Genomic DNA, 52,259 nt, shown 5'->3' with positions numbered 1-52,259 from the left:
CCGGCCGCATTCACGCGGCGGCCGCCGGCCCGGCCGATGCGAACGGCCGCGTTCCCACCGGGAGAACACGGCCGTCGGCATCACGGAACGCGCGAATCACAACGGAACGCGATTCGGATCACATCTGAGCGGGAGCGGCCTGCGGCGGTGTGGCCACACCGGGGGCGACCGCACCCTCGATCGCGCCCACTCCGGCGCCGATCGCGGCACCCGCGGCGGCGGCCGGCGCCGCGATCACCGCGTAACCGATGGCGGCGCCGACGACCGGCATGACGACCAGGCCCGCGGGCAGGAACGGGATTCCGGCGATGAAACCGGCGACCGCGCCGACGACCGCGCTGGTGCTCGCGATCGGGCTGCTGACGATATTGCCCACGCTGGACCCGATCACCGCGCCGCCGAGGGTGTCCGCGGCGATGCGGTCGGAGCGCGACGGCTCGAATCCGGCCGAGTCCAGCGTCTGCGCCAGCCCCGCCTCGGTCTGCGCGGCCGAATCGTTGATCTGCGCGGTCAGCTGCGGATCGATGAAATCGGGCCGGGCCGTGACGACCGAACCGATCCGGATGGTGCCCTCGGGGGCCTTGATCGGCGCCACCGGCGGCGCCGGATGGGCGAGGTCGGGCAGATGCAGTGCGCCCGGATTCACCATGGCCGGCGCGGTGAGATCGGGGACCGCCCGAGTGCTGTTGGCGGCGTTGCGGTTCGCCGACACGGCGCCCGGGGCGGGCGCGGCGGCGGGCGCTTCGGCGGAGGCATTCGGTTCGGCGTCGGCGACCGGCGCGGCGAAGGGCGGTACGGCCGGATCGGTCGCGGCACTCGGCTGGAACTGCCACGGGTTGGCCTGCGCGACCACGCGTGCCACGGCATCCGCCGCGCCGGCGGCGACGGTCCCGGCGTCCGGCAGCATCCCGGCGGCCGGCGCCACACCCGAATCGGCGGTCGGCGCGGCCGCCCCCGCGACACCCGTCTGCCACAGCGCCACGGTCAGTGGCAACGCGCCGATGACGAGTGAGGAACCAACGCGCCGGCACCACTGCCCCGATGCCGCCGAATGCTGCCCTGCCATGAAAACCTCCAGTCGGATTTCGATCGAATGACAGTGATTCGAACCGGCCGGTGGTCTGGATCACATTCGTATCGATTTATTCCACAGCAATTTTGGGGCTATTTCGGACATATCCGCGGCACGAACGTCCGCTAATCGGCTCTGCGCAAGAGATATATGTCCATCACCCATCCTTTGGCTTCCCGAAGTTCGTTGCGGCGCCGGACGATTCGATCCTCGACCGCGCGCAGCGGACCCTCGATCAACGTCTCGTCCGGCATCCCCAGGTAGGCGCCCCACCAGATGTGCAGATCGTCGCCGGGCACCTGCGTGAACGAGCATTCGCCGTCGAGCATCACCAGCGTCGACCCGTCGGCCGCCACGCCCTCGGTGCGCAGGCGGCGACCGGTGGTGATGTGCACCGGTTCGCCGATCTCGTGCAACACGATGCGATGAGCCGCCGCCAGGGCCTGGGCGCTGGTGACGCCCGGGATCACCGCGTACTCGAATCGCGTTCCCGCGTCCAGCACTCGCTGCACCATCCGCAGGGTGCTGTCGTAGAGCGAGGGATCACCCCAGACCAGGATGCCGCCGACCCCCTCGGTGGCATCGAATGCCTCGGCCAGCAGTCCGGCGCGGCGGCGATGCCAGTCCTCGACCACCTCGCGGTAATCGGCGGCGCCCTCGACCGTGCGTTCACGCGGCGGATCGGCGATGGACACCACACGATGCTCCGGAGCGGCATGTCCGGCGAGGATCGCGGCGCGGACCTCGGTCAATTCCCGCTTGGTCTCGCCCTTGCCGATGACGAAGAACGTGTCGACCTGCCGAATCGCCTCGACCGCCTGCACGGTCACCTGCCGGGGATCACCGGCGCCGATTCCGATCACATAGAGCATGCGCACGGTGCCCCAGGCTAGCCAGCGGACCACCACGCGATGAGGGCGGTGGTCGCCCGAAGGCTAGGCTTGCGGATATGGACGGCGCGCCCGGAAACGACACTCAGTACGAGGATCTGCTGCGGCTGGTACTCGAGCGCGGTACGCCGAAATCCGACCGCACCGGGACGGGTACGCGTTCGATCTTCGGACACCAGCTGCGCTACGACCTCTCCGCCGGATTCCCGCTGATCACCACGAAAAAGGTGCATCTGAAGTCGATCGTCTACGAATTGCTGTGGTTCCTGCGCGGCGATTCCAATGTCCGCTGGCTCCACGACCACGGCGTCACGATCTGGGACGAATGGGCCGACGCGCACGGTGAACTGGGCCCGGTCTACGGGGTCCAGTGGCGCAGCTGGCCTACGCCGGACGGCACCCATATCGACCAGATAGCGCAGGTTTTGCAAACCCTGCGCACCGACCCGGACTCCCGCCGGATCATCGTCTCGGCCTGGAATGTGGCGGATCTGCACAAGATGGCGCTGGCCCCCTGCCACGCGTTCTTCCAATTCCACGTGGCGGACGGAAAACTGTCCTGTCAGCTCTATCAGCGCAGCGCCGACCTGTTCCTCGGAGTGCCGTTCAACATCGCGAGCTACGCCCTGCTCACCCATATGGTCGCGCAGCAGACGGAATTGGAGCCCGGCGATTTCATCTGGACGGGCGGCGACTGCCACATCTACGACAATCATCTGGCCCAGGTCCGCGAACAGCTGAGCCGCGAACCGTATCCGTTCCCCCGGTTGCATCTGCGGCCCGCGCCGAGCCTGTTCGACTACACCTTCGAGGATGTGGAGGTGCTCGACTACCGCCATCATCCGGCGATCAAGGCGCCGGTGGCGGTATGAGCCGCATCGGGTTGATCTGGGCGCAGACCCCGGCCGGGGTGATCGGCGCCGACAACGCCATCCCGTGGCGAGTGCCCGAGGATATCGCGCATTTCAAAACGGTCACCGGCGATCATCCGGTGCTGATGGGCCGGCGCACCTGGGATTCGCTGCCCGCGCGCTTCCGGCCGCTGCCCGGACGGCGCAATATCGTCATCACGCGGCAATCGCAGTGGTCCGCGCCGGGCGCCGAACGCGCCGACTCGGTGGCCGGCGCCATCGCACTGGCCGCCGCGGAGACCGTGTGGATCATCGGTGGCGGCGAAATCTACCGGCAGGCAATGGATTACGCGACCGACCTGATGGTCACCGAAGTCGACACCGATATCCCCGGGGACGCCTACGCACCCGCGATCGAGGGCGAGTGGCAGGTGGAGGACGCGCCCTGGTCGCAGTCGCGCTCGGGTCTGCGTTACCGGATCCGGCGCTTCGCCCGCGACACCGCCCCGGCGACCGTCGGCTGAACGGGCCCGGCAGGTCTCGAACCCGAATCGCATCGGCGAAACGCCCGACCGGGCGAGGTGGGTCCGGCATACTCAGCGATATCCAGCCTGTGACCACAGCCCCGATCCCGGCTGAACCGCGAGAGGCAGATCATGGACAAGAAATCGCTGACGGCGGCGGCTCGCCAGCAGCTGAAGCTGGCCGCGTCCGCCACGAGTGGGCGCAGTTCGCAAACCCTCTACGGCGGCCACACCCACAGCCTGCGCCAGACCCTGATCGCGCTGACCGCCGGCCAGAGCCTGGCCGAGCACGAAACTCACGGTGAAGCCACCCTGCAGGTTCTGACCGGAACCCTGATTCTGATCTGCGGCACCAACGAGTGGAAGGGATCGCCCGGCGATCTGCTGGTCATTCCGTCGGCCCGGCACAGTGTGAAAGCGATCGACGACGCGGTATTCCTGCTGACCGTCGCGAAGTGAGGCGGGTCTCGCCGGGCCGGGCCGTGCGCACGCGCTGTCGGGCGGGCACCGTACCCTGTTGATCATGGGTGAGCCGCAGCCGATCCTCGATCCGCTCTCGCGCGCCGCGATCTTCCTCGTCGCGACCATCGACGAGGGCGGTGAGCCGGTGGTGCGCGATCTTCTCGCCGATCTGGCGGGACTGCGGCGCTCGATCGGATTCCGGGTGCCGCGGACGCAGCTGTCCTGCGTGACGAGTATCGGTTCCGCCGCCTGGGATCGGCTGTTCGCCGGTCCGAAACCCGCTGAACTGCACGAATTTCCGGGCTACGCCGGGCCGAAGCATCAGGCCCCGGCCACGCCGGGCGATCTGCTGTTTCACATCAAGGGCGAATTGCCGGACGCCTGTTTCGAATTGGCGATGCTGATCGGTTCCCGGTTGAAGGGTGCGGCCACGATCATCGACGAGACGGTCGGATTCCGCTATTTCGAACAGCGCGATCTGCTCGGCTTCGTCGACGGCACCGAGAATCCCGAGGGTCCCGCCGCGGTCGCCGCGGCGCTGATCGGTGACGAGGATCCCGACTTCGCCGGCGGAAGTTATGTCGTCGTGCAGAAGTATCTGCACGATCTGGAGGCGTGGAGTTCGCTGACCGTCGAGGAGCAGCAGCTCGTCATCGGCCGTACCAAACTCGAGGATCTGGAACTGTCCGACGAGGACAAGCCGGCGGATTCCCATGTGGCGGTCAACACCCTGATCGATCCGGACGGGACCGAACGCCAGATCCTGCGCGCCAACATGCCCTTCGGCAGTGTCCGCGAGGGCGAATTCGGCACGTACTACATCGCTTACGCGGCCACCCCGGATGTCACCGAGCGGATGCTGGTGCGCATGTTCCTCGGCACCGACGAAGCGCCGTACGACCGGATTCTCGATTTCTCCACCGCGATCACCGGCACGCTGTTCTTCACCCCGGCCAACGATTTCTTCGACGACCTTCCCGACGCCCCCGAGCAGGAGGCGGATGCGGAACAGGACCTGGAACTCGGGGCAGCCGGTATCGCCGAGCTGTCCGTGGCCGCGCCTTCCGGCGACGGCTCTCTCGGTATCGGCACGTTGAAAAGGATTCCGCAATGAACAATCTGCACCGTGAACTCGCGCCGATCACCTCCGAGGCGTGGTCGGCCATCGAGGAGGAGGCGACGCGTACCTTCCGGCGTCATATCGCCGGTCGCCGGGTGGTGGACCTGTCCGGTCCGCACGGCACCGACTACTCCGCGGTCGGATTGGGACGCACCACCGTCATCGACGCGCCGGATCAGGGCGTGCAGGCCCGCCAGCGCCTGGTGGCGCCGCTGGTCGAGTTGCGGGTGCCGTTCACGCTCTCGCGCGAGGAGCTCGACAACGTCGAGCGCGGCGCCGAGGACGCCGATCTGGATCCGGTGAAGGATGCCGCCCGCAAGATCGCGTTCGCCGAGGACCGCGCCGTCTTCGAGGGCTACCCCGCCGCCGGGATCACCGGCATCCGGGCGGCCGTGTCGAACACTCCCGTCACCGCGCCGAGCGATCCGCGCCTCATCCCCGAGGCGATCGCCCAGGCACTGAGCAAGTTGCGGCTGGCCGGTGTCGACGGGCCGTATTCGGTGCTGCTGAGCGCCGATCTGTACACCGCCGTGAGCGAGACCTCCGACCACGGCCACCCGATCCGCACACATATCGAGCGGCTGATTCCCGAGGGCGAGATCATCTGGGCGCCCGCCATCGACGGCGCCTTCGTGTTGACCACCCGCGGCGGCGACTTCGATCTGCAACTGGGGCAGGATCTGTCGATCGGCTACCTGTCCCACGACGCGGAGAGCGTGCAGCTGTACTTCCAGGAAAGCCTGACCTTCCTGGTCTACACCGCCGAGGCCGCGGTCCCGCTGCGCGGCTGAGCACGGCGGAACGATCTTTCGAGGTGACACCGTGAGCGACGACGTCCCGCCGGTTTCCGGACCCGATACCTCCCGCCGGTCCCGCGGGCCGATGCGTGCGGTGCGGGCCGGTGTCGTCACCGGCCGCCGCACCCTCACCTACAGTGCGCTCGCCGTGCTGTCGGTACTGGTGATCTGCGGTGCCGTGGTGGTCCTGTTCGGAGTGAACCGGATCTTCACCGGGCTGCTGGCCGGGGCGGTGGCGGGTATCGCGCTGCTGGTGGCGCTGTTCGGTCGCGATGTCGTCGTTCTGACCGACCGCGCGATCTATCGGCGTACCCCGTGGGGCGAATCGCGGCTGGAGTGGGACCGCGTGGTGGCGGGCCGGTTCGCCCTCGACGAGCGGGCCCGCTGGTCGCTCGCGCTGGATCTGACCGGTGGCGACGAACCGCACGACGAGCTGGTCCTGCTCAGCATTCCGCCGGTGCGGCATCCGGTGTCCAACGCCTACGAACACCGCAAGCGCGAACAGGTCGCCGAGATTCGCCGGATCCTGCGCGAGCAGCGGATACCGGTCACCCTGCTGCCAGAGATCGCCTCGGCCCTGCACGAACACTGGAAGCTCGCACCGGCCGCCCAGTGAGCTCCGCGCCCGCCCGTAACGACCGTATCGTGAAGGCTCCCTCCATGATTCGCACCGCCGCGCTCGCCCACATCCGGAATCGTCGTCTGCTGCAGACACGGTCGACCGGCAAAGAGGTGTTCTACATGGCGGGCGGGAAGATCGACCCCGGCGAATCACCGGTGCAGGCGTTGTACCGCGAGGTGCGGGAGGAACTGGGAGTCGACGTGACGGCCCACGACGAGCTCGGTGTCTTCGAATGTGAGGCGTACGGGCACACGCCGGGCACCGCGCTGCACATGACCTGTTTCACCGCGGATCTCACCGGCGAACCGACGCCGACGAGCGAGATCGCCGAACTGCGCTACTTCACCGTCGGCGAGTACGCGGCCATGCCGCATGTCGCGCCCGGCTCGATGCTGGTCTTCCGGCGCCTGCACGAACTCGACCTGATCGACTGGTGACGGCGACGGGTGATCCCGTGCGCTGACCGCGGGATCGCTACGTCGTCTCGCCGCGTTCGACCGGCGCGGCGCCCTCGCCATCGACGGTCGGACGCGTCTCCTCCGGCCGCTCGAGGTCTCGGTCGCGGGCCACCGCACCGGGCGGTTCGCCAACGATCCGCTCGGCCTCGAGCTGTTCGGCGTCGGACGGAATGCGCGTGGCCACCACGAACGCCAGAAGCAGCACCACCGCAACGCCGAGCAGGGCCACGCGAGTCGCGTCGGCGAATCCGTTGGCCAGCGCGTCGGTGACCGCGGCCGGTGCGTGCTGGGCACGCAGTCCGACGATCGGGCCGCCCGCCGAATCGCGGGTGGCCGCCCCCACGGCGCCGGCCGCGCGGGTGGCCAGGCCCGGGACGTAACTCAACCGGTCGGGCAGGAAGTGGCCGAGACCGATCGAGAGGGTACTGCCGAGAACCGCCACACCCAGCGCGGCACCGGCGGGCCGGGCCGCGGCCGCGGTGATCGATCCCGGATCCGATGCCATGGCGCCCGCGCCGGTGCGCATGCTCGCCGTGAGCGGGGCGGCGGCCAGCCCGAGACCGACTCCGTAGCAGGCCAGTAGCACGGTCGGCACCCACGCCGAAATCGTCGAGGTCAACGCCAGCGCGGTCACCGCCATGGCGAGCAACGCGATCGCCAGGCCGATCCGCACCAGCCACAGCGGAGGCACCGCTCGCAGTGGTCCGGCGGTCAGGACCGCCGCGATGAGCGCGCATCCGGTCAGCACCACGAGAATCGAACCCGTTCGCAGCGTGGACAATCCGAGACAGTTCACCAGGTACAGCGGCAGCACGAAGAGCAGTCCGAACTGTGCCGCCGCGATCAGCAGGGCGGCGCCGTCACCCCAGTGCCGCGGATCGCGCAGCTGCGAGAAGTCCATCAGCGCGGCATGTTCCACCTTCACCCGATGTCGCTCCCAGAAGACGAACAGCACCAGCAGCAGTACCCCCACGCCGAGTACGAACGGTATGGGCGAGCTCGCCGATTGGGTCGACCAGGTCACGCCGAATACGGTGAACTCCCGCCGCGGCCGCAGCCAGCCGTAGCGCTGCCCCTCGATGAGGGCGAAGATCACCAGCGCGAACCCGGCGGTACTGAGCAGCCATCCGTCCACATCCGGTCCGGTGGCCGCGGCGCCGATGCGGGTTTCGGGCACGAGCACGGTCCCGATCAGTACGACCACCGCGATCGGCACGTTGATCAGGAAGATCCACGGCCAGGTGAAGGAGTCGACGAACAACCCGCCGAGTGCCGCGCCCACGACCGCCGCGGCGGCCGGGGCCACCACCCACGCGGTGAAGGCGATCACGCGGGCCCGGCCGTGGAACATCGCGGCTACCGTGCCCAAGGATCCCGCCACGACCGCCGCACCGCCGATGCCCTGCACGAGCCGTCCCCAGATGAGCGGGCTCGCCGTATCCGCGGAGGCGGACAACAGGCTGCCACCGACGAAGATCAGCACTCCGAGCGCGAAGAGGGCGCGGCGGCCGAAGCGGTCGCCGATCCGGCCGGCGGTGATCAGCAGGACCGCGAGCACCACCGAGTACACGCAGAAAACCCACTGGGCCTGGGTGAAATCGAGTCCCAGATCACCGATGATCGCCGGCAGTGAGACACCGACTACGGTGCCGTCCAGCGTCACCATCGCAAGTCCCAGCGCGAGGACCGCGAGGGCGTACCACCGTCTGGCACCGGTGGGTGGCGAACCGAGCTCAGCGTCTGTTCGAACGTGATCAGCCATGCGCCGCTCCCGTCGTCGACCGATGTCGCTGGGAAGTAACTCGTATCGGTCGAGTCTACGAGCCGAACCGGGCGAATCTCGGCAATAGGGACCGGGCGATACCGGACCGTGCGGTGAACGCGAGCGTTCGGCTACCGGATCAGTCGGAGAGCCGGCCCGCCTCGGGGAAGGTGGCGTCGCGGATGATCCGGAGACCGCTGATCAGCGCCTCGCACTGCTCCGGGGTGAGCTGACCGTAGAACCAGGTGTCGAGGATCTTCAGATATTCCGGCAGCACCTTCGCCAGGCGCGTCGCACCGGCGGCGGTGAGGGCGGCATAGGAGCTGCGCCGATCGTTCGGATCGGATTGGCGGCGGGCGAATCCGTTGCGTTCGAGCCGATCCACCAGGCGGGTGACACCGCTGGTCGACAGCTGGGCCTGATCGGCCAGATCGGTCATTCGGAGCCGGCGGCCGGGCGAGCGGCTCAGACGCATGAGCGCCGTGAAGTCCAGGACCGACAGCCCGTGCGCCGACCAGGTCGGTTCGAGTTTGCGGCGGATGCCGCTCGTCGCCTCGAACAGCATGCCGATGTCGGAGAGGCGCGGGTCGTCGAAGACGTCGGCGTCGTGCGTGTGCTCCATGCGGTCAGCCTAACGCACAGTTGTTGTGCGGATAGTTGACATGAGGAATATCTTCCATATTATTGCTGCGAGGATATTCCTCACAGCAACTAAATGGAGATGTCATGACCAGCACCTGGCTCGCCGGATTCCGCTCCGCGATCATCAGCCCCTACGAGCAGTTCCAGTTGACCGAACCCCGGGGGTTCACCGATCGGACCGTGCGCCAGGTGCTGCACATGGCCGGCGGCGGGCGGCAGCTTCGGGTGCGATTGAGCAATCGGTACGGGCGCGACGTGCTGGAGATCGGCGCCGCCCGAATCGCCTTGCGCAAGACCGGGTTCGCGGCTGTCGCCGAGACCGACACCGTGCTGCGTTTCGACGGAGCGGACCGGGTGCGCATTCCGGCAGGTGGCGAAATAGTCAGCGACGCCGTCGATCTCGCGGTGGACGGCGGCGACGATCTCCTGCTGAGCCTGTATCTGCCCGGGCCGACCGGACTCGCGACCTTCTCCCATCAGCCGATGGAGATCGCCGCCGTGGTCGCCGGTGATCACACCGCCGATCCGGACCTGTCGGAGGTCGAGGAGATCGCCTCGCGCTTCTTCGTGACGGGGGTCGACGTACTGGCCGACGCGGACACCCCCGTGGTGGTGGCGTTCGGGGATTCCTGGTTCGACGGCGCCGGCACCACGGCCGGCGCGAATCGACGCTCGGTGGACGCCCTGAATTCGCTGCTGAACCGCGGCTGGGTGGTCAATCAGGGCATCGGTGGCAACCAGTTGCTCACCGACGAGGTCGGCGAACACGCCCTGGCCCGGTTCGACCGCGATGTGCTCGCGGTGCCGGGCGTCACCCACGTGGTGGTCAATCTCGGTATCAACGATCTCGGGCTGGGCGAGGTGGCCGCGGCCGACGATCTGATCGCCGGCTACACCGAACTCGCCGCACGGTCACACGCCGCCGGACTGCCCGCCTACGCCAATACGATCGGACCCTTCGCCGGGGTGATCTATCCGGAGGTGAATGTGGATCCCGCACTGCCGGTGCGCGACGTCGTCAACGAATGGCTGCGGACCACAACCGTTTTCGACGCCGTGTTCGATGTGGCGGCCGCCGTGGCGGATCCGGGGCGGCCCGATTTCATCCGCCCGGATCTCGACAGCGGCGACGGACTACACCTCAACGACGAGGGCGCCCGCATCATGGCGGAGACGATGCGGATTCCTGGGCTGCGCTGACGGCCGGCTCTGCCGCGACGGTGCCGAGGACGGCCTCGGCGTACTGCCGGCGATAGGCCTCGGGCGTGGTGGCGAGGCGGCGGACGAAGGCGCGGTGCAGGGTCTCGCCGTGGCGGTAACCGACCACGCGGGCAATGGCGGTGACGGTGAGTTCGGAGGACTCCAGGAGCCGGCGAGCCGCTTCCAGGCGCAGCTCCGCGACGAAAGCGGCTGGAGTACTTCCGGTTTCGGCGCGGAAGGCGCGGGCGAAATGGCGTTCACTCATACCCACGCGCCGAGCCAATGCGGACACCGCCAGATCGTCGCCGAGGTGATCGGGCAGCCAGTGCTGGACGGCGCGGATCGCGGGCGTACGAGCCGGCTGCGTACGCAGCTGGGCGCTGAATTGCGTCTGCCCGCCGGAGCGCCGGGCGAAGACGACGAAGGCGCGGGCGACCTGTTGGGCCATTTCGCGGCCGTGGTCGTCCTCTACGAGAGCAAGCGCGAGATCGATGCCGGCGGAGACGCCCGCCGAGGTCCAGCGGTTGCGGTCGTGCACGTAGATACGGTCGGGCTCGACGACGACGCGAGGGTACGAGCGGGCCAGGAGATCGGCCGAACCCCAGTGGGTCGTGGCTCGGTAGCCGTCGAGCAGGCCCGCGGCGGCCAACAGCAACGCGCCGGAACACACCGAGGTGATGCGACGGGATCTGCGTGCGAGAGCGGGTAATTCGCGGACCACCTCCGCGGACACCGGTCCCGAGACCAGGCCGCCGACGACCATCAGCGTGTCGATCTCGGCGGCGGAGGAGGCCAGATCGTGCAGCGATGTTCCGACCCCGATGGTCAGACCGCCGTCGGCCTCGATCGACCGGCCGTGCGGCGAGGCCGTGACGAGGCGGTAGGCGGTCTCCCCGCCCATCGTGTTGACGGCCCCGAAAACATCCATCGGCCCGGCCAATTCGACCAGTTGCATGCCCTCGTAGGCGACGAAGACGATGGTGCGCGAGGCGGGCATTTCGCCATCATCGCAGCCGGGACGAGCGGCCGCCACGGCCGACGGCCAACCGTGGCGGGGCTCGCCCGACTCCCCCGCGCATCGGGCGATCTCGCACCGGGGTACGCACATCACCCGGCGCGCCGTACCTCGGCACTCCGGCCCCGCACCGCACACCGACCGAGAAACGGAATAATCGCTGCCGCAACATCATCCGGCAATTGCGCGTGCGGGTAGTGTCCGCCGTTCTCGATCATCTCGACGCGGCCCACCCCATCCGGCAGCGCGGCCACGATCGCATGCGCCTCGGCCTCGGGATCGGCGAAATCCGGATCGGCCGAACCCATGATCACCAGGGCGGGACAGCGGACGTCCGCCAAACGGGCATGCGCGTCGGCGGGAGTGGTGCGTCCGGTCTTCGTGAATTCCGCCCACCGGCCGGGCCGCCGCAGCAGACTCTCCAGGTCGGCGAGGTAGTGGTCGTAGTCGGCGGGCCTGGTCGGATACGCGACGTCCAGATAACGTCGCCACCACGGCATCGACTTCAGCATCGTGGTGAGGGCGAGGCGAACCATGCCCCGACGGTATCGGCGGCTGACCAGCAGAGCGCCGACGTGCAGCCGCTGGGTACGGGTGAAGGGGCCGATCTCGACGATCCCGCTCACCAGTTCCGGTGCCCGGGCCGCGGCGATGGTGGCCGACCCGCCCGACAGCGAGTGCCCGACGATCACCGCCGGGCCGCCGAAGTGCCGGATCACACCCAGCAGGTCCTCCGCCACATCGGCGCGGCTGATGGCGGCCTTCCCGGTCACCGACGGCCAATCCGCACCGGATTCGCCGTGCCCCCGCATATCCACGTTGACCACCCGGTATCCCGCCGCGGCCACCGGCCCGACCAGAAAACGGAAGTCCTGGCGCACAGTGTCCATGCCGTGCGAGAGCACCACCAGCGGTCCGCCCCCGACCACATCGCAGGCGAGCCGTCCGTGTTCGAGTGTCACGTACTCGGTCATCATCGTTCCTTCCAGCGCGAGCATCCGGTCGCGATCGCGGCCTGCTGGAATGGAACGCCGGGAATCGGGCACGGTCGATACCGACGGCCGGAAGGGTCGGGGGCGCGGCCGATATCGTCAGATCACGCCGGGATCACCGCGGCTTCACCTCGGCGAGCAGTTCCGGTCCATGGGACTCGATGCGCCGGGTGGCGAGGTGCGCACCCAGGACGGCCGCGCCGAGCCCCAGTGCCAGGCCCACCGGAAGCGCACCCCATTCGACGAGCGCGTTGCCGAGGTAGGTGCCGAGGACGAGAAGGCCCAGCACCGGCAGACCGACGATCAACTGGCCGAAGGCGACCGCGAGCTGTACGAGTGCGCGCGCACAGCCGGGATTTCCGCCGTTGCCGGCGAACGGGTTACCGCGTTGCTGCGGAAGGGGATACGCGGCATAGACCGACAACAGCATCGCGGCCGCGACGCCGACACCGAGGACCACCGGCAGCATCGACACCACCCACGGATACCACCGCGCCGCGCCGACCGCGCCGGGCAGCACGAGGGTGAGTACCACCGCCAACGGAGCGACCAGCACCAGCCAGGCGATGATGCGGCCCCGGACATCGGCACGCACCGCACCCGGAATCACCAGGGTGTGCCACAGTGCCGTGCCGTCGAAGGCGTACATGTTCGCGCTGGCCATCGCGGCCAGCCACACCACGAACACCCCCGCGAACGGCACACTGGCACCGCCGTTCTGCAGGCCGAGGAAGATCGGCAGCACCACACCGATGAGCATCAGCGGCAACAGCGCCGCTCGCCGGCGGCCGTCGCGCCACCAGGTGCGCAACTCCTTGAGGACGACCGCGCCGACGGGAGTCGGGCGGATCATCCGCTCCAGCCGGCCCGAACCAGCCTGTGCGCGAACGGGTCCGGCCGCAGCCGCGGTCGTGGTGAGGCGCCGGCGCAGCAGCACCGCCCACGCCTGCCACAGCAGCGCCGACATCGCGGCGAGTCCGGCCAGTGCCGCTACACCGAACCACCAGTGGCCCTCGTCGGCGGCCTGCACCGCATAGGGCGCCCACCCCGAGGGCAGGATCCGCAAGGTCGCGCCCAGGGCAGGCGACACATGCTCGAGGCGCGGACCCAGATAGGACATCAGTAGTTGCAGCGGGTAATAGGCGAGTCCGGTCAGAGCGGCGAGGACCACCCCCAGATCGCGACCGCGTCGCGACCGCATCGCGGCACCGATCCAGGCGAGCAATGCGCGGGACAACAGCACCACGAAGACGAGCTGCAGACACATGCCGAGCACGGCGAAAACCGTTGGTACGACGCCCAATTGGATACCGATGGCAACCAGACCGGCGAAGGCGATCAGATTCACCGCACCGGCCGGGCCGGTGAAGGCCACCGCCGCCAGCCCTACCGACAGCTGGCGATAGCTCAGCGGCAGCAGCCGGAAATGTTCGGGCTGCAGGGTTTCGTCGCTGCTGCCGGTGAGGATGGGGCCCGCCAGCCAGCCGAGCGTCCACACCGCGTACAGGGTGGCGGCCACATTGATCGCGGCCCGCGGCTCCCAGCCGTGCCCGGCGGTGGCCATCAGCACGGCCGTGCCGACGGCCGCTACGAGGCCGAAGAACAGTCCGATCCAGAAGCCGACCGCGGCCCGGCCGCTGGTCATCGCGCGGACGGTCAGCCGCCAGCGCATCCGGATCAGGACGCCAACCACGACAGCCCCTCGTCTCCGCCGATGCGACCGCCGACCAGGCGGACGAACGCCTCCTCGAGACTGCCCTCGCCTCGCACCTCGGCGACCGATCCGGCGGCGACCACCCGTCCCTTGTCGATGACCGCGAGGTGATCGCACAGATTCTCCACCAGCGCCATGACATGACTGGACAGCACCACCGATCCGCCGGCGGTGACGAACCGCTGCAGAATCGTGCGAATAGTACTGGCCGACACCGGATCCACCGCCTCGAACGGTTCGTCGAGCACCAGCAGCTTGGGCCCGTGCAACAGTGCGGTGGCGAGTCCGATCTTCTTGCGCATCCCGGCCGAATAGTCCACGACCAGAGTGTGTTCCGCCTCGATCAGCTCCAGCACCGAGAGCAATTCCTGCGCGCGCTCGGCCACCGTGCCCGGCGGCAGCCCGCGCAAAAGTCCGGTGTAGGTGAGCAATTCGCGTCCGGTGAGCCGCTCCGGCACGGCCGGACCGTCCGGCAGCACGCCGACGATCGTCTTGGCCCGCACCGGATCCGCCCACACATCGGCGCCGAAGATCTGCGCCTGCCCCGCATCCGGCCGCAACAACCCGACCGCCATCGACAACGTGGTGGTCTTACCGGCGCCGTTGGGCCCCACCAGCCCGAAGAACGACCCGGGCGGCACCACCACACTCACCCCGTCGACCACCCACGGCCCACCGAATCGCTTGTACAGCCCGCTCAATTGCAGCGCGGGCGTGGCATCGGCTTGCATATCCCCTCCTCTGCAGAGCCGCCTCTCCATGCCTCCGCGATGGAAGCCGCCCCGCCCGGTCTGTGCTGCGAACTGTCTCGACTCTACGTCGGCGCTCACGTTCCTTCCTGTTACCGGCGGCAAGGCGGATGGAACGCGGGTTCATCGGTTGCTGATGCGAAAAAGCCGGTGCCGGAGCGCATCCGCACCCCGTGCACCGGCCTCGTTCACTCCGCCTCGATCACCCGCACCTCGCCGTCGGCGGCATCGGTCGCCTCGCCCGGCACGGTGAACCAGTGGCTGACCTCGCCCTCGGCCAGATCGCCGGCGATATCGCCGCTGGGCAGGACGGAGAGGGCGCCCGCGGTCGCGGAGGTCAGGAATTCCGCCAGCGCTGCCGGGCCCGCCGCCGCCGTGGTGTACGTGGTCGACTCGTAGTCGATCTCGTGCTCGGCGCGTAGGGCATCGGCATGCTCGAGGGCCTGTTCCTGGGTCAGCGTGCGCAGGGTGCCGTCGGCCGCCCGGACCACGAAGGCCGGATGGTCGTCCTGCAGGACCCGGACCCGGTCGGCGTAGGACACCGGATGTGCCTGCGCCGCATCGATTTCCGCCCGCACCTTCGGATCGGTCGGGACCAGCCAGCGCACCGATTTGGCCGCCGGTTCCAGCGCGATACCCCAGCCGGCGCCCGCGGCGACGATGTCGCCGAAGGACAGGCCGTCGGCGAACAGCGCCGCGGCGCCGGCCTTCTGGATCGCCCACAGCGCCACCACGGCATCGACCGAATGCGGCAGCGCCACCGCGACGATGTCACCCGGTCCGACACCACGCCCGATCAGCACCCGGGCCAGCTTCGACGACCGCGAATCCACCTCGTGATAGGCGATTTCGGCGTCGCCGGACAGCAGCGCGGGAGCCTGCGGATCCTCCTCGACCACATCGCCGAGGGCCTTGGCCACCGTACGGCTGCCGACCCGGCCTGGCTCGGCGACCGGTTCGGCGGTCACCGCGGCCCCGGCCAGGATGCGCGCCCGCTCCTCGGCGTCGAGGATGTCGATATCACCGACCGCGGCCGTCGGATCGCCGATCAGCGCGTCCAGCACCCGGCCCAGTCGCTCGGCGAGCGTGTGCACCTCCTCGGCGGTGAACCGGCTGGTGAGGTACTTCCAGGTCACCTCGATCGTCGATTCGGCGGTCACCAGCAGCGTCAGCGGGTAGTGGGTCGCGTCGTTGGTGCCGACACCGGTCACCGACATGCCGTCGATCGAGCTCGCCGCGGCGATCGCGTCGGTATCCATCGGATACGACTCGAACACCAGCAGCGTGTCGAATTGTGCTCCGGCACCGGCGATCCGCTGGATATCGGTGAGGCCGACGTAGTGGTGGTCGAGCAGATCGGCCTGATCGCGCTGCAGGCGCTGCAGCAGCTCACCGACCGACAGACGGTCGTCCACACCGACCCGCACGGGCAGCGTGTTGATGAACAGGCCGACCATCGATTCCACCCCGGTCAGCTCCGGCGGCCGGCCGGAGACCGTCGCGCCGAACACCACGTCGTCGCGGCCGGTGAGCCGGCCGAGCAGAATGCCCCACGCGGCCTGCACCAGCGTGTTCACCGTGACCCCGACCTCGGCGGCGTACTTGGTGATCCGGCGCGTGCGGTCCTCGTCGACCTCGGCGACGAACTTCTCGATCTCGTAGTGCTCGGGTCCACGCGCGGGCGGTGCGAGCTGGGTCGGCTCGTCCGCACCGGCCAGCGCCCGCGACCAGGTGCGCAGCGATTCCTCGCGGTCGCGCCCGGCCAGCCAGCTCAGGAAGTTCCGGTACGAGGACACCCGCGGCAGCGCGGCGGTATCACCGCGCACCGCGTAGAGCACCAGCAGATCCCGCATCAGCAGCGGCATCGACCAGCCGTCCACCAGGATGTGGTGGGTCGTGATGGCCAGATGGAACGTCTCGGCGTCGGTCCGATACAGCGTGAACCGCAGCAGCGGCCCCCGCGACATGTCGAAGTGCGTCGCCCGATCCTCTTCGAGCAGGCGCCTCAACTCCGGAATCCGCTGCGGCCGATCCAGATCCGTCAGATCGACGGTCCGCCACGGCACCTCGACCCGATCCGAGATCAGCTGTACCGCCCGGCCACCGGCATCGGTGACGAAGGAGGCGCGCAGGTTCGGGTAGCGGTCCAGGATGGCCTGACCGGCCGCCCGCAGCCGGTCCTCGTCGACCACGCCGCCCAGATCCACCACGGCCTGCATGGTGTAGACGTCCACGGTCTGCTGGGTCATCATCGCGTGGAACAGCAGACCCGACTGCAGCGGCGAGAGCGGCCAGACATCCGACAGACCCGGATCCTGCTGCTCCCACTCGTCGATCTCGGACTGCGCGACCTCCACCAGCGGCAGATCGGACGGCGTCAGACCGCCCGCTTCCGGCTGCCGGACGTGCTCGGCGAGCGCGGTCAGCGCCGCCACCCACAGATCCGCGAACTCCTGCACGCGCTGCTTGCCGAACAGCCCGGTCGGGAACGCGAAGGAGGCGGACAGCTGCGCGCCCTCGGGGCCGTCGGTGACGATCGCGTTGATGTCGATCGCGGCGTTGGCGGGCATATCCGGATCCATGTCGGCATCCAGCTGTCCCAGGTCCGCCACCGGCGCCCAGTCGAAACCGACCGGGCCCGAGGCGGTTTCGGCCGTCTCGGCGCCGGCACCGGTATCCGCGCGGCCCAGATAGTTGAAGCTGATCTGGGGTGCGGTGCCGGTCGCCAGTTCGGTTCCGGTCGCGGCATTCAGATAGCGCAGCAGGCCGTATCCGATGCCCTTGTCCGGCACCGCGAGCAGCTGCTCCTTCACCGATTTCACGATGTCGCCCAGCGCTTTTCCACCGCGCAGGGCGGTCGCCACATCGGCGTGGCCCAGATCCAGCCGCACCGGATAGGCACTGGTGAACCAGCCGACCGTGCGGGACAGATCGGCGCCCGGAACCACGCTCTCCTCACGGCCGTGACCTTCGAGCTTCACCAGCGCGGCACCGCCCGCGGATTCACCGCGCCACGTGCTCACCGCCAGCGCGAGCGCCGACAGCAGGCCGTCGTTGACGCCAGCCCGGTACTTGTCCGGCACGCCGGTCAGCACCGCATCGGTCACCTCGGCCGGGAGCAGCACCTCGACCCGGTCGACGGTGGCGAAGGTGTCGACCGCCGGGTCGAACGCCCGCTCGCCCAGCACCGGATCCTCGGCCGCCGAAATCCGCTGCCAGAACGGCAGTTCCGCGGTCCGCGTGGCCGCGGCGTCGACCAGGGCGTGCGCCCAGCGGCGCATGGAGGTGCCGTTCGCCGGCAGCGTCACGGCCTGATCCGACTTCAGCTGCGACCAGGCCACCGCGAGATCCGGGATCAGGATGCGCCACGACACACCGTCGACCACGAAGTGGTGGGCGACGATCACGAGCACGTCCCGGCGGCGCGGCGCGGCGTCGTCCTGCGCACCGGTGAAGGCGAACCACAGGAACTGCGTCATCACCGCGTTCGCCGGATCGAGGCGACCCAGCGCGGCGTCGTATTCGGCGCTCGCCCGGCGCGACAGTTCCGCCTCGGAGATGTCGCCGGGCAACTCGACCCGACGCACCAGGGCGTCGACATCGATCGCGCCCTGCTCCAGCGCCTCGAACGTCCATCCGTCCGTGGCGTCCACGGGGGCGGATTCGTCGCGCCGCAACCTGGTCCGCAGCACATCGTGGTGATCGACGACCGCGGCGACGGTCGCGACCAGGGTCTCCCGGTCGGTGTCGTCGGGCAGTCGCAGCGCCATGGCCTGCGAGAACCGCTGATACGACGAGCCGGTGCCGAGGATCGAGGCCATGATCGGCGTCATCGGGATCTCGCCGACACCGCCACCGGGCAGTTCGGCCAGCACCTGCTGCTCGGCCTCACCCGCGCGGGTGGCGATCTCCGCCAGCGCGGCCACGCTGCGCCGCTCGAAGACCTGCCGCGGCGTGAACAGCACACCGCGCGCCTTGGCCCGCGAGACCAGCTGGATCGACAGGATCGAGTCACCGCCGAGCGCGAAGAACGAATCGTCGAGCCCGACCTGATCGACGCCCAGCACCTCGGCGAACACCTCGGCGATGGTCGCCTCGAGCGCACTGGTCGGCGCCCGGAACTCGCGCGGCGCCAGCTGGGGTTCCGGCAGCGCCTTGCGGTCGAGCTTGCCGACCGGGGTCAGCGGAATCTCGTCCAGGACCACGATCGCCGAGGGCACCATATGCGGCGGCAGCACCGCGGCCACATGGTCGGTGACCGCCGCGGGATCGACCGCGCGCCCTGGCACGCCGAGCACGTAGGACACCAGAATCGTCGCACCGGCGGCGGTTTCGCGTCCGATGGTGATCGCGAATTCGACATCCGGATGCCGGCCGAGCACCGCGTCGATCTCACCGAGTTCGATGCGGAAGCCGCGGATCTTCACCTGGAAGTCGGTGCGGCCGACGTAATCGAGCTCCCACGGCACCTCCGGGCGGGCGATGTTGCCACCGCGCACATCCGGTTCGGCGTACCACCGCACCACGTCACCGGTGCGGTACATGCGGGTTCCGGGCGCACCCCACGGGTTGGCGACGAACCGCTCCGCGGTCAGCCCCGGCCGATGCTGGTAGCCGCGGGCCACCGCGCCGCCGGACAGGAACAGCTCACCGGCCACGCCCGGCGGCACCGGGTTCATCCGGGAGTCGAGCACCAGCGCCGACATACCGTGCACCGGGGTGCCGATGGTGATGTGGTCACCCGGGAACAACCGCGCGTACGAGGAGATGATCGTCGTCTCGGTCGGACCGTAGGCGTTGAAGTACTTGCGTCCCGGCTGCCATTTGGCCAGCAGTTCCGGCGTGGTCACATCGCCACCCACCGACGTCACCAGCAACTGCTCCTGGTCGGCCGGATCCATCGTGCCCAGCACCGCGGGCGTGATGATGGTGTGGGTGACCTGCTCGGTGCGCAGCAGCTCCGCCAGTTCCGGACCACCGATGATCTGCGACGGCGTGATCACCAGGGTGGCGCCGATGTAGAACGCGCACACCCATTCCAGCACCGACGGGTCGAAGCTGGGCGAGCAGATGTGCAGGAACCGATGCTGCGGCTCCAGGCCGTACAGGCTCGTCGCCACATCGGCCAGGCCACCGAGGCCGGCATGGGTCACCGTGACGCCCTTGGGCTTACCTGTCGAACCCGAGGTGTAGATGACGTACGCGGGGTGCGCCATCTGCAGCGGGGCGCGCCGGTCGGCATCGGTCACCGGTGCCGCCGACTGCGCGGCGCACAACTCGTCGGTCGCCGGATCGTCGAGGACCAGCCAGTCCACGTCGCCGGGCAGGTCGCCGACATACGCCGAACCGGTGATACCCAGCAGCGCACCGGAATCGGTGAGCATGTGGCGCACCCGATCCTCGGGGTAGTTCGGATCCACCGGCACGTGCGCGCCACCGGCCTTGGTGACGGCCAGCACGGCCAGCACCATCTCGTAGGACCGCGGGAACGAGACCGCGACCAGTTGCTCGGGTCCGACACCGCGTTCGATCAGCACCCGTGCCAGGCGCGAGGACCGGTCGTCGAGTTCGCCGTAGGTGATCGATTCACCGTTGTAGCGCACCGCGATTCGATCCCGGCCCAGCCGGACGCCGTGGCTCATCAGATCCGGCAGCAGACCGGTCGCCATCACCTCGTCGCCGTGGACGTGGGTGAGCAGCTCGTACTCGTCGGCGGCCAGCAGCGACAGATCGCCGACCGCGGTCTGCGGCTGCGCGACGATCGCCTCGAGCAGACGGGTGAACCGCTGCGCGAACACCTCCACCGTGGCCTCGTCGAAAAGGTCACGCGCATAGGAGAATTCGGCGTACATGCCGTTGCGGCCGTCGCCGGATTCCCGAACCGTCAGCGACAGGTCGAATTTCGCGGTGTCGACGTCGAAATCGAGTGCCGAGACGTGCAATCCGGGCAGTTCGAACGTGCTCTCGGGCAGGTTCTCGAACGACAGCGCCACCTGGAACAGCGGATGCCGCGCGGTGGAGCGTTCCGGATTGAGCAGTTCGACCAGCCGCTCGAACGGAATGTCGGCGTGCGCGAAGGCCTGCAGGTCCGCATCCTTGGCGTGACTCAGCAGCTCACCGAAGGTCAGCTCGCCGCGCACATGGGTCCGCAGCACCAGCGTGTTGACGAACATGCCGATCAGATCGTCGAGTTCGGCCTCGCCGCGGCCCGCGATCGGGGTGCCGATCGCGATGTCGTCGGTACCCGACATCCGCGCCAGGAACAGCGCGAGCGCGGTGTGCACGACCATGAACAGCGTCGCGTTCTGTTCGCGGGCGGTGCGCTGCAACCCGTCGTACAGCTCGTTGCCGATCGGGAACAGTACCCGGCCGCCCTGGAACGACTGCACGGTCGGCCGCGGGCGATCCGCGGGCAGGTTCAGCTCGTCCGGAATCCCGGCCAGTGCCTGCCGCCAGTAGTCGGCCTGGGCGCTGAGCAGGCTCTCCGGATCGTCCTCGGAGCCGAGCAGATCGCGCTGCCAGATGCTGAAGTCGGCGTACTGCACCGGCATCGGCGCCCACGCCGGTGCCGCGCCCTCGGCGCGCGAGGCGTAGGCCACCATCAGATCCCGGGTCAGCGGGCCCATCGACCAGCCGTCGGCCGCGATGTGGTGCGCGACGAAGACCAGCACGAAGTCGGTGTCGGTGACCTGGAACAGGCGGATGTGGAACGGAATCTGCGCGGTCACGTCGAAACCGGTCGTCACCGCGGCGGCGACGGCCTCGACCACGCCGGATTCGTCGATCCGCACCGGCTCGAGATCGATCGCCACCTCCGCCGGCGACAGCACCCGCTGCACCGGACCGGCATCGGTCTCGGGATAGACCGTGCGCAGGATCTCGTGACGTGCGATGAGATCGGCAACCGCCGCACGCAGCGCGGACACATCGAGCGCGCCGGAGAGCCGGATCGCCACCGGGATGTTGTCCACCGACGAGGTGGTGTCGAACTGGTTGAGGAACCACATGCGGTTCTGCGCCAGCGACAGCGGGATGTGCTCGGGGCGCGGTCCCGCGGTCAGCGGCGGGCGACCACCGGCACCGGCCTGCTGTTCGACCTTGGCGGCCAGCCCGGCCACCGTCGAGGCTTCGAACAGCGCCCGCACCGGCACCCGGGTGTCGAGCAACGCACCGAGGCGCGCGGCGACCTGCGTGGCCAGCAGCGAGTTACCGCCGAGGGCGAAGAAGTCGTCGTCGGCGCCGACCCGCTCGACCGACAGCACGTCGGTGTAGACGGAGGCGACCGCCTCTTCGATCGGTGTCGAGGGCGCCCGGAAGGCGGTGGTCTCGAATTCCGGTTCGGGCAGCGCGCGCCGGTCCAGTTTGCCGTTGATGTTCAGCGGCAACGCGTCCAGTTCGACGAACGCCGAGGGCACCATGTACGACGGCAACGCCGCGTTCAGTGCCGACTTCACCCCGTCGATGTCGAGGCTCTCGCCGGCCGGCACCAGATAGGCGACCAGCCGGTCGCCGATGCGCGGATCCGACTTCGCGAGCACCGCGACCTGCGCGACCTCGTCCAGGCCGAGCAGCGCCGACTCGATCTCGCCGAGTTCGATGCGGAAGCCGCGGATCTTGACCTGGAAGTCGGTGCGGCCCTGATAGTCCAGCTCGCCCTGCGCATTCCAGCTCACCAGGTCACCGGTGCGGTACATCCGGGTGCCGGGCTCGAAGGGGTTGGCCACGAACCGGTCCGCGGTCAGATCCGGCCGCGCGAAGTAACCGCGGGCCAGCTGCGCACCGGCCAGATACAACTCACCGGCGACGCCGTCCGGAACCGGGTGCAGACGCGAATCCAGCACGTAGACCCGGCTGTTCCACTCCGGCACACCGATCGAGACCGACTGCTGTTCGTCCGCGGCGACGCGGTGGCTGGTGATCGAGACCGCGGCCTCGGTCGGGCCGTACAGGTTGAACAGTTCACCGGCGTTGTCGCGGCGGAACCGCTGCGCGGTCGCACCCGGCAGCGCCTCACCGATCGCCAGCACGCGACGCAGCGAATTCGTCAGCGTCCCATCGGATTCGGTGAGCAGCGCGTCCAGCATCGAGGGAACCACGTGCAGCGTGGTGACCGCCTCGCGGGCCATCAGCTCGTTGAGGTAGGCCGGATCGCGGTGGCCGTCCGGCGCCGCGATCACCAGGCGCCCGCCGGAGACGGCCGCCGACCAGAACTCCCAGACCGACAGGTCGAAGGTGGCCGCGGTCTTCAGCAGCACCGAATCCTCGGCGCCCAGGCCGAATTCGGCGATCTTCCACAGCAACTGGTTGACCACCGCGGCGTGCGGGACCGCCACACCCTTCGGCCGCCCGGTGGAACCGGAGGTGAAGATGACGTAGGCGGTGTGCTGCGGGAGCAGCGGCGCGACCCGTTCGGCGTCCTCGATCGGCGAATCGTCACCGGTGGTGTCGAGGTCGTCGACGCGGACCACCGGTGCGACCTCGGTCTCGAACGCGGCGTCGGCATCGGTGAGCACACACACCACATCGGCGGTGTCGAGGATGTAGCCGGTGCGTTCGGCCGGCTGATCCGGATCCACCGGCACATAGGTGCCGCCGGCCACGGTCACCGCGTACATGGCGACCACCAGGTCGACCGAGCGGCGCATCGCCAGCGCGACCCGCGACTCCGGTCCGACACCGAGCGAAATCAGATGACGGGCCAGCAGATTCACCCGGCGGTCGAGTTCCGCGTAGGTCATCCGGGTGCCGTCGGCCCCGACCAGTGCGTCCCGCTCGGAGTGGGTGTCGACCGTCGCGTCCAGCAGCGAGGCCAGCGTCGCCGACCGGTCCACCGGGTGATCGGTGGCATTGCGGGCGGAGACCAGCGCATCGCGTTCGGCGGCGTCGAGCAGATCGATATCGCCGACCGCGGTGCGCGGTTCGGCCACGATCGCGCCCAGCATCCGCACGAAGCGATCCACGAAGCCCGCCACCGTCTCGTGGTCGAACAGGTCGGTCGCGTAGGTGAAGAATCCGGTGATGCCTTCGGGCGCACCGGTGTCGCTGTAGCGGTCGGTGGCGATCAGGTGCAGGTCGAACTGTGAGAGCTGGGTGTCGAAGTCCAGTCCGCTCACTCGCAGGCCCGGCAGTTCCAGCGTGGCCTGGGCCAGGTTCTGGAACGACAGGCCCACCTGGAACAGCGGATGCCGCGCGGTGGAGCGCACCGGGTTGAGCACCTCGACCAGCCGCTCGAACGGCACATCGGCGTTGGCGAAGGCCTGGATGTCGATATCGCGCTGACGCCCCAGCAGTTCGGTGAAGCCGGCCCCGGCGTCGACCTGGGTGCGGAACACCAGCGTGTTGACGAACATACCGATCAGGTCGTCGAGTACGGCCTCACCGCGACCGGCCATCGGCGTGCCGATGGCGATGTCGTCGGAACCCGACAGCCGCGACAGCAGGACGGCCAGCGCGGTGTGCACGACCATGAACAGCGTCGCGCCCTCGGTGCGGGCCAGGTCGATCAGCGCGCGATGCAGTTCGGCATCGATGCGCATCTCGACCTTGCCGCCGGCGAAACTCTGCACGGCCGGACGCGGGCGATCCGCCGGCAGATCGAGCTGATCGGGCAGCTCGGCCAGCGCCTGCTTCCAGTACGCGACCTGCTTGGAGGCCAGCGAATCCGGATCGTCCTCGCTGCCCAGCAGTTCGCGCTGCCAGATGCTGTAGTCGGCGTACTGGACCGCCAGCGGCGCCCAGTTCGGCGCCAGCCCGGCCGCGCGGGCCGCGTAGGCGGTCATCAGATCGCGAGTCAGCGGGCCCACCGACGAACCGTCGCCGGAGATGTGGTGCACGACCATCGCGAGCACGTATTCGCCTGTGCCGCTCGCGGTTTCGGTATCGCTACCGGAACGGACCTCGAACAGCGCGACCCGCACCGGCACCTCGGTGGTGACGTCGAAGCTGGTGTTGATCAGCGCGACCACCTCGGACTCCACCGCGGCGGCATCGACCACGCGCAGTTCGAGCTCCGGAATCGCCTGGGCCGCGGGCAGGATCACCTGCACCGGGCCCTGGTCGGTCTGCGGGTAGACGGTGCGCAGGATCTCGTGGCGCGCCACCAGATCCGCCATCGCGGCCCGCAGCGCCGACACGTCCAGCGCACCGCTCAACCGCACCGCGATCGGCACGTTGTAGGCGGCCGAGGCGGTGTCGAAGCGGTTGAGGAACCACATCCGCTGCTGCGCCAGCGACAGCGGGATCCGCGGCGGGCGCGGTGCGGCGGTCAGCGCGCGGCGACCGCCGGCATCGGCGTGATGCTCGACCCGGGTGGCGAGCGCGGCGACCGTGGAGGCCTCGAACAGCAGGCGCACCGGCACCCGGGTGTTCAGGGCCTCGCCCAGGCGCGCGGCGACCTGCGTGGCGAGCAGCGAGTTACCGCCCCACGCGAAGAAGTCGTCGTCGCGGCCCATCGTGCCGGATTCCTTGCGCAGCACATCGGCGAAGGTGTTGGCCACGATCTGCTCGATCGGGGTCACCGGCGCGCGGAAGACGGCCTTCTCGAAGACCGGTTCGGGCAGGGCGGCGCGGTCCAGTTTGCCGTTGGCGTTCAGCGGCAGCGCGTCCAGCTGCATGAACACCGACGGCACCATGTAGGACGGCAGCTGTTCGGCCAGCGCGGCCTGCAATGCCTGCTTGTCCAGCTCGGCGGTGCCGACCACGTAGGCGACCAGGCGATCGCCCAGATTCGGATCCGCGTGCGCGACAACGGCGGTCGCGGTGACGACCGGCTGCCGCAGCAGCACCGCCTCGATCTCGCCGAGTTCGATGCGGAAGCCGCGGATCTTCACCTGGAAGTCGGTGCGGCCCCGATAGTCCAGTTCGCCCCGCTCGGTCCAGGCCACCAGGTCACCGGTGCGGTACATCCGCGTGCCCGGCGCCCCGAACGGATCGGCGACGAACCGGTCCGCGGTCAGATCCGCGCGACCGAAGTAGCCGCGCGCGAGCTGCGCACCGGCCAGGTACAGCTCACCCGGCACACCCACCGGAACGGGCCGCAGCCGCGAATCCAGCACGTACACCCGGCTGTTCCACTCCGGCGCACCGATCGACACCGACTGCCGGTCGGCGGTGGTGACGCGATGGCTGGTGATCGAGACCGCGGCCTCGGTCGGGCCGTACAGGTTGAACAGCGCGGCCCCGGCGGTCTGCAGGAAGCGCTGCGCGGTCGCGGCCGGCAGCGCCTCACCGATGGCGAGCACCCGCTTCAGCGACGAGCTGAGCATGCCTTCGCTCTCGGTGAGCAGAGCGTCCAGCATCGACGGCACCACGTGCAGCGTGGTGACGGCGGTGCCGAGCATCAGATCGTTGAGGTAGGCCGGATCGCGATGTCCCTCGGGCGCGGCCACCACCAGGCGGCCACCGCAGGCGGCGGCGGTCCAGAACTCCCACACCGACAGGTCGAAGGTGGCCGCGGTCTTGAGCAGCACCGAATCCCCGGCGCCGAGGCCGAATTCGGCGATCTCCCAGCGCAACTGGTTGACGATGGCGCCGTGCGACACCACCACGCCCTTGGGGCGGCCCGTCGAACCGGAGGTGAAGATCACGTACGCGGCATTGCCGGCGGTGAGTTCACGCAACCGCTCCCCCGTGGTGATCAGCGCCGCCGAGTACCCCGAGAGCTCGAGCCCGTCGAGTTCGATCACCGGACGCTGCGGGGTCCAGCGCAGCGCGCTCTCGTCGTCGTCGCCGGCGGTGGCCGCGACGACGGCCGAGGTGGTCAGCACACAGGCGGGGGCGGCCGTCTCGAGGATGTAGTCGATGCGTTCGGCGGGCTGGCCCGGATCGATCGGCACGTAGGCCGCACCGGTCTTGGCCACCGCGTACATCGCGACGATCAGCTCCACCGAGCGGCCCAGTGCCAGCGCCACCCGATCCTCGGTGCCGATCCCGCATTCGACGAGGTAGCGCGCCAAGCGGTTCACTCGCGCGTCGAGGTCGCCGTAGGTCAGCACCTGCTGCGCCGTTCCGGTGGCCTCGGTGTCGACCACCAGCGCGACCGCGGTCGGATCGGCGGCGACCGTGTCATCGAGCAGCGACACCAGCGTCGCCTCGGTGTCGATCGGGTGGGCGGTCTCGTTCCACTGCCACAGGATCCGCTCGTTCTCGGCCGGATCCAGCAGGTCGATATCACCGACCGGGCCGGACACGTCCGCGATCACCGCATCGAGCACCCGGACGAACCGGTCCGCGAAGCCCTGCACCGTCGACTCGTCGAAAAGGTCGATGGCATAACCGAATTCGGTGATGATCTCGGCCGGTGAACCGTCCTCGGCGTAGCGGTCGTAGAGCGTCACGTGCAGATCGGTCTTGGCCAGCTGGGAATCGAAATTCACCGCGCTCACCGAGAGACCCGGCAGTTCCAGGGCGGTCTCGGCCAGGTTCTGGAACGACAGACCCACCTGGAACAGCGGGTTGCGCGCCGTGGACCGCACCGGGTTGAGCACCTCGACCAGCCGCTCGAACGGCACGTCGGCGTTGGTGAAGGCCTCGAGGTCGCGCTCGCGCACATCGGCGAGCAGCTCGGCGAAGCTCGCGTTGCCGTCGATGCGGGTGCGGAACACCAGCGTGTTGACGAACATGCCGATCAGATCGTCGAGTTCGCGCTCACCACGTCCGGCGATCGGGGTGCCCACGGCGATATCGCCGGTCCCCGAGAGCCGCGAGAGCAGGACGGCCAGCGCCGCGTGCACGACCATGAACAGCGAGGCGTTGTTCGCGCGCGCCAGCTCGTGCAGGCGGGCGTGGCGCTGCGGGTCGATCTCGAAGCGAATCGCCTTGCCCTGGAACGACTGGGCCGGCGGACGCGGACGGTCGGTCGGCAGTTCCAGCTGATCCGGCAGCCCGTCGAGAGCCGTGGTCCAGTAGGCCACCTGCTGGGCGGCCAGCGATTCCGGGTCCTCCTCGGAGCCGAGCACCTCGCGCTGCCACAGCGCGTAATCGGCGTACTGCACCGGCAGCGGCGTCCACTGCGGCGCCTCACCCTGGACGCGTGCGGCGTAGGCCGCCATCAGATCACGGGCCAGCGGTCCCATCGAGGAACCGTCGGCGGCGACGTGGTGGACGGTGAACGCGAGGACGTGTTCCTCGGCCGCCTGGTCCCCGCCGGTGATCCGGAACAGCGCGACCTTCAGCGGCACCTCGGCGGTGACATCGAAGGTGGTCATCGCGAATTCGATGATGCGGTCCAGCAATTCGGACTCGTCGACCGCCACCGGCTCCAGCGGGGGCGCGGTTTCGGTCGCGGGCAGGATCACCTGGTGCGGGCCGTCCGCCGAACGCGGGTAGGTGGTGCGCAGCACCTCGTGGCGGGCCAGCACGTCACCGAGCGCGCGTTCCATGGCCGCGACGTCGAGGGCACCCGACAGCCGCACCGCGAGCGGAATGTTGTCCACCGCGGAGGTGGTGGTGTCGAACTGGTTGAGGAACCAGTAGCGCTGCTGCGCCGGTGAGAGCGGAATCCGTTGCGGCCGTTGCCCGGCCACCAGCTTCGGCCGGGTCCGGCCGGTTCCGGCGCCCTGCTCCAGGCGCGCGGCCAGGGCGGCGACGGTCGACGCCTCGAACAGATCGCGCACCGCCAGCTGGGTGTCGAGCGCGGCGCCCAGACGTGCGGTCACCTGGGTGGCGATCAGCGAGTTGCCGCCCAGTTCGAAGAAGTCGTCGTCGAGACCGACGCGGGTCACGCCGAGCACATCGCTGAACGTGCCGGCCACGATCTCCTCGATCGGGGTGGCCGGGGCGCGGAACTGCCGGGCCTCGAACACCGGCGCCGGCAGCGCCTTGCGGTCCAGCTTGCCGGAGGCGTTGAGCGGGAACGCGTCCAGCACCACGAACGCCGAGGGCACCATGTAGCCGGGCAGCGCCTCGCCGAGTTCGGTGCGCACCGCGTCGGCGTCGACCGTGGCGCCGATCGTGGGCACCACATAGGCGACCAGCTGATCGCCGAGCCGGTCGTCGGAGCGCACGACCACCACGGCCTGCGCGACCGCGTCGACCGCCACCAGCGCCGATTCGATCTCACCCAGTTCGATGCGCAGACCGCGCAACTTCACCTGGAAGTCGGTGCGGCCCAGGTATTCCAGTTCGCCGGAGGAGTTCCAGCGCACCAGGTCACCCGTGCGGTACATCCGCTCGCCGTCACCGAAGGGGTTGGCCACGAACCGATCCGAGGTCAGATCGGCACGCGCGACATATCCGCGCGCCAGCTGATCACCGGCCAGATACAGCTCACCCGCGACGCCGGTGGCGACCGGGTGCAACCGCGAATCCAGCACGTAGACACGGGTGTTCCACACCGGGCGGCCGATCGGCACCGCGACGGTGTCGACCTCGGTCACCTCGTGATAGGTGACGTCGACCGCGGCCTCGGTCGGGCCGTAGAGGTTGTGCAGCCGGGCGCCGGTCAGTTCGATCAGGCGCTGGGCGGTGACCGCGGGCAGTGCCTCACCGGAGGCGAACACCCGGCGCAGCGTCGTGCAGTCGGCGCCGGAGGCGTCCAGCGCGGCGACGAAGACCGACAGCATCGACGGCACGAAGTGCACGGTGGTGATGCGCTCGGCGTCGATCAGCTCCGCCAGATAGGCCGGATCGCGGTGGCCGTCGGGCTTGGCGACGACCAGGCGCGCACCGACCTGCAGCGGCCAGAAGAATTCCCACACCGACACGTCGAAGGTGGCGGGCGTCTTCTGCAGCACGACGTCGTCGAGGTAGAGGTCGTACTCGTCCTGCATCCAGGCCAGGCGGTTCACGATCGCGGCATGGCTGACGGCCACACCCTTCGGCCGCCCGGTGGAACCGGAGGTGAAGATCACGTAGGCGGTGTGCGCGGGCCGCAGCGGCGCGATGCGGTCGGCATCGGCCACCGGGTCGTCGGCGTACTCCGACAGCTCCAGGCCGTCGATCGCCAGGACCGGCACGTCCGGCCGCGCCGCGAGCGGGCTGTCCGCGGTGGTCAGCACGCAGACCGGATTCGCGGTCGCCAGTACGTATTCGGTGCGCTCGGCCGGGTGGTCGGGGTCCAGCGGCACATAGCCACCACCGGCGACGGTCACCGCGTACATGCCGATGACCAGTTCCAGCGAACGCCGCATATGCAGCGCCACCAGCGAATCCGGGCCCACGCCCTGCTCGATCAGGTGGCGAGCGAGCCGGTTCACCCGCGCCGCCAGCTCGCCGTAGGACAGAGTTGTCCCCTCGAACGTGAGCGCCGGTTCGTCGGGATCGCGTTCGACCTGCCTGTCGAACATCGAGGCCAGTGTCAGCGCGACGGTGCCGGCCGCCCGACCGAGCACGACGCGGTCGACGTCGTAGGCGGTGGCGTTCCAGTTGTCGACGATGGTGCGGCGTTCGACGGCGTCGAGCAGGTCGATATCGCCGAGCGCGGCGGCCGGATCCGCGGTCACCGCGTCCAGCATCCGGACCAGGCGATCGGCGAAGGCCGCGACGGTCCGGGCATCGAACATGTCTGTGGCGTACGCCAATTCGGCCGACATACCCACGGAGGGGCCGGGCGCCGCATCGGACGCAGCGGAACCGTCGGCGGCGAAGCGCTCGGTGAGGTTCAGGTGCAGATCGAATTTCGCGGTCAGCACATCCAGCGGCAGGCCGCCGACCTCGAGATCCGGCAGTGCGAACGACGCCTCACCGGTGTTCTGGAACGACAGCATCACCTGGAACAGCGGATGCCGCGCCTGCGAACGCGCCGGATTCAGAATCTCCACCAGCCGTTCGAACGGCAGATCCGCATGCCCGAAGGCGGCGAGATCGGATTCCTTGGTGCGCGCGAGCAATTCGGTGAACGACATCGCCGGATCGACACTGCTGCGCAGCACCAGCGTGTTGACGAACATGCCGATGGCGTCGTCCAGCGCGGCCTCACCACGGCCGGCGACGGCGGTGCCGATGGCCAGATCGTCACTGCCGGACAACCGCGCCAGCAGCGCCGCGAAGGCCGCGTGCGTCACCATGAACAGGCTGGCGCCGTGGGTGCGGGCCAGCGCGTTGAGCCGGCGCACCAGCTCGGCGTCGAGCGAGAACTCGTGCACGCCACCGCGATACGAGGCGACAGCGGGACGCGGCCGGTCGGCGGGCAGATCCAGCTGCTCGGGCAGACCCGCCAGATGCTGCGACCAGTACGACACCTGCTGGGCGATCAGCGATTGCGGATCGTCCTCGGAACCGAGCGTTTCCCGTTGCCACAGGGCGTAATCGGCGTACTGCACCGGCAGCGGCGCCCACCCCGGCGCGGCGCCCTGCGAGCGCGCCGCGTAGGCGAGCATCACATCGCGGGCCAGCGGGCGCACCGACCAGCCGTCACCGGAGATGTGGTGGACGACGAAGACCAGCACGTAGTCCGGCGCCGGCTCGCCCGCGCCGTTGCCGCTCGCGTGCTCGACGCGGAACAGCTTGGCGCGCACCGGAACCGCGGCGGTGACGTCGAAGCCGGTGAGGACCAGCTCGCGCACGCGCTGGGGCAGTTGCGCCTCGGTCACCGGTTCGGCATCCAGTTCCACCGCGTCGCGGTCGGCCGGCAGGATCACCTGCACGCCCTGGCCTTCGGAGGTCTCCGGATAGACCGTGCGCAGCACCTCGTGGCGTTCGATCACATCCGCGACGGCCTCGCGCAGGGCGTCGACGTCGAGCGCTCCGGTGAGCCGGACCGCCATCGGGATGTTGTTGACCGCGCTGGCGGTGTCGAAGCGGTTGAGGAACCACATCCGCTGCTGTGCCAGCGAGAGCGGAATCTCCTCCGGTCGCGGCCCCGCCACCAGGGCGCGGCGGCCACCGGAACCGGCGTGTGTCTCCAGCCGGGCGGCCAGCGCCGCCACGGTCGGCGCCTCGAACAGGGTCCGCACCGGGATGCGCGTGTTCAGCGCCTGGCCCAGGCGGGCGACCACCTGGGTGGCGATCAGCGAGTTGCCGCCCAGTTCGAAGAAGTCGTCGTCGAGTCCGACCGGCCGCGCGTCGGTGTCGATGCCCAGCACTTCGGCGACGGTGGCGGCGACGATCTCCTCGACCGGCGTGGTCGGGGCGCGGAACTCCCGTGCCTCGAATTCCGGTGCGGGCAGCGCGCGCCGGTCCAGCTTGCCGTTCGCGCTCAGCGGCAGGGCGTCGAGCACGACGATCGCGGCCGGAACCATATAGGAGGGCAGCCGCGCCGCGAGCTGCGCGCGAACCGCGTCGACATCGATCTCACCGGCGCCGGCGGCGGGCACGACATAGCCGACCAGCTGTTCGCCGATCCGCTCGTCGGAACGCACCACGGCCACCGCCTGTGCGACCGAATCCTGTGCGGTGAGCGCGGATTCGATCTCGCCGAGCTCGATGCGCAGACCGCGCAACTTCACCTGGAAGTCGGTGCGGCCCATGTATTCGATGGCACCGTCGGCGCCGCGGCGCACCAGGTCACCGGTGCGGTACATGCGGGAACCACTGCCGCCGAAGGGATTCGCGACGAAGCGGTCCGCGGTCAGGTCGGTGCGGCCGAAGTAGCCGCGCGCCAGCTGCGCGCCGGCCAGATACAGCTCACCCGCGACACCGGCCGGAACCGGATGCAGCCGCGCGTCCAGGATGTAGGCCTGCGCGTTCCACACCGGCAGGCCGATCGGCACCGCGCCGGCGATATCCGCCGCGACCGGCATCGCGGTGGCGTGCACGGTGAATTCGGTGGGGCCGTACAGGTTGTGCAGTTCGGCGGTGCCGATGCGGCGGTAGGCCTGCGCGGCGTCGGCGGTGAACGCCTCACCCGCGATCAGCAGGGTACGCAGCGACGACACCTCCGCGGCCGTACCCGCGTGCACGCTGTCGGAGAACACCGACAGCATCGACGGCACGAACGAGGTCATCGTGACCTGCTGGGCCGCGATCACCTCGGCGAGGTAGCCGGGATCACGGTGGCCGTCCGGCGCCGCGATCACCAGGCGCGCGCCGGTGGCGGTCGCACCGAACAGCTCCCACACCGACACGTCGAAGGTCGGCGGCGTCTTGAACAGCACCACGTCATTCGCGCCGATGCCGTATTCGGCGGTGATCCAGCGGATCTGGTTCACCACCGCGGCCTGCGAGACCGCCACGCCCTTCGGCCGTCCGGTGGAGCCGGAGGTGAAGATCACGTAGGCGAGGTGCTCCGGCCGCAGCGGGGCACGCCGTTCGGTGTCGTCGAGTTCGCCGTCCGGGTAGCCGGACAGGTCCAGCTCGTCGATGCGCACGGCGGTCGCGGCACCCTCGAGCGCGCGATCGATGTCCGCGCCGTCGCGTGCGGTGGTGAGCACGGCGATCGGGGCGGCGGTGTCGACCACGTAGCGGATGCGCTCACCCGGCTGTTCCAGATCCAGCGGCACGTACGCGCCACCGGCCTCCAGCACCGCGTAGGCGGCCACGACGAGGTCGAGCGAACGCCGCACGGCCAGTGCCACGCGCGCGTCCGGGCCCACCCCCGCCTCGACCAGATACCGCGCGAGTCGCTGGGCCCGCGCCGCGAATTCGGCGTAGGTCAGCGTGACGCCGGCCTCCGGATCGACGACCGCGACCGCGTCCGGGGTCTGCTCGACCTGGGCGTGGAAGTCGGCCAGCAGGGTGGTGGCACCCTCGCGGCGCACCGGCAGATGGCGTGCGGTGTTGTTCCAGCCGCGCAGTTCCCGCGCCGCCTCGGCGGGAGCGAGCAGATCGATGTCGCCCACCCGGGCCGCCGGTTCGGCGACCACGGCGGACAGCACCCGCACCAGGCGGTCGGCGAAGCCGGCGATCGTCGCGCCGTCGAAAAGGTCGGTGGCGTAGACGAATTCGGCGGTGATACCGGCGGCCGTGGCGGCGCCGTCGGCCGTCTCGGCGGTCTCCTCGGTGAGCACCAGCTGCAGATCGAATTTCGCGGTGTCGATCGGCAGTTCCACACCGCTGACCGTCAGCCCCGGCAGTTCCAGGGCGTTCTGGCCGGTGTTCTGGAACGACAGCATCACCTGGAACAGCGGATGCCGCGCCTGCGAACGGGCCGGGTTCAGGATTTCCACCAGCCGCTCGAACGGGAGATCCGCATGCCCGAAGGCGGCGATATCGGTGCTGCGCACCGACTGCAGCAGATCGGTGAAGCTCGCGCCGCCGTCGATCTCGGTCCGCAACACCAGGGTGTTGACGAACATGCCGATCAGATCGTCGAGCGCGCGCTCACCGCGGCCGGCCACCGGCGTGCCGATGGCGATATCGGACTCCCCGCTCAGCCGCGACAGCACCAGCGCCAGCGCCGCGTGCGTGACCATGAACATGGTCGCGCCGCGAGTGCGGGCCAGTTCGGCGAGCCGGGCGTGCACGTCGGCATCGATGTGGAAGGTGTGCGTCGCGCCGCGGCCGGAGGCGACGGCCGGACGCGGCCGGTCGGCGGGCAGATCGAGCTGTTCGGGCACTCCGCGCAGTGCGTCGCGCCAGTATTCGATCTGGTCGGCGATCACCGATTCCGGATCGTCCTCGCGGCCGAGCACCTCGCGCTGCCAGAGCGCGAAGTCGGCGTACTGCACCGGCAGCGGCGCCCAGGCCGGTTCGCCACCCTCGACGCGCGCACCGTAGGCGGTCATCACGTCGCGGGTCAGCGGGCCCATCGAGAAGCCGTCGGCGGAGATGTGGTGCACCACCAGGGCCAGCACGTGTTCGGTCGGGCTGACCTCGAACAGCCGGGCCCGGAACGGCACCTCGACGGTGACGTCGAAGCCGGTGCCGACCAGCTCCGAAATCCGCTGCGGCAGTTCGGTTTCGGTGACGTCGATCGGCGTGAGATCGGGGATGACCTTCGAGGTCGGCACGATCTCCTGGTAGGCGGTCCCGTCCACCTCGGGGTAGCGGGTGCGCAGCGATTCGTGGCGCGCCAGCACATCGGCGACCGCGATCTGCAGTGCCTGCCGGTCCAGCAGACCCGACAGCCGCACCGCGGCCGGGATGTTGTCCACCGCGGATTCGGGATCGAAGCGGTTGAGGAACCACATCCGCTGCTGCGCCAGCGACAGCGGCACCAGCTCGGGCCGATGCTGCGGCACCAGCGCCGCGCGACCGCCCGCACCGGAACGGGTCTCGGCCCGCGCCGCCAGACCGGCGACGGTGGAGGCCTCGAAGATCTCGCGCACGCCCAGCTGGGTGTCGAGGGCCGAGGACAACCGCGCGGCCACCTGGGTGGCGATCAGCGAGTTGCCGCCGAGGGCGAAGAAATCGTCGTCCAGGCCGACCCGGTCCACGCCGAGCACCTCGGCGAAGGTGCCCGCGACGATCTGCTCCACCGGGGTGACCGGCGCGCGGAACACCGCCGCCTCGAACACCGGGGCGGGCAGCGCCTTGCGGTCCAGCTTGCCGGAGGCGTTGAGCGGGAATTCGTCGAGCACCATCACCAGCGCGGGCACCATGTAACCGGGCAGCTGCCGGCCCAGTTCCTCGCGCACCGCTTCGGCGTCGACCGGAAGGCCCGGTGTGGCAACGACATACGCCACCAGCTGATCGCCGGTGTGCTGGTCGCCGCGGACCACCACGACGGCCCGGTCGATCTCGTCGAGCCCGGTCAGCGCCGTCTCGATCTCGCCGAGTTCGATGCGCAGACCGCGCAACTTCACCTGGAAGTCGGTGCGACCCAGGTAATCCAGTTCACCCTGTTCGTTCCAGGCCACCAGGTCGCCGGTGCGGTACATCCGCTCGCCGGCCGGGGCAGGACCGGCGGGCCCGGAGGCGGTAGCGGAGCGTGACCACGCAGGGCCCTCGGGACTGCCCCCGTCCGACCCAGCGAAGGGGTTGGCCACGAACCGGTCCGAGCTCAGGTCCGGACGCGTCACATAGCCGTGCGCGAGCTGGGCGCCCGCCAGGTACAGCTCACCCGCGACACCCACCGGAACCGGCCGCAGACGCGAATCCAGCACGTAGACACGGGTGTTGAAGACGGGGCGGCCGATCGGCACGGAATCGACATCGGCATCGGTCACCTCGTGATAAGTGACGTCGACCGCGGCCTCGGTGGGGCCGTACAGGTTGTGCAGCGCGGCGCCGGTGAGCTCGCGCAGGCGCTGCGCCGACTTGGGCGCCAGCGCCTCACCGGAGGCGAAGACCAGGCGCAGCGTCGTGCATTGCGCGGCCGCCGCCTCGGCGACGAAGACCGCAAGCATCGACGGCACGAAGTGCGTCACGGTGACGCCCTCGCCGACGATCACCTCGGCCAGATAGGCCGGGTCGCGATGGCCGTCGGGGCGCGCCACCACCAGCCGCGCGCCGATCTGCAAGGGCCAGAAGAACTCCCACACCGACACGTCGAAGGTCGCGGGCGTCTTCTGCAGCACCACATCGGCGGGGGTGAGGCCGTATTCGGCCTGCATCCACGCCAGCCGGTTGACGATCGCCGCATGCGACACCGCGACGCCCTTGGGGCGGCCGGTGGAACCGGAGGTGAAGATCACGTACGCGGTGTTGGCCGGGCGCAGCGGGCCGCGGCGCTCCGCGTCGGTGATCGGCTCGATCGCGTAGCCCGACAGGTCCAGCAGGTCGATGCGCACCTGCGCGGTGTCGATGTCGAGATCGTCACCGGAGGTCAGCACGCAGACCGGATCCGCCGTGGCCAGAATGTATTCGGTGCGCTCGGCCGGATGATCCGGATCCAGCGGCACATAGGCGCCACCGGCGGCGGTCACGGCGTACATGCCGACCACCAGATCGATCGAACGCCGCATACCGAGGGCCACGAAGGTGTCCGGGCCGACGCCGCGCTCGATCAGCCAGCGGGCCAGCGCATGCACCCGGGCCGCGAAGTCGGCGTAGGACAGGCCTGTCCCCTCGAAGCTCACCGCGGTGGCGTCGGGGGTGCGTTCGACCTGCGCCTCGAACAGCGAGACCAGGGTGGCCGAGCCGTCGACCTCGTGGTCGGTCGCATTCCATTGCGACACCACGAGTTCACGTTCGGCGGGCTCGAGCAGTTCGATATCGCCGGCGGCGACCGCGGGTTCGCCCACGATGGTGGTGAGCACCCGCAGCAGCCGGTCGGCGATGCGGCGCACCGCGTTCTCGTCGAACAGGTCGCGCAGATAGCCGGCCCGGACCCGCAGGGTGGAGCCCAGCGAGGCGATCAGGCTCAGCGGGTAGTGGGTGGCGTCGGTGGCCTCGAGTCCGGCCACCGCCATACCGTCGATGTCGGCGGCCTGGCGCTGAATGCCCTCGGCATCCACCGGATAGGACTCGAACACCACCAGGGTGTCGAACAGTCCGCCGACGCCGATCGCGTCCTGGATATCGGCCAGGCCGAGGTAGTGGTGGTCGAGCAGATCCGCCTGCTCACCCTGCACCCGCGTGAGCAGCTGCTCCGCGGATTCGGCGGCATCCAGGCGCACCCGCACCGGCACGGTGTTGATGAACAAGCCGACCATGGACTCGACACCCGCCAGCTCCGGCGGACGGCCCGAGACGGTGGTGCCGAACACCACGTCGTCACGGCCGGTCATGCGGCCCAGGACGATGCCCCAGGCCGTCTGCAGCACGGTGTTGGCGGTGACGCCCAGGCGCGCGGCGAATTCGGTCAGCCGGGCGGTCTGCGCGGTGTCGAGTTCGAAGACGTACTCGTCCGACAGCGCGGTGATCTCGCGACCGGCATCGGGACGCGCCAGCAGGGTCGGCTCGGAGATGCCGGCGAGGGCATCGGTCCACGCCGCCAGCGAGGCCGAATGATCCTGCTGGGCAACCCATTCCAGGAAATGCCGGTAGGAGCGCACCGCGGGCAGCGCGCCGGAGTCGGCGTGCGTGGCGTAGAGCACCAGCAGATCCCGCATGAGCAGCGGCATCGACCAGCCGTCGAGCAGGATGTGGTGGTTCGAGACGACCAGCGACCAGCGCTGCTCGGCCACCCGGATCAGGGTGAACCGGATCAGCGGCGGCGCGGCCAGGTCGAAGCGGCGGGTCCGGTCGGCCTCGATCAGATCCGCGGCCTCGCCGGTCTCGCGGCGGTCGTGTTCGGCCCACGTCGCCCGCACGCCGTCCAGCACGACCTGCACCGGATGCCCCTGCGCGTCGGTGACGAAGGCCGTGCGCAGCGTCTCGTACCGATCGATCAGAGCCTGTGCGGCACTGCGCAACCGGGCCGGATCGACGCGGCCGGTGAGGTCGAGAACGGCCTGACCGGTGTAGACGTCGACGGAGGCGGCGGCCAGTTCGGCGTGGAACAGCAGACCGGCCTGCAGCGAGGACAGCGGCCACACCTGCGAGATCTCACCGAAGCGCCGCTCCCAGCCCTCGATATCGCTCTGGCCGACGCGCACCAGCGGGAAGTCCGACGGGGTGTGCCCGCCCGCACCGGCCGATTCCGCGTGTCGCGCAACGGCTTCCAGCGCCCGCGTCCACAGTTCGCCGAATTCGCGCACGGCGTCGGCGTCGAGCAGCGTGGTCGGATAGCCGATCCGCGCGGTCAGCCGGTCACCGACGACGATGGCGTTGATGTCCAGCGGCGCCATCGCCGGCATGTCGGCGTCGTAGTCGCCGGCCAGTTCGCCGAGTTCCGGGGCGGGAATCCAGCCGAAACCGCGCAGCGCCTCGGGCACCGCGTTGTCGGAGACCCGGCCCAGGTAGTTGAAGCTGACCTGGCCCGGCATCTGCTCGGGCAGCTGGTTGGCCGTGCGCGGGTTCAGGTAGCGCAGCATGCCGTAGCCCAGGCCCTTGTCGGGCACGGCCAGCAGCTGTTCCTTGACCGCCTTCACGACCCGGCCCATCGCCGGGCCGCCGGTCAGCGCCGCGTCGATGTCGAGACCCGACAGGTCGAAGCGGACCGGGAAGATCGCGGTGAACCAGCCGACCGTGCGGGACAGATCCGCGCCCGGCACGACGTCCTCTTCGCGGCCGTGCCCCTCGAGGCGCACCAGCGCACTGTCGGCCCGGTCGTCCGAACCGGCGTGCGCGGCACGCCATTTCGCGACGGCCAGCACCAGCGCGGCCAGCAGGCCGTCGTTGATTCCGCCGTGGTAGAGCGCCGGCACCGCGGTCAGCAGGGACTTGGTGACCTCCGGCGAGACCTCGACCTCGACCTTGCCGGCGACCCCGGCCACATCGACGGCGGGATCGAACGGCCGCTCGGTGAGCAGCGGGTCCGGGCCGTCGACGACCGCACGCCACCAGTCGAGTTCGGCGTCGCGGTCGGCGGCGGCACGCTCGAGCGCATGCGACCAGGTGCGCATGCTGGTCGGCGGCGCGGCCAGCTCGGGGGTCTGCCCTGCCGAGAGCTGTCCCCAGGCGGTGACGAAGTCGGGCACCAGGATGCGCCACGACACACCGTCGATGACGAGGTGGTGGGCGGCCACGATCAGGCGTCCGGCCCGGTCGGCGGCCGAGGGCTCCAGCCAGGCGAAGCGCACGACCACACCGGCCTCCGGATCGAGCCGGTCCAGGCTCGCGTCCAGGGCCGTGGTCGCGATCTCGAACAGTTCCGAATCGGTTGCGGCGGCGTCGAATTCGGTGTGATCGAGCAGTGACTCGACATCGACGCTGCCCGGTGCGGCGGTCTCCACGATCCATTCCGCGCCCGCGTGCCGGCGCAGCCGCGCCCGCAGCATGTCGTGGCGATCCACGACGGCGGCGACGGTGGCCAGCACCCCGGCCCGGTCGATGCCGATCGGCAGTTCCAGGGCCAGCGCCTGATGGAACCGGCCGAACGAACCCGACCGCTCCACCATGAACCGGGCCACCGGAGTCAGCGGCATGGTGCCGACGCCGCCGCCGGGCAGCTCGGCCAGCACCGGCACCGAATCACCCTGTCCCGCAGCGGATTCGGCGACCATTGCCAGTCCGGACACGGTGCGCTGTTCGAAGACGTCGCGCGGGCTGAACACCACGCCGCGCGCCTTGGCCCGCGACACCAGCTGGATGGAGACGATCGAATCGCCGCCCAGCGCGAAGAAGGAATCGTCGACGCCGACGCGTTCGATGCCCAGCACCTCGGCGAACACCTCGGCGATGGCCTGCTCCACCGGCGTGCGCGGTGCGCGGAAGGTGGTATCGGTGGCGAACTCCGGTTCCGGCAGCGCCTTGCGATCGAGCTTGCCGGCCGGGGTCAGCGGTACCCGATCGATGACCATGATCGAGGACGGCACCATGTAGCCGGGCAGGCGCTGTTCCAGATGCGCCGTCACATCCGCGACGTCGATCGACGCGCCCGGGACCGCGACGACGTACGACACCAGCGAGGTGGCGCCCGCGCCGCGGGTGTGACCCACCGTCACCGCGAAATCGACGGAATCGTGAGCGGTGAGCGCGGCGTCGATCTCACCCAGTTCGATACGGAAACCGCGCACCTTGACCTGGAAGTCGGAACGGCCGACGTATTCGACCTCGCCGGTGTGGTTCCACCGCACCACGTCACCGGTGCGGTACATCCGCTGTCCGGGTGCGTAGGGGTTGGCCACGAAGCGTTCGGCGGTCAGGCTCGCCCGCGCGTGATAGCCGCGGGCCAGCTGCACACCGGACAGATACAGCTCACCCGCGACACCCACCGGAACCGGCCGCAACCGGGCGTCGAGGACGAGCGACTGCATACCTCGGATCGGGCCGCCGATGGTGACCGGATCGCCCGCGGCCAGCGGATCGCTGATGTTGGTGGCGATGGTCGCCTCGGTCGGGCCGTAGGCGTTGTGGAACCGGCGCGGCGACCCGTCCGGGGTCACCGACCACTTGGCGACCTGCTCGGCGGTAACCGCCTCACCACCGGCGATGACGACCCGCATCCCGGCCAGATCGGCGGGATCGAGGGTGGCCAGCACGGACGGGGTGATCAGGGCGTGGGTGACGCCCTCACGGGCGATCAGCTCACCGAGTTCGCTGCCGCCGTAGGTGCCCGGCGGCACCACGACCAGCGCACCGCCCGCACCGACGGCGAGCAGGAACTCCAGAATCGAGGCGTCGAAGCTGGGCGAGGCGAAATGCAGTGCGCGCGAATCGGCATCGAGCCGGTAGCGCTCGTTCTGTTCGGCGCGGAAGTTCGCCAGGCCGGCGTGGGTGACCACCACGCCCTTGGGCACACCGGTGGAACCGGAGGTGTAGATGACGTAGGCCGGATGCTCGACACGCAGCGGGCGCACCCGGTCGGCGTCGGTGATCGCGGCGGCGTCGTAACCGTCGATGTCGAGCTCGTCGAGAACCAGCCAGTCCACCGACTCCGGCAGATCGTCGCGCACCGAGGCCACGGTCAGGCCGACGGGCGAACCCGAATCGGTGACCATGTGGTCGATGCGGTCGGCCGGGTACGCGGGGTCGATCGGCACGAACGCCGCACCCGACTTGGTCACCGCCCATTCGGCCAGATAGCTCTCGGCCGAGCGCGGCACGGCCACCGCGACCAGGTCCTCGGTGCCGATCCCGCGTTCGATCAGCAAGCGCGCCAAGCGGTTCGACCGCTCGTCGAGTTCCCGGTAGGTGAGGGTGCGCCCGTCGGCGATCACCGCGGGAGCCTGCGGGTCGCGGCCCGCGGCCTCGGCCAGCAGCTGCGGCAGGGTCGCCGCCGCGATCGCCGGGCCGCCCGTGCGCGCGAGCAGGTCCGCGCGCTCGGACGCCTCGAGGATGTCGACCGCGCCGACGGCGATGCGCGGATCGGTGGCCACCGCCCGCAGCACCCGGATCCAGCGATCGGCGATTTCCGAGGCGGTCTGCTCGTCGAACAGATCGGTGGCGTAGACGAGGTTCAGCGCCATGCCGTTGGCGGCCGCACCGTCGGCGTCGCCGACCCGTTCCGACAGCGTGAACTGCAGGTCGAAGCGGGCGATGTTCTCCTCGCGCTCGACCGTGGACACGGTCAGGCCCGGCAGCTCGAGGCTCGCGCGGTCGAGGTTCTGGAAGGCCAGCATCACCTGGAACAGCGGGTTGCGGGCCTGCGAGCGCTCCGGCGCCAGCAGTTCCACCAGCCGCTCGAACGGCACGTCGGCATTGCCGAAGGCCTCGAGGTCGGTGTGGCGGACCCGCTCCAGCAGTCCGGTGAACGACTCGTCGGGGTCGATGCCGGTCCGCAGCACCAGGGTGTTGACGAACATGCCGACCAGATCGTCGAGCGCGGCTTCACCGCGGCCGGCGATCGGGGTGCCGACGGCGATGTCCTCGGTACCCGACAGATGTCCCAGCAGGACGGCCAGGGCCGCGTGCATCACCATGAACAGCGACGAACCCTGTTCGCGCGCAACGCCTTCCAGTGCACCGATCAGCTCGGGCGTCAGAGTGCGATGCAGTTCGGCACCGCGCAGCGAGGCGATCGCCGGGCGCGGGCGGTCGGCGGGCAGGGTGAGCTCTTCCGGAATTCCGGACAGCGAGCGCTGCCAGTAGTCGACCTGGCCGGCCAGCAGCGACTGCGGATCGTCCTCCGAGCCCAGCACCTCGCGCTGCCAGATCGCGAAATCGGCGTACTGCACCTCGAGCGGCGCCCAGCCGGGGGCACTGCCCTGGGTGCGGGCGGTGTAGGCGGTCATCACGTCGCGGGCAAGCGGGGTCATCGAGAACCCGTCGGCGGCGATGTGGTGCACGACCACGACCAGCACGTGTTCGTCGCTGTGCACCTGGAACAGCCGGGCGCGCAGCGGAACCTGTTCGGCGACATCGAATCCCGCGGACGCGAAATCGGTCACCGCGGTGGTCAGATCGGCATCCGAGACCGGGTAGGCGCGCAGATCCAGCACGATCTGCTCGGCCGGCACCACCAACTGCATCGGCGTGCCGCCGTGCTCCGGGTAGCGGGTGCGCAGCGACTCGTGCCGGCGCACCACGTCGAAGACGGCCAATTCCAATGCGGCCGTGTCGAGTTCACCGGAGAGCCGGACCACCAGCGGCAGGTTGTAGGCCGCCGAGGAGGTGTCGTACTGGTTCAGGAACCACATGCGCTGCTGTGCGAACGACAGCGGCACCGGTTCCGCGGCGGCGCGCGCGCGGGCGATCAGGCGCGGGCGCGCCTCGCCGCCGGTGTGCGTTTCCAGCCGCGCGGCCAGCGACTCCACGGTCGAGGCCTCGAACAGCGCGCGCACACCGACCGTCGTGCCCAGCGCGGCCCCGATACGGGAGACGACGCGGGTGGCGATGAGCGAGTTGCCGCCCAGATCGAAGAAGTCGTCGTCGAGCCCGACCCGTTCCACGTCGAGCACCTCGGCGAAGACCGCGGCCACGATCTCCTGGACCGGAGTCTCGGCGGCCCGGAAGGCGCGCGACTGCACCGCGGGGGCGGGCAGGGCGCGACGGTCCAGTTTGCCGTTGACGGTCAGCGGAATGCGGTCCAGCACCACGAACGCCGAGGGCACCATGTACGCGGGCAGTCGTTCGGCCGCACCGTCGCGCACGACGTCCAGCGCCGGTTCGGTCTGTCCGGCCGGGGGCACCACATAGGCGACGATGCGCTGGTCGCCCGGCTGGTCCTCGCGCACGACGACCGCGGCCTGCGCGATCCCCGGCTGGGCCAGCACCGCGGCCTCGATCTCGCCGAGTTCGATGCGGAAACCGCGCACCTTGACCTGATCATCGGCGCGGCCCAGATATTCGAGTTCCCCGAAGCGGTTCCAGCGCGCCACGTCACCGGAGCGGTACAGCAGCGTCCCGGGCTCACCCAGCGGATCGGCGACGAAGCGGGCCGCGGTCAGATCCGGGCGGCCCAGATAGCCGCGCGCCAACTGCGGACCGGCGACATACATCTCGCCGGCGACGCCGACCGGAACCGGATGCAGCCGGTCGTCGAGTACGTACACCCGCAGTCCGGCGATGGCCCGGCCGACCACCGAACCCGTTGCCGCGGCGATGGTTTCGGCATCGAGCACCCGATGCGAGACGTGCACCGTGGTCTCGGTGATGCCGTACATGTTGACCAGTCGCGGCGCCGTGTCGCCGTGGCGGGCCACCCAGTCCGCGAGCCGGCGCAGCTCGAGCGCCTCACCGCCGAAGACCACATAGCGCAGGGCCAGCGGCCGGCCACCGGCCAGGCGATCGGCCTCGGCCAGCTGATAGAACGCCGAGGGGGTCTGGTTGAGCACCGTCACCCGTTCGCGGCGCAGCAGTTCCAGGAACTGCTCGGGCGAGCGCGAGGTGTAGTAGTCGACCACGACCAGCGTGCCGCCGAACAGCAGCGGACCCCAGATCTCCCACACCGAGAAGTCGAAGGCGAAGGAGTGGAACATCGTCCACACGTCGTCGGCGCCGAAACCGAACTCGCGATCGGTGTTGCCGAACAGCCGCACCACGTTCCGGTGCGCGACCGCCACACCCTTGGGGCGGCCGGTCGAGCCGGAGGTGTAGATGACGTAGGCGATATTGCTCGCCGACAGCGGCGCGTTGCGATCGGCATCGGTGATCGGGCCCTCACCCGCGTCCACCAATTCCGGTGTCTCCGCGCCGAATCCGTCCATCAGCACGGTCGGCAGGCCGGTCGGCAGCTCCACCTCGGTGCCGCCGTCCACGATCACCCCGGCCGGACGCGAATCCGCGAGCACGTAGGCGATGCGTTCGGCCGGATAGCTCGGATCGATCGGCACGTATCCCGCGCCGGACTTGACGACCGCCAGCAGGGCGACGACCAGATCCAGCGAGCGCGGCAGCACCACCGCGACCAGCGTCTCGGGTCCGGCGCCGTCGGCGATCAGCCTGCGCGCCAACTGGTTCGCGCGCCGATCCAGTTCCGCGTAGGTGAGCTGATCGGCGCCGAACTTCGCCGCCACCCGGTCGCCGTGCTCGGCGACCGCGGCGTCGAACAGATCCGACAGCGTCACGGCCCGGTCGGCGAACCGCCCGGCGCCGCCGTCCTCGCCGGCCGAGACCCAGCGCTGCGAGACGTCCAGGCGTTCGCCCTCGCCGAGCAGATCGATATCGCCCACCACCGTGGTGGCGTCTTCGGCGACACTGCCCTCGGTGACACTGCGCAGGATCCGCAGCAGGCGGTCGGAGAAGGCGGCGACGGTCTCCGGATCGAACAGATCGGTGGCGTAGGTCCACGACAGGGCCAGCCCCGCGCCGTCGGCGGCATCGCCGACGGTCAGCTGGATATCGAATTTCGCCATTCCCGGATCGGCGTCGACGACCGCGAGATCCAGGCCGGGCAGGGCGGCCGTGGTGGCGTCGCGCTGTCCGGTGGCCTCGAAGGTCAACGCGACCTGGAACAGCGGATGATGCGCCTGGGAACGCACCGGGCTGAGCACGTCCACCAGCCGCTCGAACGGCACGTCGGCGTTGGCGAAGGCGGCCAGGTCGGTCCGGCGCACGTCGCCGAGCAACTCCGCGAACGTGGCATCCGGGCGCACCGGAGTGCGCAGCACGAGCGTGTTGACGAACATGCCGATGAGGTCGTCGAGTGCGCGTTCACCGCGACCCGCGATCGGCGTGCCGATGGCGACGTCGGTGCTGCCCGACAGCCGCGCCGCCCAGGTGGCCAGCGCCGCGTGCATCAGCATGAACAGCGTCACGCCGTGGGCGCGCGCGTACTCGGTGAGCCGTGCGTGCAGGTCGGCGTCGATCGAGAACTCGTGTGTCGCACCGGCATTGGTGGCGATCTCCGGGCGCGGGCGATCGGCCGGCAACTCGATCTGCTCGGGCAGATCGCGCAATTGCTCGGTCCAGTAGGCGATCTGGCGAGCCGCGACCGATTCCGGATCGCCCTCGGCGCCGAGCACCTCGCGCTGCCACAGCGCGTAATCCGCGTACTGCACCGGCAGCGGCGCCCACTGCGGGGACTCGCCGCGCGAGCGCTCGGAGTAGGCGGCGACCACATCACGCAGCAGCGGGCGCAGCGAGAAGCCGTCCCCGGCGATGTGGTGCATGACCAGCACGACCACGTGCTCGTGCGGGCCGACCTCGAGCAGGGTGGCCCGGAACGGGACCTCGGCGGTCACGTCGAAGAAGACATTGACCAATTCCGCCACGCGCGCGGGCACGTCGGCGGCGTCGACCGTCTCGGTGGCGAGTTCGACACCGGCGGCCTGCGCGGACAGCACCCGCTGGTAGCCGTCACCGGCGATCTCCGGGTACACGGTGCGCAGCGATTCGTGCCGCGCGACCACGTCGCGCACGGCCGCGGCGAAGGCCTCGCGGTCCAGCGCGCCGGTCAGCCGGATCGCGACCGGGATGTTGTTGACCGCGGTGCGGTTGTCGAACCGGTTGAGGAACCACATCCGCTGCTGAGCGGGCGAGAGCGGGACCAGTTGCGCGGTCTCACCGGTCGGGAGCGCGACGGGCTCGGGCCGCGGCTGAGCGGTCAGCGCGAGCCGGCCGCCCTGTCCCGCTTGGGTTTCCAGTCGCGCGGCCAGCGCCGCGACCGTGGAGGCCTCGAACAGGGTGCGGACCCCGACCTCGGTGTCGAGCGCCGCGCCCAGCCGGGCCGCGACCTGGGTGGCGAGCAGCGAGTTGCCGCCCAGTTCGAAGAAGTCGTCGTCCAGGCCCACGCGGTCCACGCCGAGGATTTCGGCGATCACGTCGGCGACGGACTGTTCCACCGAGGTGCTGGGCGCGCGGAACACCTTGGCCGCGAAGGTCGGCGCCGGTAGCGCCTTGCGGTCCAATTTGCCGGAGGCGTTGAGCGGGAAGCTGTCGAGCACTACGAAGGCCGCCGGCACCATGTACGCCGGAAGTTGTTCGGCCAGCGCGGATTTCACCGCGTCGACCGCGATCTCGGCGCCCGGGGCGGCGACCACGTAGGCGACCAGCTGATCGCCGGTGCGATCGTCGGAGCGCACCACCACCACGGCCTGCCCCACCGATGCGACGGCGGTCAGCGCGGATTCGATCTCCCCGAGTTCGATGCGCAGGCCGCGCACCTTCACCTGGAAATCGGTGCGGCCGAGGTATTCGAGCTCACCGGATTCGGTCCAGACCACCAGGTCACCGGTGCGGTACATCCGCTCACCGGCCCCGAACGGATTGGCCACGAAGCGGTCCGCGGACAGATCCGGCCGCGCCACATATCCGCGGGCCAGCTGTGCGCCCGCCAGATACAGCTCACCCGCGACACCCACCGGAACCGGCTGCAGCCGCGCGTCCAGCACGTAGACCTGGGTGTTGAACACCGGCGCACCGATCGGCACCGACGCCAGATCCGCGTCGACGACCTCGTGATAGGTGACGTCGACCGCGGCCTCGGTCGGGCCGTAGAGGTTGTGCAGGCGGGCGCCGGTCAGGCGGCGCAACTGCTGTGCGGTGGTGCCGGGCAGCGCCTCACCCGAGGCGAAGACGTTGCGCAGACCGGTGCATTCGGCCGCGGCCGGCTCGCCGACGAAGACCGCGAGCATGGACGGCACGAAGTGAATGACCGTCACGCCCTCGCGCACGATGACCTCGGCCAGATAGCCCGGGTCGCGATGTCCGTCCGGTCGTGCCACCACCAGGCGCGCACCGACCTGCAAGGGCCAGAAGAACTCCCACACCGACACGTCGAAGGTGGCCGGGGTCTTCTGCAGCACCACATCGTCGGCGGCCAGGCCGTACTGGGCATGCATCCACACCAGGCGGTTCACGATCGCGGTGTGCGGAACGGCCACGCCCTTCGGGCGGCCGGTGGAGCCGGAGGTGAAGATCACGTAGGCGGTATTGCCCGGTCGCAGCGGCGCGGTCCGGTCCGCGTCGGTCAGCGGCGCGTCCGAATATCCGGACAGCTCGAGCCGATCGATACGCACCTCGGGCGCGATATCGCTTGCGGTGGAAGCATTTTCGCGCAGCGCCTCGCCCGAGGTCAGCACACAGACCGGACGGGCGGTGTCGAGGATGTAGTCGGTGCGCTCGGCCGGATGATCCGGATCCAGCGGCACATAGGCGCCACCGGCGGCGGCCACGGCGTACATGCCGACCACCAGATCGATCGACCGCCGCATCCCCAGAGCGACCAGCGACTCGGGTCCGACACCCTGGTCGACGAGCCAGCGGGCGAGCCGGCGCACGCGAGCGGCGAACTCGGCGTAGGACAGACTCGTCCCCTCGAAGATCACCGCGGTCGCGTCCGGCGTGCGCGCGATCTGAGCCTCGAACAGCGAGACCAGCGTCGCGGCGGCGTCGTCGGACACCGTCGGCAGCGCGGCATCGATCGGGAATTCGGTGTCGTTCCAATGCCGCAGCACCAGAGCGTTCTCGGTGGCGTCGAGGACCGGCAGGGCGCCCACGCCGACCGACGGATCCGCGGCCACGGCCTGCAGCACGCGCAGGAAGCGACGGGCGAACGATTCGGCGAACACCTGGTCGAACAGATCGGTCGCGAAGACCAGTTCGGCGGCCATCTCCGCGCCGGCGGCGGCGTCCGAGCCGGTGCCGACCGGACCCTCGCTCAGCGTCAGCTGCAGATCGAATTTCGCCGTCTGCGAATCGATTCCGAGTTCCGCGACGGTCAGTCCGGGCAGCTCCAGGGCGGTACGGCCGAGGTTCTGGAAGGACAGCATCACCTGGAACAGCGGATGCCGCGCCTGCGAACGCGCCGGGTTGAGCACCTCGACCAGCCGCTCGAACGGCACGTCGGCGTGGGCGAAGGCCGACAGGTCGCGCTCGCGGACCTGGGCCAGCAGTTCGGTGAACCGCGCACCCGGGTCGACCTGCGCGCGCAGCACCAGGGTGTTGACGAACATGCCGACCAGATCGTCGAGGGCTCGCTCACCGCGACCGGCGACCGGAATACCCACGGCGATGTCGTCGGTGCCGCTCAACCGCGCCAGCAGCGCGGCGAAGGCGCCGTGCACCACCATGAACAGCGTGCTCTGCTGCCCCTGCGCGACCCGGTTCAGCCCGTCGACCAGTTCACCCGGCACCCGGAACCGGTAGGTCCCGGCCTCGTAGCTGGCGACGGCCGGCCGCGGACGGGTCGACAGCCGCAGTTCGTCGGGCAGGCCGTTGAGCGCGTTGTGCCAGTACCCGAGTTGTTCGGAGATGACCGACCGCGGATCGTCCTCCGAACCCAGCGATTCCCGTTGCCACAGTGCGTAATCCGCGTACTGCACGGGCAGCGGCGCCCAGCCGGGCTCCGATCCCGCGGTGCGGGCCAGGTAGGCGGTGATCAGATCGCGCACCAGCGGGGTCATCGAGAAACCGTCGGTGGCGATGTGGTGGACCACCACGACCAGCACATGGTCGGCGTCGCCGAGGCGGTACAGCCGCAACCGGGTCGGCGGCACGGCGGTGACATCGAAACCGCGGCCGACGAATTCGGTCAGCGCGGCCGGCAGGTCCGCCTCGGTGGTATCGACCACGTCCAGCTCGGGCACGGCCCGGGTCGCGGGCAGGATCTGCTGGTAGGCCAGGCCCTCGTGCGAGGGGTAGATCGTGCGCAGCGATTCGTGCCGGGCCACCACGTCCGCGATCGCGGTACGCAGCGCGTCGACATCGAGTTCACCGGTCAGCCGCACCGCGGCCGGAATGTTGTTGGTCGCCGAATCGGTGTCGAAGCGGTTGAGGAACCACATCCGCTGCTGCGCCAGCGACAGCGGCGGGAATTCCGGGCGAGTGCGCGGCGTAAGGGCCTGGCGCACACCGGATCCCACCTGGGATTCGACGCGCGCGGCCAAACCGGCCACGGTCGGCGCCTCGAAGACGGTGCGCACGCCGACCTCGGCGTCCAGCGCCGCGCTCAGCCGCGCCACCACCTGGGTGGCGATCAGCGAGTTGCCGCCCAGATCGAAGAAGTCGTCGTCCACACCGACCGGCCGCTCGCCGGTATCGAGGCCGAGTACGTCGGCGAAGGTCGCCGCGACGATCTCCTCGACCGGCGTCGACGGCGCCCGGAATTCGCGGGCCGCGAACACCGGCTCCGGCAGCGCGCGCCGGTCCAGTTTGCCGTTGGGATTCAGCGGCATCGCGTCCAGCGTGACGATCGCGGCCGGAACCATGTACGACGGCAGCAGCTGCGACAGATGTGCGCGCAGCACCTCCAGGTCCACCACGCCGCCGGCCGGCACCACATAGGCGACGAGCTGATCGCCCAGACGCACGTCCGAACGCACCACCGCGACCGCCTGGGCCACGGATTCGTGTGCGGTGAGGGCGGATTCGATCTCCCCGAGCTCGATGCGCAGACCGCGCACCTTCACCTGGAAGTCGGTGCGGCCCAGGTACACGATCGCACCGTCGGCGCCGCGGCGCACCAGGTCACCGGTGCGGTACATCCGGGAGCCGTAGTCGGCGAACGGATTCGCGACGAAGCGGTCCGCGGTCAGATCGGCCCGGCCCAGATAGCCGCGGGCCAGCTGATCGCCCGCGAGATACAGCTCACCCGCGACACCCGGCGGCACCGGATGCAGCCGCGCGTCCAGCACATAGGCCTGCGCGTTCCACACCGGCAGACCGATCGGGACCGCGCCGCGCACATCGTCGGCCACCGCGGCATGGGTGGCGTGCACGGTGAATTCGGTGGGACCGTACAGGTTGTACAGCCGTGCCGTGCCGACCCGGCGGAACGCCTCGACCGCATCGGAGGTGAAGGCCTCGCCGGCGACGAACAGCGCGCGCAGCGAGGCCAGCGCGGAACTGTCGACGGCGCCGGAGAAGACGGTCAGCATCGAGGGCACGAACGAGGTCATGGTGACCTGCTCGGCGGCGATCACATCGGCGAGATAGCGCGGATCGCGGTGCCCGTCGGGGGTGGCCACGACCATCCGGCCACCGACCGACAGCGGCGCGAACAACTCCCACACCGAGACGTCGAAGGTGGCGGGCGTCTTGAACAACACCACATCGTCGGCGCCGATGCCGTATTCGCCGGTGATCCAGCGAATCTGGTTCACCACCGCGGAATGCGGGACGGACACGCCCTTCGGGCGGCCGGTCGAACCGGAGGTGAAGATCGTGTACGCCGGATTCGACGGGCGCAGCGGGGCGAGGCGATCCGCGTCGGTCAGCGGCTCGTCGGAGTAGTCCGCGAGATCCAGCTCGTCCAGGCGCAGAACGGGGCGGTCACCGGCCTCCAGGTCGCCCGCGTTCGCCGCGGTGGTCAGCACGCAGACCGGTTCGGCGGTGTCGAGTACGTAGCCGATGCGGTCGGCGGGCTGATCCAGGTCCAGCGGCACATAGCCGCCGCCGGCCTCGAGCACCGCGTACATGGCGACCACCAGGTCCGTCGAGCGCCGCAGTGCCAGCGCCACCCGCGCCTCGGGACCCACGCCCGCCTCGACCAGCCGCCGCGCCAACCGGCGCACGCGGGCGCCGAATTCGGCGTAGGTCAGGCTCTCGCCGGCCTCGCGATCCACCACCGCGACCGCCTCCGCGTGGGTGCGGGCGACCTCGGCGAACAGCTCGGGAAGCAGTGTCGCGGAACCGATCTCGCGAGAGGTGTAGTTCCACTCACGCAGTTCCCGATCGGCCTCGAGCGCATCGATCAGCGCGATGTCGCCGATGGGGCGGTCCGGATCGGCCACCACCGCGGCCAGCACCCGGTCCAGGCGCTTGGCGAATCCGGCGATCGTCGGCTCGTCGAAAAGGTCGAGCGCATAGGAGAATTCGGCGGACATACCCGCCGCCACACCCTCGGCGTCCGGTGCCTCCTGCAGGGTCAGCTGGAGATCGAACTTCGCCAGCCGGGCGTCGTAGTCGATTCCGTTGACCGACAGGCCCGGCAGCTCCAGGCTGGCGTGGCGGATGTTCTGGAAGGCCAGCATCACCTGGAACAGCGGATGCCGCGCCTGCGAACGGGCCGGGTTGAGCACCTCGACCAGCCGCTCGAACGGCACGTCGGCGTGTGCGAAGGCCTGCAGATCGGTGTTGCGGGCCTGGGCCAGCAGTTCGGCGAAGGTCATGCCGCCGTCGACGTTCGTGCGCAACACCAGCGTGTTGACGAACATGCCGATCAGATCGTCGAGCGCGGCCTCACCGCGACCGGCGACCGGCGTGCCGATCGCGATATCGGAGGTACCCGACAGCCGCGCCAGCAGGATCGCCAGCGCGCCGTGCACCACCATGAACGGCGAGGCGTTGTGGGTGCGGCCGAGGTCGGCCAGGCGCCGCTGGGTTTCCGGCGAGATGACGAACGAATAGGTGCCACCGCGATACGACGCCACCGCCGGGCGCGGCCGGTCGGCCGGCAGCACCAGTTCGTCGGGCAGGTCGGCGAGTTCGCGGGTCCAGTACCGAATCTGGTTGGAGATCAACGAGTTCGGATCGTCCTCCGAACCCAGTACCTCGCGCTGCCACAGCGCGTAGTCGGCGTACTGCACCGGCAGTTCGGTCCAGGCCGGCTGCTCCCAGTTGGTACGCGCGGCGTAGGCGACCATCACGTCGCGGGCCAGCGGATGCATCGACCAGCCGTCGGCGGAGATGTGGTGCACCACCATGCCGAGCACGTACTCGGTTTCGCTGATCTCGAAAAGCCGGGCGTGCAACGGCACTTCGTTGGTCACGTCGAACGACATGGAGGCCAGTTCGACGAGGTGGTCGATCAGATTGTGCTCGGTC

Annotated in this window: 17 protein-coding genes (1 of these 17 only partly in view); 8 read left to right on the top strand and 9 right to left on the bottom strand. The window is 69.8% G+C overall.

All coding sequences use genetic code 11. The annotated features are described in order from the left end of the window. Positions 1 to 118: 118 nt before the first annotated feature. A complete protein-coding gene (locus AC5592_RS22835; protein WP_063065388.1) occupies positions 119 to 1,066 on the bottom strand; it encodes a hypothetical protein in 948 nt (315 codons plus the stop codon). 131 nt (positions 1,067 to 1,197) lie between these two features. Beyond that, on the bottom strand, positions 1,198 to 1,950 hold the full coding sequence (cobF, locus tag AC5592_RS22830) for a precorrin-6A synthase (deacetylating) (RefSeq protein WP_036505544.1): 753 nt from the start codon (positions 1,948 to 1,950) through the stop codon (positions 1,198 to 1,200). Between the two features lie 71 nt (positions 1,951 to 2,021). On the opposite strand from cobF, the gene AC5592_RS22825 reads away from it, so the two are divergent. The 7 genes from AC5592_RS22825 to AC5592_RS22795 all read left to right on the top strand — a co-directional run bounded on the left by AC5592_RS22825 (position 2,022) and on the right by AC5592_RS22795 (position 6,775). Then, positions 2,022 to 2,834 carry a thymidylate synthase gene (locus AC5592_RS22825; protein ID WP_036505510.1) on the top strand — a complete coding sequence of 271 codons (813 nt, stop codon included), beginning with the start codon at positions 2,022 to 2,024 and terminating at the stop codon, positions 2,832 to 2,834. Next, complete coding sequence (locus AC5592_RS22820) at positions 2,831 to 3,337, top strand: dihydrofolate reductase (RefSeq protein ID WP_036505512.1); 507 nt, start codon at positions 2,831 to 2,833, stop codon at positions 3,335 to 3,337. The genes AC5592_RS22825 and AC5592_RS22820 overlap by 4 nt, the downstream gene beginning before the upstream one ends. A 132-nt stretch (positions 3,338 to 3,469) precedes the next feature. Beyond that, positions 3,470 to 3,796 carry a cupin domain-containing protein gene (locus AC5592_RS22815; protein ID WP_030517171.1) on the top strand — a complete coding sequence of 109 codons (327 nt, stop codon included), beginning with the start codon at positions 3,470 to 3,472 and terminating at the stop codon, positions 3,794 to 3,796. Positions 3,797 to 3,860: 64 nt separating this feature from the next. Next, positions 3,861 to 4,913, top strand: coding sequence for a Dyp-type peroxidase (locus AC5592_RS22810; RefSeq protein WP_063065387.1), 1,053 nt, complete (start codon positions 3,861 to 3,863; stop codon positions 4,911 to 4,913). Then, positions 4,910 to 5,710: a family 1 encapsulin nanocompartment shell protein gene (locus tag AC5592_RS22805; protein ID WP_036505546.1), complete on the top strand. Its 801-nt coding sequence runs from the start codon at positions 4,910 to 4,912 to the stop codon at positions 5,708 to 5,710. The genes AC5592_RS22810 and AC5592_RS22805 overlap by 4 nt, the downstream gene beginning before the upstream one ends. Before the next feature lie 31 nt (positions 5,711 to 5,741). Next, positions 5,742 to 6,332 (top strand): hypothetical protein, encoded by a 591-nt coding sequence (locus AC5592_RS22800; protein ID WP_232329504.1) that lies wholly within the window; start codon positions 5,742 to 5,744, stop codon positions 6,330 to 6,332. A 44-nt stretch (positions 6,333 to 6,376) separates the two neighbouring features. Then, complete coding sequence (locus tag AC5592_RS22795) at positions 6,377 to 6,775, top strand: NUDIX hydrolase (protein ID WP_039776410.1); 399 nt, start codon at positions 6,377 to 6,379, stop codon at positions 6,773 to 6,775. 37 nt (positions 6,776 to 6,812) lie between these two features. Here AC5592_RS22795 and AC5592_RS22790 read toward each other — a convergent pair whose 3' ends face one another. Both AC5592_RS22790 and AC5592_RS22785 read right to left on the bottom strand, forming a co-directional pair. Then, a complete protein-coding gene (locus AC5592_RS22790; protein WP_084507026.1) occupies positions 6,813 to 8,558 on the bottom strand; it encodes an MFS transporter in 1,746 nt (581 codons plus the stop codon). A 139-nt stretch (positions 8,559 to 8,697) separates the two neighbouring features. Further along, positions 8,698 to 9,180, bottom strand: a complete 483-nt coding sequence (locus AC5592_RS22785) for a MarR family winged helix-turn-helix transcriptional regulator (RefSeq protein WP_036505548.1) — start codon at positions 9,178 to 9,180, stop codon at positions 8,698 to 8,700. A 104-nt stretch (positions 9,181 to 9,284) separates the two neighbouring features. Here AC5592_RS22785 and AC5592_RS22780 point away from each other — a divergent pair, with 104 nt between their 5' ends. Next, positions 9,285 to 10,400: a GDSL-type esterase/lipase family protein gene (locus AC5592_RS22780; protein ID WP_063065385.1), complete on the top strand. Its 1,116-nt coding sequence runs from the start codon at positions 9,285 to 9,287 to the stop codon at positions 10,398 to 10,400. On the opposite strand, the gene AC5592_RS22775 is transcribed toward AC5592_RS22780, so the two are convergent. The 5 genes from AC5592_RS22775 to AC5592_RS22755 form a co-directional block, all read right to left on the bottom strand. Then, positions 10,363 to 11,397, bottom strand: a complete 1,035-nt coding sequence (locus AC5592_RS22775) for a GlxA family transcriptional regulator (RefSeq protein ID WP_084507024.1) — start codon at positions 11,395 to 11,397, stop codon at positions 10,363 to 10,365. The genes AC5592_RS22780 and AC5592_RS22775 overlap by 38 nt on opposite strands. Positions 11,398 to 11,507: 110 nt before the next feature. Beyond that, positions 11,508 to 12,389, bottom strand: a complete 882-nt coding sequence (locus AC5592_RS22770) for an alpha/beta fold hydrolase (RefSeq protein ID WP_063065392.1) — start codon at positions 12,387 to 12,389, stop codon at positions 11,508 to 11,510. Between the two features lie 133 nt (positions 12,390 to 12,522). Next, positions 12,523 to 14,100, bottom strand: a complete 1,578-nt coding sequence (locus AC5592_RS22765) for a hypothetical protein (protein WP_063065384.1) — start codon at positions 14,098 to 14,100, stop codon at positions 12,523 to 12,525. Further along, positions 14,085 to 14,852: an ABC transporter ATP-binding protein gene (locus tag AC5592_RS22760; protein ID WP_036505714.1), complete on the bottom strand. Its 768-nt coding sequence runs from the start codon at positions 14,850 to 14,852 to the stop codon at positions 14,085 to 14,087. The genes AC5592_RS22765 and AC5592_RS22760 overlap by 16 nt, the downstream gene beginning before the upstream one ends. 206 nt (positions 14,853 to 15,058) lie before the next feature. Further along, a protein-coding gene (locus AC5592_RS22755; RefSeq protein WP_063065391.1) for a non-ribosomal peptide synthetase crosses the window boundary here: on the bottom strand, positions 15,059 to 52,259 show its 3' portion. 6,851 nt of this gene lie beyond the right edge of the window; the window shows 37,201 of its 44,052 coding nt (coding positions 6,852-44,052); its start codon lies off the right edge, out of view — the gene reads right to left on this strand; its stop codon occupies positions 15,059 to 15,061.

The organism is Nocardia violaceofusca NBRC 14427, assembly GCF_963869435.1.
In the GTDB taxonomy this organism is placed as follows: Bacteria; Actinomycetota; Actinomycetes; order Mycobacteriales; family Mycobacteriaceae; genus Nocardia; species Nocardia aobensis.
This window is presented reverse-complemented; position numbering and strand designations above follow the sequence as displayed.

Excerpts from the sequence above, each read along its gene's own strand:
- AC5592_RS22835 (WP_063065388.1), bottom strand. The coding sequence starts at position 1,066 with ATGGCAGGGCAGCATTCGGCGGCATCGGGGCAGTGGTGCCGGCGCGTT.
- AC5592_RS22825 (WP_036505510.1), top strand. The coding sequence starts at position 2,022 with ATGGACGGCGCGCCCGGAAACGACACTCAGTACGAGGATCTGCTGCGG.
- AC5592_RS22820 (WP_036505512.1), top strand. The coding sequence starts at position 2,831 with ATGAGCCGCATCGGGTTGATCTGGGCGCAGACCCCGGCCGGGGTGATC.
- AC5592_RS22815 (WP_030517171.1), top strand. The coding sequence starts at position 3,470 with ATGGACAAGAAATCGCTGACGGCGGCGGCTCGCCAGCAGCTGAAGCTG.
- AC5592_RS22810 (WP_063065387.1), top strand. The coding sequence starts at position 3,861 with ATGGGTGAGCCGCAGCCGATCCTCGATCCGCTCTCGCGCGCCGCGATC.
- AC5592_RS22805 (WP_036505546.1), top strand. The coding sequence starts at position 4,910 with ATGAACAATCTGCACCGTGAACTCGCGCCGATCACCTCCGAGGCGTGG.
- AC5592_RS22795 (WP_039776410.1), top strand. The coding sequence starts at position 6,377 with ATGATTCGCACCGCCGCGCTCGCCCACATCCGGAATCGTCGTCTGCTG.
- AC5592_RS22790 (WP_084507026.1), bottom strand. The coding sequence starts at position 8,558 with ATGGCTGATCACGTTCGAACAGACGCTGAGCTCGGTTCGCCACCCACC.
- AC5592_RS22785 (WP_036505548.1), bottom strand. The coding sequence starts at position 9,180 with ATGGAGCACACGCACGACGCCGACGTCTTCGACGACCCGCGCCTCTCC.
- AC5592_RS22780 (WP_063065385.1), top strand. The coding sequence starts at position 9,285 with ATGACCAGCACCTGGCTCGCCGGATTCCGCTCCGCGATCATCAGCCCC.
- AC5592_RS22775 (WP_084507024.1), bottom strand. The coding sequence starts at position 11,397 with ATGCCCGCCTCGCGCACCATCGTCTTCGTCGCCTACGAGGGCATGCAA.
- AC5592_RS22770 (WP_063065392.1), bottom strand. The coding sequence starts at position 12,389 with ATGACCGAGTACGTGACACTCGAACACGGACGGCTCGCCTGCGATGTG.
- AC5592_RS22760 (WP_036505714.1), bottom strand. The coding sequence starts at position 14,852 with ATGCAAGCCGATGCCACGCCCGCGCTGCAATTGAGCGGGCTGTACAAG.